Origin of the sequence: Micromonospora sp. NPDC048830, assembly GCF_043198215.1 — a bacterium.
Taxonomy (GTDB): Bacteria; Actinomycetota; Actinomycetes; order Mycobacteriales; family Micromonosporaceae; genus Micromonospora.
In genome coordinates, this window is record NZ_JBICUP010000004.1 from 1 (window position 1) to 55,317 (window position 55,317).

Consider the following 55,317-nt stretch of genomic DNA (forward strand, 5'->3'; position numbering starts at 1 on the left):
TCCATCATGGCCGATGAGCCGACCGGAACCAGGCCAGCATCGGGCCGAAGACGCATTCGTCCGGTCCGGGGCGTTGGTAAGAACCGCTCCATGAGCAACGCCGGCGTGTTCAGTTTGCTGAACACGCATCGAGCGGGCAGGGGTGGCGACCCGTGAAGATCGTGGAGCGGATGGCTGCTTAGCGGCGGGCGCGGCGGCGGGTGTCGCGGGCAGCGTGGCGGCTTGACCCGACACCTCGTCCAGCGGGTACAGCTCGAACCGGAACCTGATCATTGAGGCAGTATCCCGTAACGTCCGACGGTCGATCGAGAGTCCGGATCTGCCGCAGGCAGTGCGGCAGATCCGGCGCGTCTGTCCCTACCGGTATCCGCCGTGAAGACCGTGATGCCTCACGACCACATGGGGCATCGGGGCGGGATGCCCGGCAGAAGGTCTTCTGCGGACGGAGCGATCACCGGACCCAACGTCAGTCCAGCACGAAGCGGGCTTCGCCGTCCTCGGGCAGGTCGAGCCGGGGGGTGATGGGCGTGGCGGCGTCGCGCACCGCTGCCGCCCGGGCCACGCCGTCCAGGTCGCCGGCGGCGGCCACCTGCGCCAGCGTGACCAGGGTCGGCGGCAGCATGGTCAGCTCGCCGGCCGCCGCCCGGGCCAGGGCGTCCGCCGGGCGGATCCACACCGTGTGGTCGGCCTCGCCGGAGACGTCCCGGGTCCGCTGCCCCTCCGGCAGCAGGGCCACGAAGAAGTACGTGTCGAAGCGGCGCGGCTCGAACTCCGGGGTGATCCACCGGCTCCACGGGAGCAGCAGGTCCGACCGGACGGTGAGACCCCGCTCGGCGAGCAGGTCGGCGAAGCCCCGCCGGCGCGCCTCCAGGTCCTGCCGGGCGGCCTCCCAGTCGTCGCCGCTGACGTCGCCCACCACCGTCTGCGCGTCCGGGCCGGCCAGCAGCACCCCAGCCTCCTCGAAGACCTCCCGGGCGGCGGCGCAGACGACCGCCTGGGCGGCGTCCGAAGCCACGCCGAGGCGCTCACCCCAGGATGCCGGCCCGGGGCCGGCCCAGTCGACGTGGGCCTGGGAGTCCGAGGCGTCCACCCCGCCGCCGGGGAACGCGTACACGCCGCCGAATGCCATCGCGGCGACGCGGCGGATGACGTACACCTCGAAGTCGGCGCCGGCCGGGCGCAGCAGCAGCACCGTCGCCGCGACCCGCGGCGGCGCCGGCGTGCCGCCCCCGGCCAGGAACCGCCGGGCGTGCTCGACAATGGCGGGCGGGGCCGCGAAGCCCTGGCTGTCGATCGTCATGCGCCGAGCCTAGTTCCCGAGGGGTGGATCACCCCGCCCGGCGAGCGACCGCCCTAACGTGAGCGCATGACACGTTGGGGCATCCTGGCCACCGGCCAGATCGCCGGCCGCTTCGCCGAGGACCTCCGGCTGGTGCCGGGGGCGGAGCTGGTGGCGGTCGGCTCGCGGACGCCGGAGAGCGCGCGGCGGTTCGCCGAGCGGCCCGCGCCCGCGACGTCTTCCTCATGGAGGCGATGTGGATGCGGACCAACCCGCTCGTCCTGCGGATGCGGGCCCGGGCCCTCGGCGGCGGCGCCCTGCTCGACCTGGGCGTCTACCCCGTCAGCCTGGCCCACCTGTTGCTCGGCGTGCCCCGGCACGTCCGCTCGTGGGCGCGGCTCGGCCCGGAGGGAGTGGACGAGAACACCGGCGTCGTCCTCGGGTACGACTCGGGTGCGGTAGCCACGCTGAGCTGCGGCATGGTCGGGGCGACCCCGCTGGTCGCCGCGATCACCGGCACAGCCGGTCGGATCGAGATTCCGGCGCCGTTCTTCCGGCCGCCCTCGAGGTGATGGCCCTGCTCGACACCGTCCGCGACCAGATCGGCGTGCACTACCCGTGAGCGGACGGGTGGTGCTGGGCGGACGAGGCGGCGGATGGGTGGTGCTGGGCGGACGAGGCGGCAGAGCCTGATCTGCCGCCTGTGGAGCTGCCCGCGCAGGCGGGGCACGCAAGATCACGCGGCGGGGCACGCAAGATCACGCGGCGGGGCACGCAAGATCACGCGGCGGGGCACTGAGGATCGCCCATGCGGGGCACGGAAGATGACGCGGCCGGGCGCGGAAGATCACGCGACCGCGGGCGGGGTGGCGGATCACGTGGGCGCACGGGCGGGGCAGCTCCACAGCGGCGCCGATCGGTCGTGGCCCCTCCCCGACCCGAAGGCCCGGAGCGGCCCGAAGGCCCGGAGCGGCCCGAAGGCCCGGAGCGGCCCGAAGGCCCGGACCAGCCCGAAGGCCCGGAGCGGCCCGAAGACCCGGACCAGCCCGGACCCGGCCCGCAGCGCGGCCGCCGCGTGGCGAGGGGCCCCCGGCCGGCACGGCGTGCCGGGGGCCCCTCGGCGGGTGTCAGCCGAAGAGCGGCCGGACCACCAGGTACGTGAGGCAGGCGATCAGCGCCGACGCCGGGAACGTGATGATCCAGGCGACCACGATGTTGCCGGCGACGTTCCAGCGGACCGCGGAGAGCCGCTTGGTCGCGCCCACACCCATGATCGCCGAGGTGATCGTGTGGGTGGTGGAGATCGGCGCCTTGAGCACCAGGGCGTTGAAGTAGAGCACCGCGCTGGCGACCGTCTCGGCGGCGAAGCCCTCCGGCGGGCCGAGGTCGATGATCTTGCGGCCCAGGGTGCGGATGATCCGCCAGCCGCCGGCGTACGTGCCCGCCGCGAGCATGGCGGCCGAGGTCCAGAACACCCAGCCGGGGATGTGCGTCTTGTCGCTCTGGAAGCCGCCGGTGTAGAGGGCGAGGACCACGATGCCCATCGTCTTCGCGGCGTCCTGCATGCCGTGGCCGACGGACATGGCCGCCGCCGACGCGGTCTGCGCCCAGCGGAAGCCCCGGTTGAGCCTGCCCGGCTGCCCCTTCCGGAACAGCCACAGGATCGCCAGCATCACCAGGTAGCCCAGGAGCAGGCCGACGAGCGGCGAGAGCACCATCGGGATGAGGACCTTCTCGCCGATGTTGGCCCACTGCACCACGCCGCCGGCGGCCAGCAGGGTCGCCCCGACCAGGCCGCCGAAGAGGGCGTGCGAGGAGGACGAGGGCAGGCCGAAGTACCAGGTGATCAGGTTCCAGGCGATCGCTCCCAGCACCCCGGCGAAGACGACTCCCAGGCTTGCCACCCCAGTCGGCAGGGTGACCAGGCCGTCGCCGACGGTCTTGGCGACACCGGCGCCGAAGTGCGCGCCGACGAAGTTGCCGACCGCCGCCAGGGCGAGGGCGACCCGGGGTGTCAGGGCGCGTGTCGAGACGCTGGTGGCGATGGCGTTGGCGGCGTCGTGGAAGCCGTTGGTGTAGTCGAACGCCAGGGCCACCACGATCACCGCCAGCACGGCGATGAGTTCGGGTGTCAGGGTCACTGGATCAGGACTCCTTGACCGCGATCGTCTCGACGGTGTTGGCCACGTGCTCGAAGGCGTCGCAGGCCGCCTCCAACTCGTCGGCGACCTCCTTCATCTTGAGCACGGTCAGGGCGTCGTACTCGCCGGAGAAGAGGCGGACCAGCAGCATCCGGTACGCCTGGTCGCCGTCGTTCTCCAGCCGGTTGCACTCGATCCAGTAGTCCTCGAGGTCCTTCATCGACTTCAGGCGCGGCATCGCCTCGGCGGTCAGCTTGGCCTGCTGGTCCAGCACGTTGACCAGCTCGTGCAGCTCGCGCGGGAGCGCCGGCAGCTTGGTCAGGCCGTACAGGTAGAGCAGGTTGCCCACGGCCTCCAGGTGGTCCATCACGTCGTCGAGCAGCGAGCCCAGACGGTAGATGTCCTCCCGGTCGAACGGGGTGATGAAGGTGGAGTTGATCTTCTTGTACAGCTCGTGGGTGATCTGGTCGCTGTCGTGCTCGACCTCGGTGAGCCGCTCGCTCACCGACTGCACGTCGACGCCCGGCAGGGCCAGCTCGTTCAGCAGCTCGGTGCCCTTCACCAGGTTCTGCGCCGCCCTGGTGAAGAGCTCGTAGAAGGCGCCCTCGGTGGGGCGGAAGGAAAACTTCACAGCCTGGACCTCGTCGTGTCGGTGGAAGGGTGGCGGACGCCCCGGAGGCACGTGCAGTGGGAATGCTAGGAGGCGGCAGAAAAGCTCAATCGCCGGCCCACCCCTGGTCAAGCGCCGTTTACTGGCTGTTCATCTGCCGTTCACCTTGATCCCGGTCGATCGCCCCGCAACCGCCTGCGTTCCGCCGCCACGTCGAAGTCGGCGGGCGGATACCCCAGATCCAGGTCGTCGAACGTCTCCCGCAGCAGGTGGGCGACCGCCCAGTCCCGGTACCACTTCCGGTCCGCCGGGACCACGTACCAGGGCGCGACGTCCGTGCCGCACCGCGCCAGGGCCTCGGCGTACGCGGCCTGGTAGTCGTCCCACCGGCCCGGGAGTCCAGGTCGCTCGGGTTGTACTTCCAGTGCTTGCGCGGGTCGGTCAGCCGCTCCAGCAGCCGCTGCCCCTGCTCGGCGTACGAGATGTGCAGCATCACCTTCACCAGGGTCACCCCCGCGCCGGCCAGCTCCGACCGCCCCCAGGTCGACCGGCGTACCCGCCGGGGACATCCGCAACAGGTCCCGCATCGTCCCGCCCACCGGCGGCACGATCTCCGTCTCCTCGACTGCGCCCCATTCCCCGATCTTCACCCGGCCGGCCCGCGCCCGCCTCTTGAGCGGATCTCAAGATCCGTGTCACGTTTGGGGGACGACGCGCGTCCCCTGGGGGACGGGGAGGGATGCCACCAGGTGGCAAGCGAGGCAGCTTTAGCTGCCTTGGGCATGCTGTGGTTGTCCGTTGGCGTGAGGGAATGGGCGGCGTCGGAGGGCGTTTCGTGTGTCGCCGTTCGGCGTCGGTATGCGGCCGGCTTGTCGGGTCGGGTGGTCCAACATGGTCGGTGAGTCGCTGGCTTCGGCCGTCAGGGTTGGGTAGTTTGTCGTCTGTGTCGGTGTCTGGTGGGGGGTCAGCGCGCCGATCTGCGCCGTCGGGTCGTCTGCGTCATTGGGTGGGTGACGGGGCAGGATCTGCTGGTGTCCGCCGGGCGGTCGAGGCCGCCGCTGCGGGTGACGTGTCGTGAGGACGGTTCAGGCGTACCGGTTCGCGTTGGATCTTACTGCCGGGCAGGAGCGGATGGTTCTCGCGCGGCGCGCCGGAGCACGGCCGTCGAAGCGGTGGCAACGAGCGCGGGCCCGACTCGCTCGCGCGCACGCCCGGGTGGCGAACCTGCGCCGCGACGGGCTGCACAAGCTCACCACCCGGCTGGCCCGTGAGCACGGCACGATCGCGGTCGAGGACCTGAATGTGTCCGGGATGCTGACCAACCGGCGTCTGGCCCGGCACATCGCCGACGCCGGGTTCGCCGAACTGCGCCGACAACTCGCCTACAAGGCCGGATGGAACGGGGGTCGGCTGATCGTGGCCGACCGCTGGTTTCCGTCCTCGAAGACCTGCTCGGGCTGTGGCACGGTGAGAACGAAGCTGGCCCTGGCCGAGCGTACCTACACCTGCGCCACCTGCGGCCTGGTCCTGGACCGGGATCTGAACGCCGCACGCAACCTCGCCGCGCTCGCGGGTGAGGCTGTCGACGCCCGGAGTGGCCGGGAGTCGCCAAACGGACGTGGAGCCGACCGTAAGACCCCGCTCGCGGGGCAGGTGGCCGTGAAACGTCAACCCGGCACCGCCACAACGGGTCAGACCGGGACCGTCCCACCGCAAGGCAGGACTACCAATCACATGCTCACCAGAGCGCACTGATAGGTAACGGGTGTGCCGTGGATCTGGTGGCGGAGTTCGAGGCGGATCGGGGGCGGCTGACCGCCCTGGCATACCGGATGCTGGGCAGCCGGAGCGAGGCCGAGGACGCGGTGCAGGAGACCTGGCTGCGGTACGCGGGCGCGCTCGCCGACCCGGCGGCCCGGGCCAGGGTCGACAACCTCGGCGCCTGGCTGGCCACGACGTGCGGCCGGATCTGCCTGGACGTGCTCCGCTCGGCCCGGGTGCGCCGGGAGACGTACCCGGGTCAGTGGCTGCCCGAGCCGGTGGTCGGCCCGTACGCGTCCGGGCCGGTCGACGAGGGGTTCGCCCCCGACCCGGCCGAGCGGGCGGTACGCGCCGAGCAGGTCGGCACCGCCCTGCTGGTGGTGCTGGAGCGGCTCAGCCCCGAGCAGCGGGTCGCGCTGGTGCTGCACGACGTCTTCGCGGTGCCGTTCGGCGAGATCGCCGAGGTGCTGGGCACGACGACGGTGGCTGCCCGGCAGCTCGCCTCCCGGGCCCGCCGGGCGGTCGACGCCTCCGACGCGCCCCGGCACACCGCCGACCTGGCCGAGCAGCGGCGGGTGGTGGACGCCTTCGTCTCGGCGACCCGCTCCGGGGAGCTGGCCGAGCTGGTCCGGGTGCTGGCCCCGGACGTGGTGCTGATCGGCGACAGCGGCGGGCACTTCCCGGCCGCCCGACGCCCGGTCACCGGCGCCGAGAGGGTCGGCAAGCTCCTCCTCGGCCTGTTCGCCCAGGCGGGCCGCTACGGCCAGTTGCGCGCCCGGCCGGTGCTGGTGGACGGGTCGCTCGGGTTGCTGCTGGAGGCCGTCTACACCAACGGCCGGCCGCTGCGCCAGGTCGTCGCGTTCACCGTTCACGAGGGGCGGATCACCGGCATCTTCAACCAGCTCAACCCGGACAAGATGGCCCGCGTACCGGTCCTGGGCGAGGACGACACCTGGCCGCCGCGCTGGTGACCCCCGCGCCGGCCGGGACCGGGCGTCGGCGCCCCGGCGGGCGGGCTCAGACCACCAGGGCCAGCCACTTCCGGTACGACGTGGCGAACGGCTCGCTGCCGTCGCCCAGCGCGACGAGCAGCACCCGGGCCGCGGCCTCCGCCTCGGCCACCAGGTCGTCGGGGTAGCCGAACCGCTGCCGGTGCTCGGCGAACTCGTCCTCGTCGCGCAGCTCGACGTTGCCGGTCGCCCGGCGGCGCACCACGTCCAGGTCGAGGTCGATCAGGTGGACCGTGTCGTCGCCCTCCCAGCGGGCCGGGGTGGTGATGTCGCAGTAGACCTCGCTGGTGCGCGGCGGCGGGTTGAACATCCCGGTCCACCAGGCGTGGCGCGGGACCAGCAGCACGAACGGGATCTGCTCCACCGAGGGCCGGCCGTGGTAGACCGACTCGGTGCCGGCCGGCACGCCGAGCCAGACGCCGAGGTCGTCCTCGGCCAGGCGACGGGCCCGGTAGTCGCGGTGGGCGCTGCCGTCGTACTTGCGGTAGATCACACGGACCACGTCGCTCGGCATGAGTCCCCACCCTAGTCGATACCGCCCACTCGTCGCGCGGGGGAAATTACGCGGCGCGGCCGTACGGTGACACCGCCACGCCGGGCGCGGCTCCCCCGGTGTCGGCGGCGGCGGGTACCGTCGCACGGTGACTCCGCCGCGCACCGCCACCGGTTCCGCCGTCTCCCGCAGCTCCACCCGGCGGCGCGGCAGCCGGCCCGGCGGCGCGGAGCTGCTCGCCGCCGCGGTCGGCGCGGTCCCCGGCGGGGCGGCCCGCCCCGGCCAGCAGCAGATGACCGCCGCCATCGAGGAGTGCGTCGCCTCGGGCGAGCACCTGCTGGTGCAGGCGGGCACGGGCACGGGCAAGTCGCTGGCGTACCTGGCCCCGGCGCTGACCGTCGACGGGCCGGTGGTGGTCTCCACCGCGACCCTGGCGTTGCAGTCCCAGCTCGTCGAGCACGACCTGCCCCGGCTCGCCGACGCGGTGCAGCCGCTGCTCAACCGCCGGCCCACGTTCGCGGTGCTCAAGGGCCGGCACCACTACCTCTGCCTGGCCCGGCTGGACGGCTCCACGGAGGACGAGCCGCAGGACAGCCTCTTCGACGCGCCGGGCTCCGGCGGCGGGAAGTGGCTCGGCGAGGCGGGCCGGCTCGGCAAGCAGGTCCAGCGGCTGCGCGACTGGGCGATGGAGACCGAGACGGGCGACCGCGACGAGCTGGACCCGGGCGTCGACGACCAGGTGTGGCGCGCCGTGTCCATGCCGGCCCGGGAGTGCGTCGGGGCGGCCCGCTGCCCGTTCGGCGCGGAGTGCTTCGCCGAGGCGTCCCGGGCCCGGGCGCGGGAGGCGGACATCGTGGTCACCAACCACAGCCTGCTCGCCGTCGACATGCTCGCCGGCCGGCACATCGTGCCGCCGCACAAGCTGCTGATCGTGGACGAGGCGCACGAGCTGGCCGACCGGGTCTCCTCCGCCGCCCAGGCCGAGCTGGTGCCGGAGCTGATCGACCGGTCCGCCCGCCGGGCCCGCCCGCTGCTGCGCCCGGAGGTCGCCGAACGGCTCACCGAGGCCGGCGACGCCCTCGCCGTCGGGCTGGCCGAGGCGCCCGCCGGCCGGCTCACCGCCGGGCTGCCCGGGCCGCTGCGCGAGGCGTGCACGCTGCTCGACGGGGCCACCCGGGCCGCCCTGGACGCCATCGGCGAGGTGAAGGCCGACGACCCTGACCCGGTCCGCAAGCAGCAGGCCAAGGCGGTGCTGGACGAGCTGTCGACGACCGCCCAGCGGCTGCTGGAGGAGGCCGACCACGACGTGGCCTGGGTGGAGAAGCCGGACAACGGCAGCCGGCGGGCGCTCGTGGTCGCCCCGCTCTCGGTCGCCGGGACCCTCTCCGCCCACCTGTACGACGAGCGCACCGTCGTCGCCACCTCGGCGACGCTGACGCTCGGCGGCCGGTTCGACACGGTGGCCCGCGCGCTGGGGCTGGAGGCGCCGCCGGCCACCCCGCCGTCCCCGGCCGCCGCCGCGTTGGCCGCCGCCACCGCGTCCGGCGGGTCGACCGGTTCGCAGGCCGGCCGGGCCGCCGCGTCGGGCGGTGGGGCCGGCGACCGGGCCGCGGCCGACGCCGCCCCGGCCACCGAGGGTCCGGGCTGGCGGTCCCTCGACGTCGGGTCGCCGTTCGACTACGCCCGGCAGGGCATCCTGTACGTCGCCGCGCACCTGCCCCGTCCCAGCGTCTCCGGCCTGCCCGAGGCGGCCGGTGAGGAACTGCTCGCGCTGGTCGGCGCGCTCGGTGGGCGTACCCTCGGGCTCTTCTCCTCGCGCCGGGCCGCGCAGCAGGCGGCGGAGCTGCTGCGGGCGCGGACGGAACTGCCGGTGCTGCTCCAGGGCGAGGAGTCGCTGCCGATCCTGGTCCGCAGGTTCCGCGAGGAGCGGTCGAGCTGCCTGTTCGGGGTGATGTCGCTCTGGCAGGGGGTCGACGTGCCGGGCGACTCCTGCCAGCTCGTGGTGATCGACCGGCTGCCGTTCCCCCGCCCGGACGAGCCGCTCGCCGCGGCCCGGGCCGCCGCCGTGGACGCGAGCGGCGGCTCCGGCTTCGCCTCGGTCAGTGTGCCGATCGCCGCCGTGCGGCTGGCGCAGGGGGTGGGCCGGCTGATCCGGGCCACCGGGGACCGGGGCGTGGTGGCGGTGCTCGACTCCCGGCTGGAGACCGCCCGCGGCTACGGGCCGTTCCTGCGCCGCTCGCTGCCCCCGTTCTGGTACACGACCCGGCCGGAGGTCGCCCGGGGCGCCCTGGAGCGGCTCGCCAAGTCGTGACCGAGCCGCCCGGTCCGGGGGCCCGGGGCTTCCCGCGCCGGCGGCCGGTCAGGGGGCCTTGGCGGCGACCACCACGGCGTCCGGCGGGGTGTCCGGCACGGTGCGCGCGGCGAGCCGGCGGACGGCGGTGTTGAGCACCGCGATCAGCGGCACCGAGACCAGCGCCCCGGTGATGCCGGCGAGCACGACGCCGCCGGCGATGCCGATGATCACGGCGAGCGGGTGGATGGCCACCGCCCGGCCCATGATCAACGGCTGGAGCACGTGCCCCTCGACCTGCTGCACGCCGATCACCACGCCCAGGATGATCAGCGCCGTGACCGGGCCGCTGTCGACCAGCGCGACGAGCACCGCCACGCCGCCGGAGAGCGCCGCACCGACGATCGGGATGAACGCCCCGAGAAAGACCAGCGCCGCCAGGGGGAACGCGAACGGGATGTCGAAGATCACCAGGAAGATGCCGATGCCGACGGCGTCGATGAAGGCGACCAGCACGGTGGCCCGCACGTAGGCGACGAGGGTCTCCCAGGACGCCCGGCCGGCGTCGTCGACCTTCCACCGGGCGGCCACGGGCAGCAGCCGGACCAGGAAGCGCCAGATGCTGTTGCCGTCGCGCAGGAAGAAGAACGTGGCGAACAGCACCAGCACCATGCCGGTCAGCACCTCGGCGAGGGTGGCGGCGGTGGAGATCGCCCCGCTGGTGAACCGCTCGGTGTTCTCGTTGATCCAGTTCTGGGCCTCGTCGATGTACCGGTTGAGCTGGCTGTCGGAGAGGTGCAGCGGGCCGGTCTTGAGCCAGTCCTGGATCTGCCGCACACCCTGGGACGCGTTCTTGCTCAGCTCCGGCACGCCCTTGATGAACTCGTTGACCACCAGGGTCAGCGTGCCGACGACCGCGGCCAGGCCGCCCACCAACACGACCCCGGTCGCCAGCGACCGGGGCAGGCGCGCCCGGAGCAGCCAGCCGACGGCCGGCGCCAGCAGCGCGGAGAGCAGCAGCGCGATCGCCAGCGGGATGATCACGACCCGGATGGTGCCGACGATCCTCAGCAGCGCCCATGCCACGGCCCCGATGACGATGAGCCGCCACGACCACGCGGCGGCGATCCGCAGGGCGTGCGGCACGTCCGCGTCGTCGCGGCTGGAGGTGGAGGCGTGCACGGCGGCGGGGGGTTCGGCGCCGACCACCGCGGCCGACGGCGGGGCGGCCGGACCCGGCGAGGCCGGCGAGGCGACCCCGCCCTCCTCCGGTGCGCCTGCGTCGGCGGTGTCCGGGCGATCGCGCCGCGCCGACTCCCGTCCCGACTCGAACGCGCGGCGGAGCCGTCCACGCACCCGCTCGAAGCGGCTCAAGCGCACCTCCCGCATCAGGTATCCGCCCACCCAGGACGACAGGGGGGCCAGGATACGTTCCCGGGCACCACCATAGGCGGATTCCGCCACACCCGCCCCCTGGTCGGCACCGCGCAACCACCGGCGAGCCCGTCCGGGCCGACGGGGTACCGTTCCGTCGTGACCGCCGACACGAATCTCGACTCCGGCCTGCCGATCCGCCTGCTGCACGATCGGCTGCTGGTGCGCATGGAGGGCAGCGAGGGTGAGCGTCGCTCCACCGCCGGCATCGTGATCCCCGCGACCGCCGCCGTGGGCAAGCGGCTGGCCTGGGCGACCGCGGTGGGCGTGGGCCCCCACGTCCGCTCCATCGTCTCCGGCGACCGGGTGCTCTTCGACCCCGACGACCGGTCGGAGGTCGAGCTGCACGGCCGGGGGTACGTCCTGCTACGGGAGCGGGACGTGCACGCCGTCGCCGCCGAACGGGTCGAGTCGGAGGCGTCCGGCTCCACCGGCCTGTACCTGTGAGGAAGGGCCCCTGTTGACGCCTTCGGGACAGCAGGGGCTCCCTTTCGACCCCGCTCCCCCGGGTCGTCCCGGCTCCCGCCGTCGTTTGCGTCTGCCGGCGGCGGGAAGCCAGGCACGTCAGCGCCCTGGGGAGGGACCATGCCGGTATTCGTCAAGAAGCTGCTCGCCTGGGGAAGCGTCGCGTTCTTGATCTACTTCATGGCGTTCCGGCCCGAGGGCGCGGCGCAGATGGTCAAGGCGATCGGGGCGGGCCTGATGGCGATGGCGCAGGGCCTCGGCGACTTCCTCACCAGCCTGATGACCTGACGGACCCGGCCCGAGGGCCCGGGGCGGCCTGAGCCCCGACAGCGGGGCGTTGCCGGTCGGATCCGGCCCGGGAACCGGGGGCGCTGCCGGTCGGTCAGGGCCGGCCCGGCGGCCAGGGGGCGGCCGGGCCGGGGCCGTACCAGCCCGGTGGGCCGTAGCCGGCCGGATGGGCGGAAGGAGGCGGTGGGGCGAGCACCACGGGGATCGGCACGACGGGGTCGTCCGGGGCGTCGACCGGCCGCTCCGAGCCGTCCGGGAACCGCAGGTGGTAGCGCTGGCCGTCCCAGCGCCCGACCGGGGCCTGCGGGTCGCGGCCGACGAAGAACGACCGGTACGCCGTGATCGCGTCCAGCAGTTCCCGTTCCTCCCGCGCCGTCCGTTCCCGGTCGACGGGGCTGCGGTCCAGCCCCCGGCGCATCCCGTCCCGCAGCAGGGCCAGGCGGGTGGCGGAGAACTGGTACCCGCGCATCGCCTTCACCCCGGCGTCCCCGGCGACCCGCCGCGCCCAGGTGCGGGCGGCGTGCCGCCGGCCGAGGCTGCCCAGGGAGGCCACCTCCGGCGGGGTCAGCCAGCCGGCCCGCACGTAGTCCGGCAGGGTGCGCTCGGTCAGCCGGCCCTCCCAGCCGCGCAGCCAGACGGCCAGGCCGACCATGCCGAAGAAGATCGGCACCATCACCCCGAGGTACCCGTACAGGGCGATCACCGCCTGCCCCGTGGCCTGGGCCAGCGACGGCAGCAGGTTCCAGGTGCCGTGCAGCATCATCGCCAGCAGCAGGCCCGCGATCGGGGCGAGGAACCGCAGCCGCCGGTCGGCCGCACGGGCGGCGATGCCCAGCCCCACCCCGGTCATCGAGGTGAACAGCGGATGGGCGAACCCGAACAGCAGGATCCGGACGATGAAGATCGCGATGACCTGCTGGGCCCCGGTCGCCGGGCCGTACTCGTCGACGCCCGAGCGGTAGCCGTAGCCGCCGAGGTAGAGGATGTTCTCCACCATCGCGAAGCCGACCGCCGACAGCCCGCAGTAGACCAGGCCGTCGGTGATCCCGGACCACTCCCGGCGGCGGAACACCAGCAGCAGGATCGGCCCGAGCGCCTTGGTCAACTCCTCGATGAACGGGGCGACCAGCACCCCGGTGAGCGCGGCGGGCAACTGCCAGTCGGCGAACCGGGCGGCGAAGAACTCGTTGACGGTCAGCGAGGCGGCGGTGGAGACGAACGCGCCCCAGGCGAAGCAGAAGACCAGGTACTTCAGCGGCTCCGGCTCGTACCGGTCGAGCCAGAGGAAGGCGGCGACCAGGACCGGCACCGGCAGGACGGCGGCGAGCACGCCGACCAGGAGCGCCTGCGGGCCGAGGTTCGAACCGAGCACGAACAGCATGTAGACCGCGCAGGCCGCGATCAGCAGCACCACCAGGGTCAACACCGCGATCCGCCGCCAGCCCAGCCGGCGCGGCGGCATCCTGTCGGCCCCGCCGGGCGGCGACGGGACGGGGGGCGCGGTCCACGGCGGGGTGGCGCCGCCGGGCGGAGTGTCGGCCATCCCGTCAGCGTAGTCACCCCCGACCGGCGGGTCCGGCCGCATCCGGCGGGCGGTATGCTGCCGGCAGGTCACGAGTGCCAGCGCGAAGCCCCGGCTTGCTGGCCGGCAACCCTCGTCTAGTTCGCGGTGGGGTGCCCCGGGTGATGACCGGGCCCAGCCCCGTCCGGCGCTGGGCAAGCGCGGACCCCGTCCCGGTGCCCACCCCGGGGTCCCCGGACCTCGGAGGTAGGCCAGTGACCGTCACCCTCGTACCCCCGCTGCCCCCGCTGCCGTCGCGGACCGCGCGGCCGCTCGACGTGCTCGGCGTGCCGGGCCAGGTCAACCTCGACCACGCCGCCAGCGCGCCGTGCGCGCGGGCCGCGGCCGACGCCGTGGCCGAGCTCCTGCCCTGGTACGCGAGCGTGCACCGCGGCGCCGGCGCGCTGTCGCGGCGCTGCACCCTGGAGTACGAGCGGGCGCGGCAGACGGTCGGCGACTTCTTCGGCGCCCGCGCGGGCGACCACGTCGTCTTCACCCGCAACACCACCGACGCGCTGAACCTGCTGGCCCGGGCCCTGCCCGCCGGGACCACCGTGGTCACCTTCGCCGGCGAACACCACGCCAACCTGCTGCCCTGGCCGCGCGGCTCGGTGCGGCTGCCGGTGCCGGCCGCCCCGGGTGAAGCGGTCCGCGCGCTGGAGGCCGCGCTGACGGAGCTGCGCCGCGGTACGCGGGCCGATCTGCCGGTGCTGGTCGCGGTGACCGGGGCGAGCAACGTGACCGGGGAGCGCTGGCCGGTGGCCGAGCTGGCGCTGGTGGCCCGCCGGCACGGCGCCCGGATCGCGGTCGACGCCGCCCAGCTCGCCCCGCACGTCCCGGTCGACGTGGCCGCGCTGGACGTGGACTACCTGGCCGCCTCCGGGCACAAGCTGTACGCGCCGTTCGGGGCGGGAGTGCTGCTCGGCCGGGGCGACTGGCTGGACGCGGCCCCGCCGTACCTGGCGGGCGGCGGCGCCACCAGCCACGTCGGCGCGGCCACCCACGACGTGCGCTGGACCACCGGCCCGGCGCGGCACGAGGGCGGCACGCCCAACCTGCTCGGCGCGGTCGCCCTGGCGGCGGTGTGCGCGGCGCTGGCCGACGCCGACCGGGCCGCGCTGCACGCCCACGAGCAGGCGCTGCTGGCCCGGCTCCGGGACGGCCTGGCCGCCCTGCCGCACGCGGTGGAGCTGCGCACCTTCGGCCCGGACGCGCCGCGGGTCGGCATCGTGTCGTTCGTCGTGGCCGGCCGGGACTCGGCCGAGGTGGCGGCGGAGCTGGCCGCGGGGCACGACATCGGGGTCCGCGACGGGCTGTTCTGCGCCCACCCGCTGGCCCGGCGGCTGCTCGCCGAGGCCGCCGCCCGCAGCGGGCGCACCGACCTGCCGCCGACCGCCCTGCGGGCCAGCCTCGGGCTGGGCAGCACGACCGACGACGTCGACCGCCTGCTCGCCGCCCTCGCGACGCTCCGATGTTCCGCGTGAGGAGGGCCTGCCCCAGGCGTCGACGGCGGCCCCCGACCGTTCAGCCGAGGGCGGGGGCGGTGGGGGGCCGCGGGCCGGCCGAGCTCTCGGCCTCGGCCTCCTGCTCCTTCTCCGGGCTGCCGAAGGCCCGTCGGACCAGCCGGTTCGCCTCCTCCTGCGAGACGCCGGAGGCGACCATCAGGTCGCTGGCGGTCGTCCGCACCTGCGCGATCACCACACTGCCGGAGAAGCCGACGCCCTCCCCGTACGCCCGGCCGGCCTCGCTGACCGCGCGCAGGGACCGCTCCCGGGCCCGCTGCGGCTCCGCCCCGACGGAGAACTCGTGCCGGAGCAGCCGGACCGACTCGGCGAGGTGGCCCACGGCGTCGGGCATCGGGCCGGGCACCGCCTCCTCGTCCTCGATCAGGGTCACCGAGCGCCGGATGAGCGTCCCGCTGTTGCGCATCGCCCGGTCGATGGGGTCCGCCGCCTGGGCGTAGTGGGTCAGCTCGTTGCGCCGGTGCCAACGGGCCGGGGAGAGGGTGCTGGTCTCCTTGGCGCCCTCGATCGCCTCCGTGAAGGCGGCCAGTTCCTCCTTGTTCTCCCGGAGCCGTTCCATGGCCCGCCGGGCGCGGTCGCGGTCCCGCTCGCGCAGCGCCTGGGCGGTGTTGTCGAGCTGGTCGGCGAGCAGTTCCAGCGCCGGCCGGGCGGCCCGGTTGATCACCCGCAGCGGGTTCAGCGGCAGCAGGATCGCCGTCACCAGCAGCGCGATGCCGCCGCCGACGGCGGCGTCGATGAACCGCGGTATCTCCAGGTTCTGCGTGGACGGGCTGAGCGTGACGATCAGCACGGCGGTGGCGGCGGCCTGGATGACGACAGCCACGCTGCCGCCGAAGAAGAGGGTGAGCAGGATGGCGGCGGTCACCACCACCCCGAGCTGCCAGCCGCCGGTGCCGAGCAGCAGGATCAGCCCGTCGCCGAGGAACACCCCGACGGCCACCCCGACGATCAGCTCGAATGTCCGGCGCAGCCGCTGGCCGACCGACGCGGCCAGGGTGCCGACCGCCGAGATCGGGGCGAAGACCGGCTGCGGGTTGTTCAGGATCCGGTAGGACACGATCCACGCCAGGGCGGCCGCCAGCCCGGCCTGGACGGCCAGGCCGACCGACATCCGGACGCGGTGCAGCCGGTCGCGCAGGGTGTCCCGGCCCCGGTTCCGCAGGTACGCCATGCCCTCGGCGATCCGCGCCGCGTCGAGGTCCACGCCGTCGCGCTTCGAGGCGCGTCGCAGCAGCGAGGGTCGCCGGTCCTGGGCCATGGCGCGGACTACCCGTACCGGAGGGGGTGAATCCTCGCCCGGGTGCGGCACACTCGGGCGGGTGACCGAGCTGATCGACCGGTGGCGGGCGGCGGCGCGGGCCGCCGGGGCGACCGACGGGCCGGCGTCGACCGCCGCCGGAGAGAGCCTGCTGACCCGCTGGCGGGAGCCCCACCGGCACTACCACACGACCCGGCACCTGACCGCCGTGCTCGACGTCGTCGACGCGTACGCGGGTCTGGCCGACCGGCCGGACCTGGTGCGGCTCGCCGCCTGGTGCCACGACGCGGTCTACGATCCCCGGGCTCCGGGCGACGCCAACGAGCGGGACAGCGCCGACCTGGCCGCGGCGCTCCTGGCCGGCCTGGGCGTCGCGGCCGGGGCGGTGGCCGAGGTACGCCGGCTGGTGCTGCTGACCGCCGGGCACGCGACGACCGCCGGGGACGCCGACGGCGCGCTGCTCTGCGACGCGGACCTGGCCGTCCTGGCCGGCCCGCCCGAGGAGTACGACCGGTACGCGGCGGCCGTCCGCCGGGAGTACGCGCACGTGCCCGACCCGGACTTCCGGGCCGGCCGCGCCCGCGTGCTGGCGCACCTGCTCGCCCTGCCCGCCCTGTACCGCCTCCCCCCGCTGGCCGCCACCTGGGAGCCCCAGGCCAGGTCCAACCTGACCCGCGAACTGACCCGCCTCACGTAACCGGAATGTCAGCGGGTCAGGTGGCGGGGGCGGCGGAGGTTCGCCGCGCGGAGCAGGCGGACCAGGTCCCGGCTCGGCACCACGCTCGCGCCGAGCCACACCGCCATGGCGTACCGCTCGGCGGGGATGTCGTAGTGGTCCCGGTCGAAGGCACGCCGGGGCGCGCCGAGCGCCTCGGCGAAGGCGTGCAGTTCCGCGTACGAGACGTCGCTGATCAGGTGGGACCAGAGCCGCCCACGCGCCGGCCAGGCGGGCCGGTCCAGGTACAGCATGGCCGCCAAGATAGCCGCCCGTTAGCCTCTTCCGCATGGCCGGAACCCCCCTCCTCGCTGACCTGCGCGCCGTGCTCGGCGACTCCGCCGTCCTGACCGACCCGGACCTGCTCCGCATGCACGAGCGGGACGAGGCCGACCTGTGCGCCTCGGGCACCCCGCTGGTGGTGGTCCGCCCGCGCAGCACCGAGGAGGTGGCCGCCGTGGTGCGGGCGGCGGCGCGACACGGCGTACCGGTGGTGCCGCAGGGGGCACGGACCGGGCTGGCCGGCGCGGCGAACGCGGTGGACGGCGCGGTGGTGCTCAGCACCGTGGCGATGGACGCGATCCTGGAGATCGACCCGGTCAGCCGGATCGCGGTGGTCCAGCCCGGCGTGGTGAACGCGACGCTGGCCGGGGCGGTCCGCAGGCAGGGGCTGTACTACCCGCCGGACCCGGGCTCCTGGGAGTCGTCCACCATCGGCGGCAACGTCTCCACCAACGCCGGCGGCATGTGCTGCGTCAAGTACGGCGTGACCACCGAGTACGTGCTCGGCCTGGAGGTGGTGCTCGCCTCCGGCGAGGTGCTGCGTACGGGCCGGCGCACCGCCAAGGGCGTCGCCGGGTACGACCTCACCCGGCTCTTCGTCGGCTCCGAGGGCACCCTCGGCGTGATCACCGAGATCACGGTCGCGCTGCGGCCGGCGCCGGAGGAGTCCCTGACCCTCGTCGCGGTCTTCGACTCGACGGCCGAGGCCGGCACGGCGGTGGCGCAGATCGCCGCCCGGGGGCTCACCCCGAGCCTGCTCGAACTGCTCGACCGGACCCACCTGGCGGCGATCGAGGCGTACCAGCCGATGGGGCTGCGCACCGACGCGCGGGCGCTGCTGCTCGCCGCCGTGGACACCGGGTCCCGGGCGGCCGAGGACCTGGCCCGGCTCGCCGAGGTCTGCGAGTCCGCCGGCGCCGACGAGGTGTACGCGGCCACCGACGCGGTGGAGGCGGCGGCGCTGCTGCAGGCCCGCCGGCTGGCCCACCCGGCGATGGAGAGGTTCGCCGCCGAGGCGTACCCGGGCGGCAACGGCGGCCTGATCATCGACGACGTGGCGGTGCCCCGGGGTTCGCTCGCCGCCCTGCTCGACGGGGTGGCCCGGATCGCCGAGGAGTGCGCGGTGCCGATCGGGGTGGTGGGGCACGCCGGCGACGGCAACATGCACCCGAACATCGTGGTGGACCGGGCCGACCCGGCCAGCCTGGAACGCGGCCGGCGGGCCTTCGACGAGATCATGCGGCTGGGCCTGGAGCTGGGCGGCACCTGCACCGGCGAGCACGGGGTGGGGCTGCTCAAGCGGGACTGGCTGGCCCGGGAGATCGGGCCGGTCGGGGTCCGGGCGCACCAGGCGATCAAGGCGGCGCTGGACCCGGAGGGGCTGTTCAACCCCGGCAAGGTGCTCTGAGCGGCCACCCCGGGCCGGGATCGGCGGGACCCGGGCCGGGGTCGGCGGGACCCGGGCCGGGGTCGGCGGGACCGGTCAGCGCGAGGACGGCAGGGCCGCGTCGCCGTCGGTGCCCCGGTCCGCCGCGAAGCCCCGCACGTCCGGGGCGCCGAGGCGCGCCGCGTCGGCGGCGGCGTCGTCCGGCATCAACTGGGACTGCCGCTCCGCCTCCACCCGGGCCCGGTAGTGCTCGATCTCCCGCTCCCGGGTCGCGGCGTCCCAGCCGAGCACCGCACCCATCAGCTCCGCGGTGTGCTCCGCCGACTCCAGCCCGCGGTGGGCGGTCTCGAAGGAGATCCGGGTACGCCGGGTCAGCACGTCCTCCAGGTGCAGGGCCCCCTCGGCGCGGGCCGCGTACGTCACCTCGGCCGCCAGGTACTCCGGGGCGCCGGCCAGCGGGGAGGCGAGCAGCGGGTCCGCCTCGACCAGCGCCAGCAGGTCGAGGGTGAGGGTGCCGTACCGCTCCAGCAGGTGCTCGACCACCCCGACCGGCACCCCGTGCCGGCGGGCCAGGTCGGCCCGGTCCCGCCACATCGCGGCGTACCCGTCGGCGCCGAGCAGCGGCAGGTCGGCCGTGCGGGACGGGCGCACCCCGCCGAGCCGACGGGCGGCGCGGTCGACCACGTCGGAGGCCATCACCCGGTACGTCGTGTACTTGCCCCCGGCGACCAGCAGCAGCCCGAGCATCGGCTCGACGACCGCGTGCTCCCGGGACAGCTTCGAGGTGGAGTCGGCCTCACCGCTCAGCAGCGGCCGGAGCCCGGCGTACACGCCCTCGATGTCGGCGGTGGTGAGCGGCCGGTCCAGCACGGTGTTGACCTGTTCCAGCAGGTACGCGATGTCGCGGGCCGACGCGGCCGGGTGCGACCGGTCGAGCCGCCAGTCGGTGTCGGTGGTGCCGATGATCCAGTGCCCGCCCCACGGGATCACGAAGAGCACGCTGGTGGCGGTGCGCAGGATCAGCCCGGCCTCGCCGGTGATCGCCGAGCGGGGCACCACGAGGTGCACCCCCTTGGACGCCCGGACCCGCAGCCCCGGGCGCAGCCCGACGTCGTTGAGCATCCGCGACATGTCGTCGCTCCACACCCCGGTCGCGGCGATGACGGTGCGGGCGCGTACCTCGAACTCGGCGTCGGGCGAGCCGGCGGGGGCCTCCAGGTCGCGGACGCGGACCCCGGTCACCTCGCGGGCCTGCCGGATCAGCCCGACCGCGCGGGCGCTGGTGACCACGGTCGTGCCCAGGCTGGCCGCCGTGCGGGCCAGGGTGACCACCAGCCGGGCGTCGTCGACCTGCCCGTCGTAGTAGCGGATCGCCCCGGCCAGGGTGTCGGCGCGCAGGCTCGGGAAGACCCGCCGCGCCCCCTCCCGGGTCAGGTGCCGGTGCAGCGGCATTCCGCGCCCACCCCCGAACAGCCCGGCGAACGCGTCGTACGTCGCCACGCCCAGGCCGTAGTAGGACCGGCGGAAGGCACGGCCCGGCAGCTCCCGGGCGCCCCGGCCGGCGGGCAGCGGGACGAGGAACGGCACCGGCCGAACCAGGTGCGGGGCGAGCCGGGTGGCCAGCAGCCCCCGCTCGGTCAGCGCCTCGTGGACCAGGTGGAACTCCAACTGCTCCAGGTAGCGCAGGCCGCCGTGGATGAGCTTGCTGGACCGGCTGGACGTGCCGGCGGCGAAGTCCCGGGCCTCGACCAGGGCCACCTTGAGCCCCCGCGAGGCGGCGTCCAGCGCCGCCCCGGCGCCGGTGACGCCACCGCCGATAACCAGGACGTCGAACCGCTCGGCACGCAGTCGTCGCAGGTCGGCGGCGCGGCGCGCCGGGGAGAGCTGACCGGCCACGGCTCGGGACACGTTGGGGTCACGCACCCGTACACCGTAACCGTCACGGCCGCCGGACGGCAGGTCGCGAACCCGCCGTACTGTCGGGGGATGGAGGTCGGCCCCCCACCCCCGCCCGGTCGTCCCGTCCCGCCGGACCCGCCGCCGCACCGCCCCGGCCCCTGGCCGGTGGTGGCGGCGGCGCTGGTCGGCTGCTGGACGGTCGCGGTCACCGTCCCGACCGAGCTGGTCGGCTGGCTGGCCGATCAGACCCTGCTGGCCGCCGGGCTGGACCGGGCGGTCTGGCTGTGGCCGGCGGTCGCCCTGGCCACCGTCGTGCTGGCCGGCGTCCCGGTGCTGCTGCTCGCCCTGCTGCCCCGCGCCGGGGCGGTCCGGGCCACCGGGCGGGCCTGGCTCGCCGGGCTGCTGGCCTTCGGGGCGCTGGCCCTGCCGCGCGCGCTCCCGCCCGTGCACCACGAGGGCTACCTGGCCGCGTCGGCCCTGACCGCCGCCGCGCTCGCCGTCGTGCTCGGCCGGCTGTCGCGGAAGCGCCTCCCGGCGCCGCAGCGGGCCCTGGACGGGCCGACGCCGCTGTCTCCCGTCGGCGGGCCGCCGGCGTCGGCCGCCGCGGAAGGCGTGGGCCGGGCGGGCGGGGCGGTCCGGCGACCCGCCCCGGCGACCCTGCTGGCCGTCGCCGCCGGGCTGGCCACGCTGCTGCCCTGGGCGTGGGTCGGCGGCCTGGGCGGGCTGCTGGAGACCGTGCTCGCGGCGGCAGCGGCGGCGGCCGTCGGCGTCCTCGCGGGGGCGTTGCTCGACGCGCCGTTCTGGTCGTGCTTCGCGGTGGGCCGCCCGCCCCGGCCGGCCCGGCTGGTGCTGGTCGGCGGCCTGGTGGCCGGGGTGACGCTGCTGCTGGTCGCGGCCGGGGTCGGCCAGTCCGGGACGCAACTGCCCGCGCTGCTGACCCTGCCGCCGCTCGGCTTCGCGCTGGCCGCGCTCCAGGCCCCGGCCGCCCGGGGGAACGGCCCGGCCGGCCCCGCCCCGGCACGCTGGCTGGTCGGGCTCGCGGTGTTCGGGCCGCTGGCCTTCGCCGACCCCGAGGAGATCACCCTCCTCCTGGCGGCGGACCGGGACGTCCCGTTCTGGGTGGCGGTCGCCGCCGTCGCCGGGCTGGCGGTGGCCGCGGTCCTGGCCGTCGCGTACGGCGTGCTGCTGGCCCGCCCGCGCGGCCGGACGCCGAGCCGACGGGTGGCGGCCGGAACGGCCGCGGTCCTGCTCGCCGGGGCGGCGGCGGTGTACGCCGTCCCCGGCCAACCCGGCCTGTACGGGGAGCGGCTGCTGGTGGTGCTGCGCGAGCAGGCCGACCTGAGCGGCGTGCCGGCCGGTGCGCCCGGGCGGGCGGGCCGCGACGCCAGGGCCCGGGAGGTCTACCGACGGCTGGTCGGGACGGCCGGGCGCACCCAGGCCGGCCTGCGCCGCGACCTGTCCCGGCTCGGGCTCGCCCCGAGGCCGTACTACCTGGTCAACGCGGTCGAGGTGGACGGCGGGCCGGGCGTGCGGGCGTGGCTGTCCCGCCGGCCCGAGGTGGCCCGGGTGCTGGTGAGCCAGCGGCTGCGCCCGCTCCCGGCGGCCGCCCCGACCACCCGCGGCGGGCAGCCCGCCCCGACGGGCCCGGCCTGGAACGTCTCGCTCGTCGGCGCCGACCGGGTCTGGTCGCAGCTGGGCGTGACCGGCGCCGGCGTCGTGGTCGGCAGCTCGGACTCCGGGGTGGACGGCCGGCACCCGGCGCTGGCCGCCGGCTTCCGGGGCGGAAACGACTCCTGGTACGACCCGTGGTCGCACACCCGCACGCCCACCGATCGGGGCGGGCACGGCACCCACACGACGGGCAGCGCGGTCGGGCGCGGCGGCATCGGGGTGGCGCCGGGGGCGAGCTGGGTCGGCTGCGTCAACCTGGACCGCAACCTCGGCAGCCCGGCCCGCTACCTCGACTGCCTGCAGTTCATGCTGGCCCCGTTCCCCGCCGGCGGCGACCCCTTCACCGACGGACGCCCGGAGCGGGGCCCCCAGGTGCTGACCAACTCGTGGGGCTGCCCGCCGATCGAGGGCTGCGATCCGGGGGCGCTGCGGGCGGCGACGGCGGCGCTGGACGCGGCCGGCGTGTTCGTGGTGGCGGCGGCCGGCAACACCGGGCCGTACTGCGGGTCGATCGAGGACCCGCCGGCGACGTACCCGGAGGTGTTCACGGTCGGCGCCGTGGACCGGCAGCGCCGGGTCACCGAGTTCTCCAGCCGGGGGCCGGTCCCGGGGGCGGCGAAGCCGGACGTGGTCGCCCCGGGCGCGGGGGTGCTCTCCGCGATGCCGGGCGGCGGGTACGCCACCCTGGACGGCACCTCGATGGCGACGCCGCACGTCGCCGGGGTGGTGGCGCTGATGTGGTCGGCGAACCCGGCCCTGGTCGGGGACGTGGAACGCACCCGTCGCATCCTGCGCGAGACGGCCACCCCGGCCGAGCCGACGTACCGCTCCCGCAACCCGTCCGACGCCTGCGCCGGCGACGCCAACATCACCGGGGCGGGCGTCGTCGACGCGTACGCCGCCGTGCGCGCCGCCCGCGCCGAGTGAAAGAAAGGGCGGGTGCCCGCCCCGGCGGCGATGGCCTAGGGTCGGCGACCATGGACGCGGAGACGACCGTCGCAGAGCTGGCCGCCGACGCGCTGCCCGACGTGGTGGCCCTGTGCCGGCGCGCGCTGGACCTGCCCGAGGACGCGGCCGAGGCGGCGGCGATCGTCGACACCCTGCACACCCGCGCCTCGGCGGACCGGGCGGTGCTGGCGCTGGGCGCGTACCGGGGGGCGGAGCTGGTCGGGGTGCTGATCGGTTCGCTGGCCGCCCGGGAGCCGGCCGCCGGCCACGTCGACCTGGTCGCGGTGGCCCCGGAGCAGCGCCGCCGGGGCGTCGGCCGGGCGCTGCTCGCCCGGGCCGAGCGGGTCCTGGCGGAGCGGGGCGCGGTGGAGGTGCTGCTGGCCGGCAACCCGCCGTACTACGCCTGGCCGGGAATCGACGTGCGGTACACGCCGGCGATCTGCGCGGCGCTGGCGCTGGGCTACACGCAGGACCGGACGGCCCTGAACATGACGGCCGACCTGTCGTACGACGGGTCGCCGGCGCTGCGGACGACGGAGCCGGCGGAGCGGCGACTGGCCGACCGGGGCATCGCGGTACGGCGCGCGGAGCCGGCGGACCTGCCGGCGCTGGCGGCGTTCGCCCGGTCCACGTTCGGCGGCGCCTGGGACGGGGAGCTGGCCGGCTCGGTGGGCCGGCCGTGCGCGGGGGCGCACCTGGCCGAACGCGACGGGCGGATCATCGGCTTCGCCGCCTACGGCTCGTCCCGGCCGACCTGGTTCGGGCCGATGGGCACCGCGCCCGAGGCGGAGGGCTCGGGGATCGGCGGGGTGCTGCTGCGCCGCTGCCTGCGTGACCAGCGGGACGAGGGGGCTGAATCTGCCCAGATCGGCTGGGTCGGGCCGGTGTCGTTCTATTCGGGCAGCGTGGGGGCTCGGATCGGGCGGGTCTTCTTCCTGTACCGCAAGCCGGTCGGGGCGGCCGTCGACCGACCGTTCGGGGACGGCGGGCACCCGGAGAGCGCAAAGAGGATATAGATCCGAATAGTCCCGTTCGGCCGCGTCGGCCATCGACGGCTCCTACCGTTCCGGTAGAGGAGGCAGTCATGACCACGGACGACGACCAGACCGACGACGTACAGCCCGTCACCTGGGCGCCGGTCGACGAGCTCCCGGGGCAACTACCGTTCGACCGGCTGGACTACGGCGACGCCGAGCAGTTGGCCGAGATGGCGGGAGCGGGCGCGCCGATGGCCGAGGAGCCACTGGCCCTGGTGGACGAGCCGATCCGCATCCAGCAGCCGTACGACCGGGCGCGGAAGCGACGCAACCAGCGTCCCCTGCCGACGTAGGCCCGCCCGGAGTCCGTACGACGGCGGCCGACCGCCGCGTCTTGATCGCCTCCATGTCGGCGACACAGGGGTGTCCGAGCCCTCTGGATGCCGCCATGTCGGCGACATGGTGGCGGATCACCCGAGCGGGGGCGGACCGCGTCAGCGGCCCGCCCCCTTCGGCGTTGGTGGAGCTGGACTCAGAAGTCCATGTCCCCGCCGCCGGGGCCAGCCGGGGCGGCCGGGGTCTTCTCCGGCTTGTCCGCGACGACGGCCTCGGTGGTGAGGAACAGCGCGGCGATCGACGAGGCGTTCTGCAGCGCCGAACGGGTCACCTTGGCCGGGTCGATGATGCCCGCGGCCAGCAGGTCCACGTACTCGCCGTTGGCGGCGTTGAGGCCGTGGCCCGCCTCCAGGTTGCGGACGTGCTCGACGACGACGCCACCCTCCAGGCCGGCGTTGACGGCGATCTGCCGCAGCGGGGCGTCCAGCGCGATCTTGACGATCTGCGCGCCGGTCGCCTCGTCGCCGGTCAGGTCCAGCTTGTCGAAGGCGGTCTTGCCGGCCTGCACCAGCGCGACGCCACCACCCGGGACGATGCCCTCCTCGACGGCGGCCTTCGCGTTGCGCACCGCGTCCTCGATGCGGTGCTTGCGCTCCTTCAGCTCGACCTCGGTGGCCGCGCCGACCTTGATCACCGCAACACCGCCGGCCAGCTTGGCCAGGCGCTCCTGCAGCTTCTCGCGGTCGTAGTCGGAGTCGCTCTTCTCGATCTCGGCCCGGATCTGGTTGACCCGGCCCTGGATCTGCTCGGCGTCGCCGGCACCGTCGACGATGGTCGTCTCGTCCTTGGTCACCACGACCTTGCGGGCGCGGCCCAGCATGTCGAGGCCGACGGCGTCCAGCTTGAGGCCGACCTCCTCGCTGATGACCTGGCCACCGGTGAGGATGGCGATGTCGGCGAGCATGGCCTTGCGGCGGTCACCGAAGCCCGGCGCCTTGACGGCGACCGACTTGAAGGTGCCCCGGACCTTGTTGACGACCAGGGTCGCCAGGGCCTCGCCCTCGATGTCCTCGGCGATGATCAGCAGCGGCTTGCCGCTCTGCATGACCTTCTCGAGGATCGGGAGCAGGTCCTTCACGGACGAGATCTTGCTGTTGACGATCAGGAGGTACGGGTCGTCGAAGACGGCCTCCATACGCTCCGGGTCGGTCATGAAGTACGCGGAGATGTAGCCCTTGTCGAAGCGCATGCCCTCGGTGAGCTCCAGCTCCAGGCCGAAGGTGTTGCTCTCCTCGACGGTGATGACGCCTTCCTTGCCGACCTTGTCCATCGCCTCGGCGATGATCTCGCCGACGCTGGTGTCACCGGCCGAGATGGAGGCGGTGGAGGCGATCTGCTCCTTGGTCTCCACGTCCTTGGCGAGCTTGAGCAGCTCCTCCGAGACGCTGGCCACGGCGGCCTCGATGCCCCGCTTCAGGGCCATCGGGTTGGCGCCGGCGGCCACGTTGCGCAGGCCCTCGCGAACCAGGGCCTGGGCCAGGACGGTCGCCGTCGTCGTGCCGTCACCGGCGACGTCGTCGGTCTTCTTCGCGACCTCCTTGACCAGCTCGGCGCCGATCTTCTCGTACGGGTCCTCGAGCTCGATCTCCTTGGCGATGCTCACACCATCGTTGGTGATGGTGGGGGCACCCCACTTCTTCTCGAGCACGACGTTGCGGCCCTTGGGGCCGAGGGTCACCTTCACGGCGTCGGCGAGCTGGTTCATGCCCCGCTCGAGGCCGCGGCGAGCCTCCTCGTCGAACGCGATCATCTTGGCCATACGGCGTTGTCCTCCTGGACACTCACGGGCCACCCGAGTGTTGTGCCCCGGATGGGCCGCCTGGTGTACGCACCTTGGGACGTCGCCACCTGGCGACGACGACGTCCGTCGGCCGGGCCGGATAGCCCGCGACGACCGGCCATGTGCCACCCGGCGGTCACCCACCGGGAGGCCGTGGCCCCACCGCCCCGACCATTGGCACTCGCCGTACGCGAGTGCCAATGACTTGTTTAGCACTCTGCCCTGCCGAGTGCAAGCACGATGGGCCAGTCGGGCCCACCCCGGCGCGGCCCGACCAGCGCAACCGATCCGGGTACCACGCTCACAGTCAGCCGAGTTCACCCGCCAGCCGGGCGGCCGTCACCGGGGCCTCGCACGCCCGCTGCTCGGCGTACGTCACGATGAGGCCGACGAGGTGGACCAGGCCGTACGGAAGCGTGATCACGGCGGCCACCACCGCGTACGCGACGTTCCACCCGCTGAAGCTGGCCGCGTCGGCGGGATCGCCGAGCAGCGCGCCCGCGACCTGCACCGGGGCCAGGACCAGCGAGAACACGGACGCCGCGAGCCCGACCAGCGCGATCCGCCCGAGCACCGCCCCGAGGCGGGCGTGGAACATCTCACGGGCCCGGCCCAGCGGGGCGCCGCGCTCGAAGAGCAGCACCGGGCCGAACAGGCTCAGCGCGGCCATCACGTACAGGCCCGGCAGGTAGCACAGGACCAACCCGACCGCCGCCAACAGGCCGTAGACCAGGGTCCAGCCCCACAGCGCCGGGGCGCGGCGCAGGCCGTACCGGAGGGCGGCGCCGACCGGGACGGGCTCGCCGGCCGCCTGGCGCGCGACCACCCAGGTGCCGGCCGCCCAGCCGACCGCCTGGACGAGCGCGAGCAGACAGCTGAGGCCGAGCAGGGCCGCGAAAAAGACGCCGAGGTCGCCGAGGTACCCGTCGGGCAGCGCGGCGGGCGGCGCGCCCGGTGCCGTGGGCTCCAGCGGCAGCACGGGGTACAGGGGCACCACCGCGAGCAGCAACGCGAGCGTCGGCAGGGCGTGGGTGAGCAGCAGGATCGGCGTGAGCTGCCGCCAGCCGCGGCGCACGACGCCCGCGCAGCGCGAGAACCAGCCGCTCAGGCCCTGGCCGGGCGGCGTGACGAGCGGGTCGGCGGGGTCGTACCCGGGTGGCGGCCAGTGCGCGGCTCCCGGCGGGTGGCCGGGCGGCACCGGACCAGGGTGCGACGGGTACGTGGGCAGTCCGGCGTACGGGCCCGGACCGGCGGCCGGCTGGGGAGCCGAGCCATCCGTCCGTTCGGGCACGGCCGGATCCCAGCTCGTGGTCTGGCCGAACTCGCCCGGGTACCAGGACCCTGGGGCAGGCCGGTCGGGTACGGGCGGCTGTGACATGAACCCTCCTCAGCGGCGACGCCGGAACGGCTCATGATCCTGCCTGGTCCCGCCCCGTATCCGCTGCCCCGTTTCAGGTGGACGGACGCGGCGGGACCCCCGGTAGACTTGGTCGGGGCCCGCCGATGCGCGGGCCCCGGAACCGGTCGAGGGTCAGGCGAGGCGGACCCGCTCGGCCTGCGGGCCCTTCTGCCCCTGGGCGATCTCGAACTCCACCCGCTGCCCGTCGTCCAGCGCCTTGTAGCCGTCCATCTCGATGGCGGAGAAGTGTACGAATACGTCCTGACCGCCGTCGACGGCGATGAAGCCGTAGCCCTTCTCGGCGTTGAACCACTTCACGGTGCCCTGTGCCACGGTGCACTTCCTTAACGTCGCGCGGCCTTTCACAACCCTCGGGACACCGGCTCAACCGGCAGCCCCGGACCACCGGTTCCGGAGTCGACGACGACCACGAAATCAGTGACCGAAATCGCACGGTACACGAGCGGTGACAGCAGCGCACGGTCCCAAAACGGCCAATATCGGACCGACCTCAACCCGGACTCACATAGGCGTCCATCACTGCGATAGGCATGCGGGATGACAGCAGCGCCAAGCCCGCAGGCCACCGGCCGCACCACGCCGACCGCCACGGCGGTGACGGCCACCGTACGCCGGGTGACGCCGCAGGACACGGCCCGGATGCGCGCCTTGCGGCTGGAGATGCTCGCCGACGCGCCGCTGGCCTTCCTGGAGACCGTCGCCGACGCCGCGGCCCGACCGCACGCCGAGATCGCGGCCCGGGTGGCGTCGGTCGCCGCCGGCCCGCGCACCGCGCAGTTCGTCGCCGAGCCGCACGACGCCCCCGCCGGCCGCCCCACCGGCGACGCCAACCGGCCTATCGGCGAGGCCAACCGGCCCATCGGCGAGGCCAACCGGCCCATCGGCGAGGCCAACCGGCTCGGACGGGCCGGCCGGCCCGTTGGCGAGCCCGGCCGGCTCACCGGAGGGGCCGGCCGGCTCGTCGGTCACGCCGGCGGGACCGTCGCGCCGCACGACCCGGGGCTGACCGTCATCTACGCCGTCTACGTCACGCCGGCCTGGCGCGGCACCGGCCTGCTCGCCGGGCTGATCGAGGCGGTGGCCGGCTGGTCCCGCGAGTGCGGGCGGCCGGAGCTGATGCTGGAGGTGGTGGTGGGCAACGACCGGGCCTACCGGGCGTACCGGCGGCTGGGCTTCGTCGACACCGGGGTACGGGTGCCGCACCCGAAGTTCCCCACGCTGCGCGAGCTGCAGATGCGCCGCCCCGCCTGAGCGCGGCCCGGCCGGCACGTCGAGCGGGCCCCCTCCCACCCGGAAGGGGGCCCTTCCGCACACCTCAGACGTGGCGGCGGCTCTGGACGACGCGGAACCGGTTCGCGACGTACGCGCCGTCGGTCAGCGCCGCGTTCGCGGCGGGGTTGGCGCCGCTGCCGTGGAAGTCCGAGAACGCCGCCGACTGGTTGACGAAGACGCCGCCGGTCAGGTTGCAGGACAGGTGTACCCCGGCGTCGATCGCCGCCGCCTCGGCCGCGTCCAGCACCGCCTCGTCGGTCGAGTAGACGCCGGCCGTCAGCGCGCCCTTCTCCCCGACGGTCACCCGCATGATCTCCAGGCTGTGCGCGGTGGAGTCGGTGGCGATGACGAACGAGATCGGCCCGAACCACTCCCGCGAGTAGACCGCCGTGTCGTCGGCGGTCAGCTTGACGATCGTCGGCGTCCGCACCACCGCGCCCTGGAACGCCGGGTGCTCGACCGTACGGGACTCCAGCAGCGTCTCGCCGACCTTGGTGACCTCGTCGAGGCGCTCCAGCACGCCGTCGTTGACGATCGCGCCGGTCAGTTCGACTCCACGGGCCGGGTCGGCGGTGAGCTTGCCGACCGCCGCGGCGATCCCGGCGGCCACCTCGTCGAAGCTCCGGTGCCCCTGGTCGGTCTCGATGCCGCCCGACGGGATCAGGATGTTCTGCGAGGTGGTGCACATCTGGCCGCTGTACAGCGTCAGCGTGAAGCCGAGGTTGCGGCACATGCCGGCGAAGTCGTCGGTGGAGTCGATCACCACCGTGTTCAGGCCGGCCTTCTCCGTGTAGACGGCCGCCTGCCGGGCGTTGGCCTCCAGCCAGTCGCCGTACTCGGTGGAGCCGGTGAAGTCGACGATCCGCACGGCCGGGTGCAGCGCGAGCGTCGAGGCCAGCTTCTCGCCGGGGGCCTCGGCGGCGAGCAGCACCAGGTTGGGGTCGAAGCCCGCCTCGGCGAGCACCTCCCGGGCGTACCTCACCGTGATCGCCAGCGGCAGCACCGCGCGCGGGTGCGGCTTGACGACCACCGGGTTGCCGGTGACCAGCGAGGCGAACAGCCCCGGGTACGAGTTCCAGGTCGGGAACGTGTTGCAGCCGATCACCAGCGCCACCCCGCGCGGCACCACGTGGAACGTCTTGGTCATCCGCAGCGGGTCGCCCTTGCCGGCGGCCTTCTCCCAGCCGGCCGTCCCCGGGTGCCGGGTCATCTCCGCGTACGCGTAGGCGATCGCCTCCAGCGCCCGGTCGAGCGCGTGCGCGCCGCCGGCCTGGAAGGCCATCACGAACGCCTGGCCGCTGGTGAACTGCACCGCGTTGGCCAGCTCGAAGACGTGCTTGTGCAGCCGCGCCAGGATCTCCAGGCAGACCCCCGCCCGGGCCTGCGGGCCGGCGTCGCGCCAGGCCGGCAGGGCGGCCGAGGCGGCGGCCACCAGGTCGTCGGCGTCGGCGTGCGGGTAGCGCACGTTCAGCTCCAGCCCGAACGGGCTCGCCTCGGTGGCGACCCGGTCGCCCGAGCCCGGCTGGCCGAGGGGGAAGTCGCTGTTCAGGTACGCCTCGAAGGCCGCCTTGCCGTCGGCGGCGGCGGTCTCGCCGTACACCCGGGGGCTGGGCGACTCGGGGTAGGCGGACCAGTACCCGCGCTCCGTGATGGCGGTCAACGCACGGGTGAGGGTGTCGGCGTGCCTGTCGTACAGGGGGTGCGGGGTCTCCGTCATGCCCGCCATCATGCAACAGGAACCACCGCGATCAGTAGGGCCGTGTCACAACTCAGATCGTCAGCTGCCAGTCGGTCCAGCCGTCGACCGGGCGGAAGCCGAGGCGCTCGTTGATGCTGATCATGTGGGCGTTCGCCGCCGCGTTGAAGGTGTCGACGGCACGCAGCTCCGGCTCGTGGGCGAGCAGGTGGCGCAGGTTCTCGATCTTGACGAGCAGCCCGAGCCGGCGCCCCCGGTGGTCGGGGTCGACGATGGTGATCTGCTGGAACGCGTGCCACGGGGCGCTCGGGCCGACGTCGAGCAGCGTCCAGGCGACCAGCCGGCCGGACGCCACGTGCACCGCCCCCTGGTGGTAGCGGCGCCGCCCCCGGACGTCCAGCGCCCGTTCGGTGCCCCGCAGCCGCTCGACGTCGATGTTCTCCGGCTCCCACTCCAGGTCGCCCAGCGGCACGTCGGCCATCAGCCGGCCGTCGAGGTAGGCGACGTCCGCCTCGTACTCGGCGGGGGTGTGGCCGTACCAGCGGACGACCCGGTAGCCGGCGGCGCGGGACCGGGCGTCGGCCAGCAGGTCGTCGAGCGCGGCCCGGTCGAGGCGGGTCGGGTCGAGCCGGCGGCGGACCTCGGCCAGCGCGGGCCGCGCGCCCGTCGCGGCGGCGAACGCCCCGCCGGCCCCGCCCCGCTCCGGGCCGCCGGGCAGCGCGGACACGGCCGGGGCGAACACCCGCTTGCGCCCCCGCTCGCGCAGGAGGCGCACGCAGTGCCCGTGCAGCGCCCGGCCGACGCCGCGCCTCCGGTGCGCCGGATGCACGGCCAGGTCGAGGCTGGCGTTCTCGGTGTTGTCGAGCTGCGGCAGGTCGAGGCGGAGGTACCCGGCCGGCACCCCGTCGAGCCGGGCGAGCGCCGCCACGACCTCGGTGCCCGGCATCGGGTGCCGGATCGCGGCCTCGAACCGCCGCCGGCACACCGGCGGGAAGTCCGGCACGTCCGCCGCTTCGGCCGCCGCCCTGATCTGGTACGCCCCGTCGATCGCCGCCTGGTCGGCCGGCTCGATCGGCGCGATGTCGATACCCATGGCCCGAGGGTGGCCCGGCGAAGACGATCGGGCCAGCGAATTTCCTCGCTGGCCCGATCGAAGGTTGGTCGGGAGGGTCGATCGCACAACACCTCCGGCGCTGGATCGGATGACTTGAAAAGTCTCCGGCGAAACGCCCTCCCGCACGGAGCATCTTGCGCCCGTCCGGTTCCTGCCGTCAAGTCCTTACCGGCAGGTTTTTCGCACCGAACGCGAAAAGCCCGTTACCCAACGGATCCGCCCTATCCCCCGTCCGGGCGATCCGCCCCCACCCGACCGACGGACCCACCTCGCCCCCGCCCGAACCTCCCGCGATCTTGCAGTTACGGCCCGACATATGGCGCGAACACCCCGGAACGAGGGCCACAAGTGCAAGATCGCCGGGGTGGGAGGGTGGCGGGTGGGGGCGCCGGCGGGGTGGGTCGGGGTGGGTGGGTCAGCCGAGGAGGCCGGCGTCGCGGGCGGCGCGCAGGGACGGCCTGATCCGGTGGGTCGGGCCGACCTGGCCGGCGACCGCGTCGAGGGTCTTCAGGCCCTCGCCGGTGTTGAACACCACCGTCTCCGCCGTCGGGTCGAGCCGGCCGGACTCGACCAGCTTGCGCAGCACCGCCACGGTCACCCCGCCCGCCGTCTCGGCGAAGACGCCGGCCGTCCGGGCCAGCAGGCGGATGCCCCCGCGGATCTCGTCGTCGTCGGCGTACTCCATCCACCCGCCGGTGCGCCGGACGGCCTCCAGCGCGTACAGGCCGGCGGCCGGGTCGCCGATGTTCAGCGACTTGGCGATGCCGGTGGGCTTGACGGGGGTGATGGTGTCGCTGCCGGCGTGCAGGGCGGTGGCGATCGGGTTGCAGCCGGCGGACTGGGCGCCGAACACCTTCCAGCCGCCGGCCGGCGCCTCGACCAGACCGATCTCGACCAGCTCGCTGAACGCCTTGTCGACCTTCGTGAGCAGTTCCCCGCTGGCCATCGGGATGACCACCTGGGCCGGGATGCGCCAGCCGAGCTGCTCGGCCACCTCGTACCCGAGGGTCTTGGAGCCCTCGGCGTAGTACGGCCGGACGTTGACGTTGACGAACGCCGTGTCCTCGAACTCGTCGGTCTCCACCAGCTCGCCGCAGAGCCGGTTCACGTCGTCGTACGAACCGTCGATGGCGACCAGCTCGCCGCCGTAGACGGCGGTGGTGATCACCTTGCCCTGCTCCAGGTCGCTCGGAATGAACACGACGGACGGGACCCCGGCGCGGGCGGCGTGCGCTGCGACGGAGTTGGCCAGGTTGCCCGTGGACGCGCAGGCGAACCGGGTGAAGCCGAGCGCCCGGGCCGCGGTCAACGCCACCGAGACGACCCGGTCCTTGAACGAGTGGGTGGGGTTGGCGCTGTCGTCCTTGACCCAGAGCGGGGCGGTGATCCCCAGCTCGGCGGCCAGGTGCGGGGCGGCGACCAGCGGGGTCAGCCCCGGGTCGAGGGTCACCCGGGCGGCCGGGTCCTGGCCGGCCGGGAGCAGGGCGGCGTACCGCCACAGGTTGCGGGGGCCGGCCTCGATCTGCTCGCGGGTGACGCGGGCCAGGGCGGCCGGGTCGTAGTCGACCTCCAGCGGGCCGAAACACTCGTAACAGGCGTGCTGCGCGGCGAGCGGGTAGCGGGCCTGACAGGCCCGGCAGACCAGGGCGCGGGCGGGGCTGGCGGTGGTGTCGATGCCGGACGCGGCGAGGGTCGACGTCATGTCGAGGGGTCCTCTCATCTTCCCCACACCGCACCCTGCGGCGGGGACGGAATTGGCACCTGCCCGCGCCGCTCGTCGTCGAGCGCGTGGGTGGTTGCCGGGGCGTCTTCGGGCCGTGTCCCTCAGCCCCTCTGGATGAGGTATGCAGTTGTGCCGCCGAGTCTACGACGGTCCTCCCGGGCCGCCACCCGTTCTTCCCACCCTGTGAGCTGCGCCGCAGTGTCCGCACAACTTCAGGGAAGTAGTGGCCTCGTCGCCGGCTGAGGCCACTACCTCCCGGAAGTTGTCGTCGCCCGGTGGATCAGCGGGCGGGGGAGGAGCCCGACCAGCACCAGCGCGCCGCAGACGGGTTGGATCAGCGCGGCCCACCAGCCCGGCCACTGGCCGACCGGCACCGCCTGCCCGGTGCCCCGCGCCCCGCCGAACAGGCCGAACAGCGACGACATCCCGTGCCCGTACGGTCAGCTCGTGATGTCCTTGCGGGTGAACCGCCAGTACGCTAGCGACCAGAAGACGGTGGCGTAGCCGATCGCCGAGATGCAGCCGCGCACCACGTCGTCCGTCTGCACCGGCGTCGACAGCAGCCCCAACCAGGCGGTGCTGTAGTGGGTCGGCAGGAAGGCGCGCAGCGCACCGAGCGCGGTGATCTGGTCCAGGATGCTGGAGAGGATCCAGAGCAGCACCGCCCCGCCGACCGCGCCGAGCGCCGCGTCCGTGACCACCGACAGCAGGAACGCCAGCCCGGCCACCGCCAGCAGGACGACCGCCAGGTAGCCGAGCACCGCCAGCAGCCGCAGCAGCCCCTCGCCCGGCTCCAACTGGGCCGCGACCTGGCTGCGCAGCGGCTCCCAGCCGTACCGGAGGGTGCCGGCGGCCAGGGCGGTGCCGGCGAGCAGCACGAGCGCCAGCCCCGCGTACGCGAGCGCCACCAGCAGCTTCACCGTCAGCAGCCGGGCCCGGGGCACCGGCACGGCGAGCAGGTACCGCAGGCTCCCCCAGCTCGCCTCGCTGGCCACCGTGTCCCCGAAGAACAGCGCCACCACCACGACCAGCAGGAACGACGCCGACACCAGCAGCGAGAACAGGGTGAAGTTCAGCCCGCCCGAGGTGGCCAGCTCGGACATGCTGGAGAACTCGCCCCGGCCGCCCCGGTCGTCGTCCCCGGAGTCGAACTGGAACGCGACCAGGATGATCAGCGGCAGCAGCACCATGAACCCCAACGCGAGCTGGGTACGTCGCCGGGACGCCTGCCGGCGGAACTCCGCCCCGAACGGCAGCGTGGCCGACGGGCGGTACCCGGCCGCCGCGCCCACCATGGAAGACGACTGCGCCATCACCGGTCCCCGCTTCCCCGAGAGTTCTCGCCCACCAGGGCGAGGAACGCGTCCTCCAGGCGGCGCCGCGGCACCACCCGGTCCACCCCGATCCCGGCCCGGACCAGCTCGGCCACCACCTCGCTGCGCGCGGTGCCGTTGGTGTCCACCACCAGGTGCCCGTCGGAGTCCGGCAGCACCCGGACCCCGTCGAGCCGGCCCAGCACGGTCCGCGCCGCGTCCGGGTCGGTCACGTCGAACAGCACGCTCGGCGACTCGCCGACGATCTCCTCCACCGGGCCGGACGCCACGATCCGCCCCTTGTTGACCACCACGGCGTGGGTGCAGGTCTGCTCCACCTCGGCGAGCAGGTGGCTGGAGACCAGCACCGCCCGGCCGTCGGTGGCGTAGCGCTGGAGCACCCGGCGCATCTCGGCGATCTGCGGCGGGTCCAGCCCGTCCGTCGGCTCGTCCAGCACCAGCAGCTCGGGCAGGCCGAGCATGGCCTGGGCGATGGCCAGCCGCTGCCGCATCCCGTGGCTGTACTTGCGCGTCCTGCGGTGCACCGAGTCGCCCAGCCCGGCGATCTCCAGCGCCTCGTCGAAGTGCGCGTCCGCCCACGGCCGGCCGGTGGCCCGCCAGTACGCCCTCAGGTTGTCCAGCCCGGACAGGTGCGGCAGGAAGCCGGGCCCCTCGACCAGCGCGCCGATCCGGGACAGCACCGGCGAGCCGGGCACCAGCCGCCGGCCGAAGACGTAGATCTCCCCCGCCGTCGGCTGGGTCAGCCCCATCAGCACCCGCAGCGTGGTGGTCTTGCCCGCCCCGTTCGGCCCGAGCAGGCCGACCACCTGGCCGGGGTGCACCTCGAAGTCGACGTTCGACACGGCGACGAAGCCGTCCGCGTACTCCTTGCGGAGCTGCCGGACGGCCAGCGGGGTGTCCGCGTACGCGGGATGCACCGAGCTGTCCTGCCGGCGGTGCCGGCGGCGGACGACCAGGAGGACCGCGGCGAGCCCGACCGCGATCGCGGCGAGCAGCCCGGCGAGCACCCAGCGCCAGACGGCGGCCGTGGTGGGAATCGGCTCGCCGGCCACCGTGGGCAGCACGACCGGGCCGTCGCCGGCCGCGACCGTGTAGACGGTCGGCTCGACCGGCGTGGCGTACGCCTGGTCGGAGCTGGCCACCACCACCCGCAGCCGGTGCCCGGCCTCGATCCGGCGGACGATCGCCGGCAGGGTGACCGTCACCGGCGCCGCCGCGCCGACCTCCGCCGGCAGGCCGGTCAGCCGGATCGGGGCGACCAGCCCGTTCGGCAGGGTCGCGGCGCCGGACGGGTCGACGTCGTAGAGCTTCACGAAGAGCACCGCCTCGCCGGTGGGCGACGCGGCCCGCAGCGAGACCGTCGGCGCGCCGGCCACGTCGACCGCCTCGGGAAGCGGCGCGGACTCGAACCGGGCGTGCTGGCCGGGGATGTCGCCGGCCACGCCGTCGAGCAGCGAGCCGAGCGCGCCCGCGAACGGCACCGCCGAGATCGCCGCCGGGTTGCCGTTCGGCGGGTTCGCGACCGGCTGCGCGGCGCCGGTCACCGCGACCTGGCGGCGGTCGTCGCCGGTGAGGCCGGGGTAGTCGCGGGTGCGGTAGCCGGTGGCGACCAGGCCGCGGTCGAGGGCGTCGAAACCGGCGATCCGGGAGTACGTGAAGTCCCCGCCCGGCGCGCCCCCCTCGCCCCGGACGTAGTGGTCGAGCCACTGGGCGGTCAGGAACCGCGCCCGGTCGGAGTCGTTGGCCGGCCCGTCGCCGCCGTCGTGGCCGCCGGTGAACCAGGCCACCCGGACCGGGGTGCCGCCCGCCGCGATGCCCCGGGCGTTGGCGTCGGCCTCGCTCAGCGGGAAGAGGGTGTCCGCCTCGCCCTGCACGAGCAGGGTGGGCGCCTTGATCCGGTCGAGGACGCCGGCCGGGCTGGACCGGCGCAGCAGGTCCACCGCCGCCTGGTCGGCCCGGCCGGTGGTGGCGATCCGCAGGTACGCGGCGCAGACGTCGGCGGCGAACCGGCCGCAGGACGGATCGGCCGCGCCGGTCGGGACGCGCCCCGACCGGGTGCCCGGCCCCGCGCCCGGCCCCGCGCCCGGCCCCGGGCTCGGCGGGCCGGCGGACGCGGGGGCGTCCTCCGACTGGGCGGCCGGGCCGCCGGAGAGGCCGGCCGGGCCCGAGCCGGCGTTGCCGCCGCCGCCGAAGAAGATGCCGGCCCAGCCCTTCTTGAACACGCCCTCGGTGGCGGGCTTCCCGGTGCTCTCCGGCAGGAACGCGCGGGACAGGTCGTTCCAGGTGATCATCGGGACGATCGCGTCGACCCGCCGGTCCTGGGCGGCGAGCAGCAGCGCCAGGCCGCCGCCGTACGAGCCGCCGACCACGCCCACCCGGGGGTCGCCGCCCGCGTCCGTGCGCACCTCGGGGCGGGCGGCCAGCCAGTCCAGCAGCCGCTGGGCGTCCCGGACCTCGTGGTCGGGGCTGTCGAGGTGGATCTGGCCGCCGCTGCGGCCGAAGCCACGCGCCGTCCAGGTGAGCACCGCGTACCCCCGGGCGGCCAGGTCCTCCGCGTCGGAGCGGACCGAGTCCTTGGTGCCGCCGAAGCCGTGCGCGAGCAGCACCGCCGGCACCCGGTGACCGGCCGAGGCGCCGTCTGGCAGGTAGAACGTGGTGTCCAGGTCGACCGGCTCGTCGCCGGTCGGCCCGGAGCGCACGGTGACCAGGGCGGACTCGGTGCGGAAGCCGGCCCGCTCCGGCCGGGCCGCCCACAGCGCGGCGGCGGCCACCAACGCCACCACCACCGCCCCGGCGACGATCCGACGGCGGCGGGTGGCCAGGGTCCGCCGGACCCGCGCGGCCGTCAACGGCGATCTCATGCGGCAACGGTACGGGCCCGTTCCTGAGCGTTGGCTGAGATCCTCCGTACGTCCGTCGGACTCCTCCTTTCGCCCGGGCGGCTACCCTCGGGCGGGTGGCCGAGCCCGAGCTGACCCTGACCGCCAGCCTGCGACCGGCCGCGCTGGACGCCCGGCGCGGCGTGGTGCGGCTGCACCCGGAGGTGCTGACCGCCCTGGCGCTGCACCCCGGCGACCCGGTCCGGCTGACCGGCCGGCGGGTGACGGCCGGGATCGTCGCGCCGGCCGCGGCGACCGCGAGCACCGCCCTGCTCTACGCCGACGACCTGCTGCTGGGCAACCTGGGCGTCCGCGACGGTGGGCAGGTGACGGTACGCCGCGCGCCGGTGACCGCGGCGCGGCGGGTGACGCTGACCGGGCCGGTGCCGGTGGTCGCCGCGGTCTCCCCGGAGATGCTCCGGCTCGCGCTGCTCGGCAAGGTGGTCACGGCCGGGGACGACGTCTCCCTGCTGCCCCAGGACGTCCTGCCGGACCCCTCGGCACGCACCCTCGTCGAGGGCGCCCGGCGCAGCCTTTCCGGCACCGTCGGGTACGCCTGGACGAGCACCCTGCTCACCGTGGCCGCCGCCGAGCCGGCGGTCGGCGCGCTGGTCACCATGGACACCGTCGTGGGCTGGGAGCACGGGCCGGTCACCCGCAGCGGCGGCCCGCCGGACACGGCCCGGGCGGCGTCGCCCGCGGCCGGGGCCACCGGGCCCCACGGCGCGCCGGCCGGGGCCGGGCTGGACGGACGCGACGCCGCCGCGCCGGAGCCGGAGGGGCCCGACGGCGCGCCGACCGTGGACGGGCTGCCCGGGCTGCGGGCCCAGGCCGAGGAGCTGACCGAGCTGCTCGACCTCGGGTTCCACCACCGCGACGTGCTGGACCGGCTCGGCACCGGTGTGGCGCTCGGGGTGCTGGTCGCCGGGCCGGCCGGGTCGGGCAAGTCCGCCCTGGTCCGGGCGGTCGCGGCCCGGGTGGGTGCCGGCCTCCGCCCGCTGTGGGCGCCCGAGCTGGCCGCGCTCACCGACGACGCGGCGGCGCGGCGGCTGCGGGCCGCGGCCGAGGCCGTACGCGCCGACGGCCCGGCCGTGCTGCTGGTCACCGACGTGGAGGCGGTGGCCCCCGCCGAGCGCCCCGGCCCGCTGGCCACCGTGTTCCGCCAGGTGGTCGCCGAGACCGTCCGGGCCGGGGCGGCGGTGGTCTGCACGACCAGTCGCCCCGAGCAGGTCGACCCGGCGCTGCGCGGTCCGGACCTGCTCTCGCTGCGGATCACCGTCCCGCTGCCCGACCAGGCCCTGCGCCGGGAGCAGTTGGCGGTGCTGACCCGGCAGGTGCCGCTGGCCGGCGACGTCCGGCTCGACGAGGTGGCCGGCCGTACGCCCGGGTTCGTCGCCGCCGACCTGGCCGCGCTCGTCCGGGAGGCCGGGGTGCGGGCGGCGCTGCGGCAGAAGGCGGCCGAGGCGCCGACGGTGGCGATGGCCGACTTCGCGGCCGCCCTGGAGGTGGTCCGGCCGACCAGCATGGCGGCGTCCACGCTGGAGCTGGCCGACGTCACCCTCGACGACGTCGGGGACATGGCGGAGGTGAAGGAGACGCTGACCGAGTCGGTGCTCTGGCCGCTGACCTACCCGGACACCTTCGCCCGGCTCGGGGTGCGCCCGCCGCGCGGGGTGCTGCTGTACGGGCCGCCCGGCTGCGGCAAGACGTACCTGGTCACGGCGCTGGCCGGGTCCGGGCGGGCGAACGTGCTCTCGGTGAAGGGCGCGGAGCTGCTGTCGAAGTGGGTCGGCGAGAGCGAGCGGGCGGTCCGGGAGCTGTTCCGCCGCGCCCGGGAGGCCGCGCCCACGCTGGTCTTCCTCGACGAGGTCGACGCGCTCGCCCCGGTACGCGGCCAGGCCAGCGACGGCGGCACCACGGACCGGGTGGTGGCCGCCCTGCTCACCGAGCTGGACGGGGTGGAGGCGCTGCGCAACGTCGTGGTGGTCGGCGCGACGAACCGGCCCGACCTGGTGGACCCGGCGCTGCTGCGCCCCGGCCGGCTGGAGCGGCTGGTCTACGTGCCGCCACCGGACGGGGCGGCCCGGGCGGAGATCCTGCGGGCCGCCGCCCGGAACGTCCCGCTGGCGCCGGACGTCGACCTGGCCGCCCTCGGCGACGGGCTGGACGGCTTCTCGGCGGCGGACTGCGCGGCGCTGGTCCGGGAGGCGGCGCTCGCCGCGATGCGCGAGTCGCTGAGCGCGTCCACGGTCACCGCCGCGCACGTCGCGGCGGCCCGGCGCAGGGTCCGCCCGTCGCTCGACCCCGCCCAGGTGGCGTGGCTGGCCGCGTACGCGCAGGCCCGCGCGACCTGACCGGCCCCGCCTACAGCAGCGGGCCCAGCGGGCCGAGGTCGAGGTTGAGGTCCTCCGGGGCGAGGCCGAAGTGCTCCCGCAGCGCCGTCATCTGCTCCTCCAGCGCCATCAGCGTGACGCCGATCCGCTCCACCTGCTCCTCGGTGAGGTCGCCGACGTCGACCCGGCGCAGCGCCTGGCGCTCCATCAGCTGACGCAGCAGCTCGATCACGGTGAGCACGAGGCTGGCCAGCCCCCGCTCGACGGAGTCCCGGTCCACCGCGAGCCGCCGGTCCAGCGGTCGGACCCGGGGGGCCCGCCAGTCCGGCTCGCCCAGCGCGGCGGCCAGCTCGGCCGCCTCGTCCCGCCGGCCCTGCGGGATCGGCCCGGTCATGCCCCACCCTGCCCGCCGCCGGCGACGGGGCCCTCCGGGCCGGGTCCGACCGCCTCCCGCAGCTCGGGCGGGGCGAGCGCGCCGACCGAGGCGATCAGCGCCCGCAGCGAGATCCGGACCAGGTCGACCCCGGCGATGGCCAGGGTGATGTCCCCGGTGACCACCACGCCGGCGGCGAGCACCCGGTCGAGCAGGTCGACCAGCGCCACCGGCCGGTACGCCAGCGGGTCGTCGGCGCTGCTCGGGGCGAGGGTCGTGGTCACCGCGCCGCCTCCCGGAGGGTCCGCGCCGGCTCCGGCGGGCGTTCCTCCGCGAACGAGTACGCCGGCCAGGGGCCGGTCAGCTCCAGGCGCACCTCGGGGTGGCGGCCGGCGAGGGCGGCGACCAGCGCCGTGAAGCCGCTCAGCGCGGCGGTGTCCACCAGGTACGCCCCGTTGAGCACCATCGCGGTGGGCGCCCCGGAGAGTCGCCGGTCCTGGGGGGCGTGCCGGTGGGCGGCCACGGCGTACCCGGCGAGGGCCTCGTGCACCGTCGCGGCGGCCTCGGCGGCGGCCCGCTGCCCCTCGTCCCGGGCGGTCAGCTCCGCCCGGCGCCGCCGCAGGTACGCCGCCCCGGCCCCGCCGGCGGCCGTACCGCCCCGGGCGCCACCGGAGGCGGCCCGGGCGGCGGCGTCCGGACCGACGTACCCCTTGACGCCCCACTCGGTGCGGTCGGTGAGCCGGTCGAGGGTCGCCGCCAGCCCGGCCGCGCGCTCGGCGAGCAGCCGGGCGACGCCGTCGGAGTCGTGGTAGACGGTGGCGAGCCGGGTCGGCACCACCGCGCCGGCCCGGGACAGCGCGGCCACCACCTCGTGGTGCGTCCGCGCGGCCCGCTCCAGCCAGGCCAGGTCCTCCAGGTTCCGGCGCAGCGGCTCCTCGCCGTACTCGGCCAGCGGCGCGGCGCTGACCACGGCGACCAGACCCGCGCCCGGTACGGCGCGCACCGGGCCGCCGTCCATCCCGGTGATGCCGGCCAGCACGGCCGGCCCGGCCGACCGCACCACCCCGTGCAGCCAGCACCCGACGTCCGCCCCAGGGGCGGCCGGACGGGCTCCGGTCGGCGGTTCAGCCGTCGAACTCATCCCAGTCCTCCCTCTCCGCGGCCCCGCCGCGCGACCCGGGGCCGCCGGCTCGCCTCCACCTCCTCCGGGTCCCGGGGCCCCGCCTCGACCGGCGGCCGGGCCCGCGAGCTGAGCCAGGGGTCGTGCTCCCACCAGTCGATGCCGATCTGGCGCGCGGTGTCGACGGAGGCGACGACCAGGCGCAGCTTCAGCGTCAGCAGCTCGATGTCGAGCAGGCTGACCCGGATGTCGCCGGCGATCACGATGCCCCGGTCCAGGACCCGTTCGAGGATGTCGCCGAGGTTCGCCGGCTCGTGACCGGCCGGCAGCACCTGACCGGAGTTCTGCACGACGGACGGCACGCGCCCACTGGTCATCTCAGCCCACCTCCCCCTTCCCGCGCTGGTAGCGGCGCACCCGCCGGTACCCGAGCAGCTCGCCGTCGACGTCGAGGTCCACCTCGTACAGACCGAGCAGGTCGGTCGAGGCGGGGACGCGGTGGTCCTCGACCACCTCGACGCCCACCCGCCAGCCGTCCGAGGTGGCCTCCAGCGAGGTGGTCCCCTGCACGTCCCGGCCGGTCAGCCCGGCGATCATGCGCAGCCCCTCGCGGGCTGCCTCGACGGCCGACAGCGGTTCGACGTACTCCGCCTCGTCGTCGTACCGGTCGTCGTCCGGCTCCGCCGGGCCGCGCCGGCGTTCCCGGTCCCGCTCCCGGGTCATCCCGCTCGCCTCCCTGGCCGGGCCTGCCGCCCGCCGTTCCCGGTGGGCCGCCGCACGACGGGGGCGGCAGTGCCCCGCCGCCCGCCGTCGCCGGCCCGGCGCCGCTCACCGGCGGGTGCCGGGTGGACCGCGCCGGTGAGCCGGTCGAGGACCTCCTCCTGGGCCCGGTCCCGCTCCGACTCGGTGATCTCGCCGGCCGCCGCGGCCCGGTCCAGCTCCTCCAGCTCGCGGCGGATGTTCGCCGGGTTCCGCTGCCGGGACTCGGCCTCCCGGGCGATCACCTTCACCACGGCGGTCACCCCGCGCACCGGGGCGTACGGAAGGGTCAGCAGCGTCCACAGGATGTCCACGCCTCAGCCCACCAGCTGGTGCGCGTCGACGAAGTCGTACGGGGCGTGCGGGCCGAGCAGGCGCAGCCGGAGCAGGTCCCCGCGCTGCCCGGCGTACCGCTCCAGGGCGGCGACGAAGTCGTCCGCCCGATCGGCGTCCACCAGGAACGCGAGGTGCACCGCGTCCAGCTCACTGCTCGGGGCCCGGGCGACGCTGTCCACCACCAGCCCCGCCGTGGCGTCCAGCACCTGCCGGTTCTCCGCCTCGCGGCGCAGCTCCACCGCCTGGCTGATCATCTCGCCCAGCCGGATGCGCTCGGGCCGGGTGGCCTCCTCGGGCTGCCCGCGTACCTGCCGGGCCAGGTCGGCGGCGGACGGGTCGTCCGCCAGCACGTCGCCGATCAGCTCCCGCTCCTCGTAGCGGCCGTGCACGACGTACTCCACCCGGTTCTCCAGCTCGTCCAGGGCGGCGGCGAACCGCTCGTGGTGGGCCTGGAGCAGGTCGGCCACCGCGTCCGGCCCGGTGACCACCGTGCCGAAGCGCACCGGCAGCACCGGCGCCACCGCCGCCGTCCCGTCCAGCAGCTCCTGGTACGCGGTCAGGTCCGCCGGCCGGCCCAGCGGTTCCTCCAACCCCACCTCGCTGACCAGCGCGGCCAACTCGCCGTGCCGGATCGCCCTGACCTCGCCCGGCGGATCGCCGACCCCGGGGGCGTCCGGGGTCGGCTCCACGTCCGACGGCACGATGCCGTAGACGAACAGTCCGGTCTCCTGCCCCATCTCAGCGCTCCTCGTCCCGGCGCCGGCGCGACCGCTCGCGCCCGCCGCCCTCACGTCGGTCCTCCTCGTCCGGGCCGTGCCCGCCGACGACCTCGCGGACCGCGTCGCCGATCGCCCCGACGGTCTTGCCGATCCCGGCGGCCGCCTTGGCCTTGCCGACGGACCTGGTGGCGTCGCCGACCAGGTCCGGCAGCCCCTTCTGGCCCTTCGGAATGATGTCGAGCCGGTCGACCGCCTCGGCGAACCGCAGGTACGTGTCGACGCCGGCGATCACCACCCGCGCGTTGATCTCCAACAGCTGGATGCCGACCACGGCCACCGACACCTGCGCGTCGATCACCACGCCCTTGTCGAGCACGGTCTCCACCACGTCGGCCAGGCTGGTGCCAGAGCCCTGACGCTCCAGAACTCCCCCGGCCTCACCGGTCGTCGCGACGGTCATTCCTCACGCTCCTCTCGCCTGCGGCGGACGACGGGTCGTCGGGGCGGCTCGGGGGACCGCCGGACGCCCGGGCGGGGGCGCTCCGGCTCCTCGCGCGGCTGGGGGCGGCGGGCCCGCTCCGGCTGCCGCCGGCGCGGCGGCGGGGGCTCCTCCTCCGGTTCCTCCTCGTAGCGGCCCTCGTCGTAGGCGTCGTACTCGTCGTCGTACTCGTCGTACTCCTCCTCCGGAGGGCGGCGCTCGGGCGGACGACGGCGGGCGCGCCCGGCGGGCCACCGCCGTTCGCGCTCCTCCTCCAGCTCCTCCTCGCGCTCCTCGGGCCGGCCCCGCGCCCCCGCGGGCCGCCGTCCCTCCGGCTCCTCCGGCTCCTCGCCCTGCCGCTGCTCCCGCTCCTCGCGCAGGGCGGTCTCGTGGTCGCGCACCACCCGCGAGTCCGCGATCTCGCCGCGCCAGCCCTCGACCGCGTCCGGGTCGAGGACCGTGCTGGTCATCACGTGCCGCACGAAGTGCTTCAGCTCCAGCCGCACCCGGCGGCCCTGGGCGCGCCACAGGTTGCCGGTGTGCTCGAAGAGGCCCTGCGGGTGGTACTCCAGGACGACGAGGATGCGGGTCAGGTCCGGGGCCAGCGCGTGGAAGCTGACGGTGCCGTCCACCGAGCCCTTCTCGCCCGTGGACCGCCAGTGGATCAGCCGGTCCGGGATCTGCCGGACGATCGTCGACTCCCAGCTCCGGTGCGACCAGAACACCTGGGCCTTCCAGGTCAGCTTCTCGTCGCTCGCGGCGTCGACGGAACCGACCTTCTTCATGAAGCTCGGGAAGTCGCCGAACTGCGTCCACTGGTTGTACGCGATTCGGACCGGCACGCCGACCTCGACCGACTCGACGATGTTGGTGACCTTGAGCTTCTTCTTCCCGTCCCGGCCGCCCCTGCCACCGCCGAGAGCCGACATCAGCTTCTCCTTACCGCCGGCCAGGCCGGCATGGAACATGGCCCGCGTCGGGGAGTCGCCCTCGGCCAGCCGCTGCACGCCGGTCGCGGCCGCGATCAGGCCCGGGCCGCCGCCCTGCCGGGCGTACTCGCTGAGCCGCCCGGTCGCGCCGGTCACCTTCTCGGTCACCACGGACGCGGCGCGCTCGCCGATCGCGGAGGCCAGGTTGCGCAGCTCGCCGCCGAGCCGGTCGAGGGCCTGGTCGACCAGGCCGCCGGGCTTGCGGTTCTCGGCCATGGTCAGCGCCCCCGTCGGGCGGAGGCGGGCTCCGCGGTCTCCGCGCCTGACTCCGACCGGCCCGCCGGCTCGTCGTCCCGGTCGGCCGCGTCCCGCTGACCGCCGCCCGCCGACCTGCGCCGCAGGGCGTCGGCGCCGCTGCGCAGGGTCCCGCTCACGGCCTCGATGCCGCTGCTGGCGGCGCTCGTCGCGGCGGCCCGGCCGGCGGAGGCGAGCGGACCGCCGAGGCGGCTGAGATTGCTCAACTGCGGGGAGGACTCGATCAGTTCCTGGCCGTAGCGCAGCAGCCCGCCCGGGTTCCGGCTGGCCCGCCCGATCGCCACGGCGGCGGCGAGGGTGAGCACCCTGCCCAATTTTCTCCGGCGGCCGAGGAGATATCCGAAACCCACCGCGAGTCCGATCCGAACCTCGCTCCTCATCCGTTTCTCCTTAGCTCCCCGGCCCCGGGACGCCATTTTCGGTAAAGGCCGGGAAGAGCTGCCGGGGATCAGCTCTGCGACGGCCCCTACCTGGGCGTCACGCTTCAGCGGACCCGGCCGGCAGTACCCCGACCCATATCCGCGAAACATCCCTGCTCGGCGGGAACGGGAAACTGGGGAGAGGCATTCGGAAATCGGGTCGGACAGGTCACGCCGGGCGACAGACCGGACGTCGAACCCAGAGGGAATAGTACGGCAGGAAAACCGCGATACGGTTTGGGACGGGGTGCGTCAAAGGGCCGGCGGAATTGCGTCGAGGCAGATTTCTGCGCGTACCGCCTCGCCGTCCTCGTGCAATTTCGCGCCACACTTCCGCAGCACCGAAACCGCGCCGGCGTTGTCCCGCCGGGTGCTCGCCACGACCGTACGCATCCCGGCCGCCGCCGCCTGGTTCAGCAGTTCGCGCAAGGCCGCCCCGCCGATCCCCTGACCCCGGGCGGACCGGCCCAGCCAGATGCCGGTCTCCACCGTCCCGGGCTCGGCGCAGCGGGTCATCCGGATCATCCCCAGCACCTCGCCGCCGACGAGGATCGCGTACATCCGGGTACGGGTCGGGCCGTCGAAGCCCGCGAAGGCGCTGCGGTAGTAGTCCCGGAACGCCTCCCGGCGCGCGTGCGACCAGCCCGCCGGCGCCTCCACCGGGGGCATCACGTCGTCCGGCTCGGCCTCGGCGACGGCAACCGAGAGCAACGGCTCCAGATTCCGCTCGTCCACCGGCTCCAGCCGTACCGCACCTGCCACGTGCCGCAGTCTGCCGTCCATATCCGCCCGAGTCCACCCCTTCCGCCCCGCGCCACCGGTCCGGCGCCCGGTTCGGGCCGGTCGGACCGGGTGGGTGTTCCGCCTCACGCCGGCTCGAACTCGCACAGGACGACGGAGGCGTCGTCCGTGGCCTTCTGCCGGCGCAGCAGGTCGGGCCGGTCGCGTTCGGCGGCGCGGACCAGGCCGATCAGCGCCTCCGGCCCCTCGGCGGTCACCAGGTCCAGCAGGCCGGCCCAGTCCAGGAGCCCGAACTGCTCCACCGCGCAGGAGGCACCGTCGGTGAGCAGGGCGGCCCGGCGCAGTCCGGCCGGGCCGCGCAGCGGCACGGTCCCGGTGACCGCGTGGTACGCGGCGTCGGGGTCGGCCGCGGCGACCCAGTAGCCGTGCGTACGGTTCATCCGCTCCCGCTGCACCGCGACGGACCGCCGGAAGCGGGTCGCCGGGTCGGCGTCGCCGGTCGGCACGGCCGCGGCCATCCGGCGCAGGTCCGCCATCGCGGTCTCCAGCCGGTCGTCGGAGACCACGTCGACCCGGCCGCCGACGTCGAGCACCAGCGGGCTGTCGCAGAGCACCAGCCAGTCCACCTCGTCGCCGCTCTCGCGCAGGAGGCAGACGGTGGCCGAGGGCGTACCGGGGTGGTCGAGGTCGCACCCGCCGCCGTGGTCGGCCCGGACCGCGAGGATCGCCGCCGCGAGGCTGCTCATCAGGGTGGCCGCCGGGCGGGCGGCCACGGCCAGCCCGATCCGGGCGGCGAGGTGCCGGACGTACCAGCCGGGCCCGTGCACACAGCCGGTGTCGAAGCCCTCCGGCACCGTCGCCCCGTCCAGCACCCCGACCACCGGCCCGTACCGGAGGACCAGGTCCTCGTTCACCGCGCGCCCGGGGGCGGGCGCGGACGCCGACCGTACCCGCATCATCGGCCCCGCCGTCCCGGCCCGGGTGCCGGGCGCGGCCGCCGCCTCCGCCGTCGCGGACCCGCGCGCCGTCCGGTCCGGCCGGGCACCCCCCGGCGGTACGCCCCCCTGTGCTGCCGCCATACTCCGCTCCCTCCGTCGCGGGCCGGCTACCCCGCCGTGCCGGGGACATGCCCGGACGGCAGCGGCGGGGGTGCACCGGCGGGACGGGGAACCGCCGCGGGCGGGGCTGCGGCTCAGCGTCGCCGGTTGCGCGCCCGCGAGGCCCGCAGCCGGCGCAGCCGGGCGACCAGCACCGGCTCGGCGGCCAGCGCGGCCGGATTGTCCAGCAGCGCGTTGAGGAGTTGGTAGTAGCGCGTCGCGGAGAGCTCGAAGGTGTCCCGGATCGCCTGCTCCTTGGCGCCGGCGTGCCGCCACCACCGCCGTTCGAAGGCGAGGATCTTCCGCTCCCGCTCGGTCAGGTCGTCCGTGCCGCCGGTCGGCGCGCGCTCCGCGACCGGCCCGTCCCCGCTCGGGGCCTCCCGGCCGGGAGTGGATGGCCGGGTCGACGCCTCGGGGGCGGAGCGGGGCGGGGGGACGGTGGGGCCGCCGCCCTCGCGGACGCCCCCGGCGCCCTCGGGTCCGCCGGGGCCGGACGGCTCGGGCCGGTCGGTGGCGGCCGGGGAGGCGTCGGCAGGCGGCATGGCGCTCCTCACGCGGGCGTGCGAAGGGCCGGCGGGGACGCGCCGACCGGGGGGGAACCCCAGCCTAACCAGGGCCGACCAGGACCGCATCGGACGCGCGGTCCGTCGCACGCGACGGCGGTCCGCCACCGGCGCCCGACGGCGGGCCAGTACCGGCGCCCGACGGCGGGCCAGAGTCGGCGCCCCACAGCGGTCCGCCACCGGCGGCCGCCCGGCGACGGACGGACGCGGGACGGCCCCGCCCCCGCCCCGACGGCGAACCGGGCGGGCGGGAGCGGGGCCGGACGGCGTCAGGCGATGTCGCGCCGGCGCATGGCCACCAGTGCCGCGCCGAGGGCCAGCACGAGGCCCACCGCGAACAGGACCGAGGAGTGCTGCCAGGTCAGCTCCAGGGTCTCCGGCTTGCACTCACCGGTGTACGAGACGGTGCAGGACCGAAAGTTCTCCAGGGTCACCTTCTTGTCCATCCAGGCCAGCACGTACGTCGGCAGCAGCCACGCCTCGACGAAGCGCGCCCCGGCCATCGCCAGCACGATGCCGAGGCCGAACTGACCGACCACGACGACCCCGATCGCCCCGCCGAGGGCCATCGCGGTGTGCCGGCCGAGCGAGGCCAGCGCGAACCCGACCGTCGCGGCGACCACGATCAGCGTCAGCCCGCGCAGCCCGGTCAGCGCGAACGACTGCCACACCCCGGAGGTCGTCTTCGCGGTGCTGCCGCGCAGCGTCCCGACGAGCCAGAACCCGGCCGTCCACAGGACGGCGGCGGGCAGGGTGACGGCGAGCACGCCGGTCAGCAGCGCCGATAGCTTGGTCAGCAGCACCCTGAGCCGTTGCGGCCGCCAGAGCAGCAGGTTCATCATCCCGCCGGAGCTCCACTCGGCGCCGACGAAGGAGGCGCCGACCACGAACCCGACCAGGGCCAGGATCGCGGTGAACGTGGTGAGGGTGCTGCCGAAGCTCGCGCGGAAGTCGAAGGTGGACGGCAGGAACCACTGCGGGTCGACGCTCTCCGGGGGCGGCGGGCCGATCATCTCGCAGTCCGGCGGGAACCGCCCGTCCTGCGCCTGCCCGGACGCCTTGGCCTGCTCGCAGGCCGTCCGCTCCTGCTCCGCCCAGCGCGCCTGCTCCTGGTACTGCTGCTCGGCCTGGCGTTGCGCCTCGGCCCGCTCGGCCGGGCCGATCTTGTGGTTGGTGAGGAAGATCCCGACCAGCACCGCCCCGAGCACCAGCAGACCGGCCAGCGTCATCCAGCGGGCGAAGCGCCGCTTGCCCAGCCGGCGCAGCTCCGTGCGATAGAGGCTCACACGCCCCACCCTCCTCCGGCGACGTTGGGCTGGCCCCCGTCGCCCACCTTCGTGGACTGGTCGACCTGGCGGTGCTGTCCCGGCACCGGGGCGGTGGCGGTCAGCTCCAGGAAGACGCTCTCCAGGTCGACCGTGACCGGCGCCAGTTCGCTGACGTACAGGCCGTTCTCGGCGAGGAGCCGGCTCACGGCGGCCGGCTTGTCGACGCCGGCGAGCATCAGGTGGTCGGGCCGGGCGGTCACCTGGACGCCGGCCCGGGTCAGCGCGTCGGCCGCGGCGGGCAGGTCGGCGACCGCCTCCAGACGGACCCGTACGGCGCCCCGGGAGTGCGCGGCGAGCACCTGCTCGACCGGGCCGAAGGCGACCCGTCGGCCGAGCGAGATGATGGTGACCGAGTCGCAGATCAGCTGGATCTCGCCGAGGATGTGGCTGGAGAGCACGACGGTCATCCCCGAGGCCGCCAGGTCGCGCATCAGGGTGCGCATCTCCCGGATGCCGCCCGGGTCCAGGCCGTTGGCCGGCTCGTCGAGGATGAGCAGCTTCGGCTCCTTGAGCAGGGCCGAGGCGACGGCGAGGCGCTGCTTCATCCCGAGCGAGTACGTCTTGACCCGCTCCGCGGCCCGGTCCCGCAGGCCGACCAGTTCCAGCACCTCCTCGACCCGGGCCCGCGGCACCTCGCCCGCCCCGGCGAGCAGCGAGAGGGTGTCCCGCGCCGAGAAGTGCGGGAAGAACTGCGGGCTCTCCACGATCGCGCCCACCCGGCCGACCACGGCGGGCAGGGCGTCCGGCACCTCCTGCCCGAGGATCGCCATCCGGCCGCCGTTGGGCCGGATCAGGCCGAGCAGCGTACGCAGGGTGGTGGTCTTGCCCGAGCCGTTGGGCCCGAGGAAGCCGTGCACCTGCCCCTGTTCCACCAGCATGTCGAAGCCGTCGAGGGCGTGCCGTACGCCCCGGCGGCGGCTCTTGTACGTCTTGCGTAGACCTTCTATCTCCAGGACAGCCGGCAAAGCTGTACCTCCCCCGATGAGTGTCGGTGACGAAGCACACCATACGCGGTATGCACGGCAGGCGTGTCACGTAGGGCGTGCCGCGCCGGCCGGGTCACCCAGGGGTGCGCGGGTTCCCGTCGCTTCCGCAGGCGTTGACTAGGGGCCTTCCTCGCGCCCTCAGGCGCAGACGACGTGGACGCCCGCCGCCCGGAACGCAGCGACGACCTCCGGCGTGGCGCCCGAGTCGGTCACCAGGGTCTCCACCCGGTCGACGGGGCAGATCCGGGCGAACGCGTGACCGCCCAGCTTGGACGAGTCGGCGATGACCACCACCCGCTTCGCCCGGGCCACCATGAGGCTGTTCATCGCCGCCTCGCCCTCGTGGTGCGCGGCGGCGCCGAGCTGCGGGTCGATGGCGTCCACGCCGAGCAGGGCCACGTCCAGGGTGACCTCGCGCAGCAGTGCCCCGCCCAGCGGGCCGACCAGCTCGAACGACTTCGGCCGGACCACGCCGCCGGCCACCACCACCTTCATCCGGGACCGGACCAGCAGCTCGTTGGCGATGTTCAGCGCGTTGGTGACCACGGTGAGCTGGGCGCCCTCGGCGCTGGTGTTCAGGTCGGGCCGGACGGCCAGGGCCCGGGCGACCTCCGTGCTGGTGGTGCCGCCGTTGAGGCCCACCACGGTGCCCGGGGAGACCAGCGCGGCGGCGGCGGCGCCGATCCGCTGCTTCTCGGCCGAGTGCTTGGCCGTCTTGTAGCGCAGCGGCAGGTCGTACGACACGCCGTTGGCGACCGCCCCGCCCCTGGTACGGGTGATCATCTGCTGCTGGGCGAGCTGGTCGAAGTCGCGCCGGATGGTGGCCTGCGAGACGTCCAGCCGCTCGGCGGCCTCCTCGACGGTCACCCGTCCGCTGTCGGTCAGCATCTCCAGCAGGGCGTTCCATCGGGCGTACCGGTCCACCGCGGGGGCCTCCACAGACTCTGCACGAACGGTGATTGATTGCGTGCACAGTAGTGCGCGAAACGACGAAGGCGCAAAACCCCGCCCTGCGCGATCCGGGAGCCGGTTGCCAGAGCCGCCTGAATTCGCGCAGAATGACGCGCGAAAGAGGGCCCTAACGCGCCGTATCGCGCAGGACCTCCCCTGGCGAGGAGTTCTCATGACGTTCGTCCACGCGGAGATCGCGAGTCAACCCGACTGTTGGCGGGAGGCGGCGCTGCTGGCCCCCACGGTCGCCGAACACCTGCCGCGCCCCGGCGAGCGGGTCGCCGTCGTCGGTTGCGGCACGTCGTGGTTCATGGCGACGGCGTACGCCGGGCTGCGCGAGGCCGCCGGGCAGGGTGAGACCGACGCCTTCCAGGCGTCCGAGTTCCCGCCCGGCCGCCGCTACGACCGGCTGGTCGCGATCACCCGCTCGGGCACCACCACCGAGGTGCTGGAGCTGCTCGCCGCGCTGCGCGGCCAACTCCCCACGACGGTGCTCGTCGGCGACCCGGGCTCCCCCGCCGTCGAGCTGGCGGCCGCCGCGGTCACCATGCCGTTCGCCGACGAGCGCGCGGTCGTGCAGACCCGGTTCGCCACCACCGCGCTGGCCCTGCTCCGCGCCCACCTCGGCGACAACCTCGTCGCGCTCTCCGCCGACGCCGAGGTCGCCGTCCGGGCGCCGCTGCCGATCGACCCGGCCCGGATCGAGCAGGTCACCTTCCTCGGCCGGGGCTGGACCGTCGGGCTGGCCCAGGAGGCCGCGCTGAAGTGCCGCGAGGCCGCCACCTTCTGGGCCGAGGCGTACCCGGCGATGGACTACCGGCACGGCCCCATCTCCGTGGCCGCCCCGGGCCGGCTGGTCTGGGCGTTCGGCGGGATCCCCGACGGGCTGCCCGAGGACGTCGCCGCCACCGGCGCCGCCTTCGTGCACAGCCGCACCCACGGCTGCCGCACGGTGCTGACGAGCTGGGCGGCGGGGCGTACGCCCCTGGACCCGATGGCCGACCTGATCCTGGCCCAGCGCTTCGCCGTCCAGTTGGCCACCAGCCGCGGCCTCGACCCGGACGCCCCACGCCACCTGGCCCGGTCCGTGGTGCTCGCGTGAACAAGGCGGCGGCGTGAGCCCAGGGGACGTCGTCGTCGCCCTGGACGTGGGCGGCACGGGGATGAAGTGCGCCCTGGTCCGCCCCGACGGCGGCATCGTGCACGCCGAGCGGCACCCGACCGACGCCGACCGCGGCCCGGACGCCGTGGTCAGGAGCATCCTGGAGGTCGCCGAGGGGCTGGCCGGCAAGGCTCGGGCCGACGGGCTCGACCCGGTCGCGCTCGGGATCGCGGTGCCGGGCGTCGTCGACGAGGTTCGCGGGGTGGCCGTGTGGTCGGCGAACGTGGGCTTCCGGAACGTACCGCTGCGGGACCTGGCGGTGGCGCGGCTCGGGCTGCCGACGGCGCTCGGCCACGACGTGCGCGCCGGCGGCCTGGCCGAGGCGCGGCTCGGCGCGGGCCAGGGCAGTGGGCAGTTGCTCTTCGTCGCGATCGGCACCGGGATCGCCGCCGCGCACGTGGTCGGCGGGGTGGCCGCCGTCGGCGCGCACGGCGCCGCCGGGGAGTTCGGCCACATCCTGGTACGCCCCTGCGGTCCGCGCTGCGGCTGCGGGCGGCCCGGCTGCCTGGAGGCGGTGGCTTCGGCGGCCGCCATCGCCCGCCGGTACGCGGAGCTGGCCGACTCGCCGGCCTCGGCCGCCGACGTGGCGCGTCGGGCCGCCACCGGGGAGCCCATCGCCGTCCGCGTGTGGCGGGAGGCCGTCGAGGCGCTGGCGGACGGGCTGGCCACCGCGCAGGCCCTCTTCGACGTGGAACGCGTCGTCATCGGGGGCGGCCTGGCCCAGGCCGGCCCCCACCTGTTCGACCCGCTGCGGGCGGCGCTGCGCGAGCGGATGACGTTCCACCGGGAGCCGGTCCTGGTCGCGGCGGCCCTCGGCGACGAGGCCGGCTGCCTCGGCGCCGCGCTGCTCGCCCTGGACGCCCGGCCCCACCCCTGACCGACCGGCCCGGACCGATCCCCCGCCCCCGACCGACCTCGACACTCTGGAGACGCTGATGACCCTGCGGGTGAGCGGCAAGGTGGTGACCCCGACCGGCGTGCTCCGGCAGGGCTGCGTGGAGTTGCAGGACGACCGGATCACCGCGGTCGCGGAGTACCCGGCGGCGCGCGACGGCCACTGGATCGTGCCCGGTTTCGTGGACATGCACACCCACGGCGGCGGCGGGCACACCTTCACCACGGGCGACGCCGACTCCGCCCGCGCGGCGGCGGCGTTCCACCTGCGGCACGGCACCACCACGCTGCTGGCCAGCCTGGTCAGCTCGCCGTTCGAGCTGATGCGCGACGCCACGGCGGCGTTCCGGCCGCTGGTCGCCGAGGGGCTGCTGGCCGGCGTCCACTTCGAGGGGCCGTACCTGTCCGCCGCCCGCTGCGGGGCACAGAACCCGGAGTTCCTGCGCGACCCGTCCACCGAGGAACTGGCCGCGCTGATCGAGCTGGGCGAGGGCGCCGTCCGGATGGTCACCCTGGCCCCCGAGCGGGACGGCGCGCTGGAGGCGATCAAGCTGCTCACCGCCCACCGCGTGGTCGCCGCGGTCGGGCACACCGACGCCACGTACGACCAGACCCGCGCCGCCGTGGCCGCCGGCGCGAGCGTCGGCACCCACCTGTTCAACGGCATGCGCCCGGTGCACCACCGCGAGCCCGGGCCGGTGGTCGCCCTGCTGGACGCCCCGAACGTGGTGTGCGAACTGGTGGCGGACGGGGTGCACCTGCACGACGGGATGCTCGCCTTCGCCACCTCGACGGCCGGGCCGGAGCGGGCAGCTCTGATCACCGACGCGATGGCCGCGGCCGGGATGCCCGACGGCGAGTACGAGCTGGGCGGCCAGGCCGTCACCGTGGCCGACGGGGTGGCCCGCCTCGCCCGCGACGGCGCGATCGCCGGCAGCACGCTCACCATGGACGCGGCCCTCCGGCACGCCGTGCGGGCCGGCATCCCCATGGCCGACGCCTGCCGGATGGTGGCCACCACCCCGGCCCGGGCGATCGGCCTCGGCGACCGGGTCGGCGCGCTCCAGGCCGGGCTCCGCGCCGACCTGGTCGTGCTCGACGACGACCTGAACGTGGTCCGGGTGATGCGCGGCGGCGCCTGGGTGGAGTGACCGCGCCGATGCGTCGGCGTCATCAGCTCCACAGGGGGGATACGGTGAGGTAGCCGGCGCCTGTGGAGCTGCCCCACCCGTGCGCCCGCCCCGACCCTCCCGACCCCCGACCCCCGGCCCCCGGCCCCCGGCCCCCGGCCCCCGGCCCCCGGCCCCCGGCCCCCGGCCCCCGGCCCCCGGCCCCCGGCCCCCGGCCCCGGCTCGGGCTCGGGCTCGGGCTCGGGCTCGGGCTCGGGGCACGAGCCCGCCCCCGGCCTCGGGCACTGGGCCCCGGCACCGGCCGCGGCGTGCCCCGTTCGTGCGGGCAGCTCCACAGGCGCCCCGACGGGCACCCGACCCCACCCGCCGAACCGGCCGACGCCGGCGCCGCCGCCACGACCGGGCCTCGACCCGGGGTCAGCCGGCGGGCTACACCTCGACGCCGAGGACGGCCTGCTCGTCCGGGCGGTGCACCAGCACGTCGGACAGGTACGACTGCACCGCCGGGGCCATGCCGACGTCCCGGCCGGCCTTCTCCGACAGCAGCCACTTGTGTTCGATGATCTGGGTGAACAGCTCCTGCGGCTCCAGCTTGCGGCGCAGGTGTGCCGGCACCGCCCGGACCACCGGCTCGAAGACCTCGGTCAGCCAGCGGTGCGCCGCCTGCTGCTCGTCGCTGAGGTCGCTCTCGGCCCGGTAGGCGTCCAGGTCGTTGAGGAGCTTGCGGGCCTGGTTCTCCTCGGCGTCGAGGCCGGTGAGGCGGAGCAGCCGGCGGGTGTGGTAGCCGGCGTCGACCACCTTCGGCCGGACCAGGTACCGGCCGTCGGAGATGGTCGACATGGACACCTCGGCCACGTCGAAGCCCAACTCGTTGAGGCGGCGGATCCGGCGCTCGATGTCGTGCCGGGCGTCCCGCTCGACCTGCTGCTCGTACGTGACCTCGTGCCAGAGCCGCTCGTACCGCTGCACGACCTCCTCGCACACCATCTCCGGGTCGATCGACTCGTGCAGCAGACCGGCGGCCTCGAGGTCGAGCGCCTCGCCGAAGATGTTGACCCGGGCGATCTCCAGGTCCTCG

Annotated in this window: 47 protein-coding genes, 8 pseudogenes and 2 riboswitches (1 of these 57 only partly in view); of the genes and pseudogenes, 19 read left to right on the top strand and 36 right to left on the bottom strand. The window is 75.1% G+C overall.

The window, feature by feature from the left end; genetic code table 11:
* Nucleotides 1-466: 466 nt before the first annotated feature.
* Nucleotides 467-1,300: an NUDIX hydrolase gene (locus ACGFIZ_RS05320; protein ID WP_393416075.1), complete on the bottom strand. Its 834-nt coding sequence runs from the start codon at nt 1,298-1,300 to the stop codon at nt 467-469.
* A 66-nt stretch (nt 1,301-1,366) separates the two neighbouring features.
* Here ACGFIZ_RS05320 and ACGFIZ_RS05325 point away from each other — a divergent pair.
* Nucleotides 1,367-1,845: pseudogene (locus ACGFIZ_RS05325) on the top strand (Gfo/Idh/MocA family oxidoreductase); the annotation flags it as partial.
* Nucleotides 1,846-2,406: 561 nt separating this feature from the next.
* Here ACGFIZ_RS05325 and ACGFIZ_RS05330 read toward each other — a convergent pair.
* The 3 genes and pseudogenes from ACGFIZ_RS05330 to ACGFIZ_RS05340 all read right to left on the bottom strand — a co-directional run bounded on the left by ACGFIZ_RS05330 (nt 2,407) and on the right by ACGFIZ_RS05340 (nt 4,523).
* Entirely contained in the window at nt 2,407-3,414 is a 1,008-nt protein-coding gene (locus tag ACGFIZ_RS05330; RefSeq protein WP_393416444.1) for an anion permease, read from the bottom strand.
* A 10-nt stretch (nt 3,415-3,424) separates the two neighbouring features.
* A complete protein-coding gene (locus ACGFIZ_RS05335; RefSeq protein ID WP_347670841.1) occupies nt 3,425-4,051 on the bottom strand; it encodes a DUF47 family protein in 627 nt (208 codons plus the stop codon).
* 140 nt (nt 4,052-4,191) lie between these two features.
* A pseudogene (locus tag ACGFIZ_RS05340) lies at nt 4,192-4,523 on the bottom strand (hypothetical protein).
* A 581-nt stretch (nt 4,524-5,104) separates the two neighbouring features.
* On the opposite strand from ACGFIZ_RS05340, the gene ACGFIZ_RS05345 reads away from it, so the two are divergent.
* Both ACGFIZ_RS05345 and sigJ read left to right on the top strand, forming a co-directional pair.
* Entirely contained in the window at nt 5,105-5,785 is a 681-nt protein-coding gene (locus ACGFIZ_RS05345; protein ID WP_393416077.1) for an RNA-guided endonuclease TnpB family protein, read from the top strand.
* Between the two features lie 17 nt (nt 5,786-5,802).
* Nucleotides 5,803-6,762, top strand: coding sequence for an RNA polymerase sigma factor SigJ (gene sigJ / locus ACGFIZ_RS05350; protein WP_393416079.1), 960 nt, complete (start codon nt 5,803-5,805; stop codon nt 6,760-6,762).
* Between the two features lie 46 nt (nt 6,763-6,808).
* Here the strand turns inward: sigJ and ACGFIZ_RS05355 are convergent, their stop codons facing one another.
* On the bottom strand, nt 6,809-7,315 hold the full coding sequence (locus ACGFIZ_RS05355) for a DUF402 domain-containing protein (RefSeq protein WP_393416081.1): 507 nt from the start codon (nt 7,313-7,315) through the stop codon (nt 6,809-6,811).
* Nucleotides 7,316-7,442: 127 nt separating this feature from the next.
* Between ACGFIZ_RS05355 and ACGFIZ_RS05360 the strand changes: the two are divergent.
* Nucleotides 7,443-8,786 (top strand): annotated as a pseudogene (locus ACGFIZ_RS05360) (ATP-dependent DNA helicase); the annotation flags it as partial.
* Between the two features lie 126 nt (nt 8,787-8,912).
* Nucleotides 8,913-9,605: pseudogene (locus tag ACGFIZ_RS05365) on the top strand (ATP-dependent DNA helicase); the annotation flags it as partial.
* Nucleotides 9,606-9,653: 48 nt separating this feature from the next.
* Here the strand turns inward: ACGFIZ_RS05365 and ACGFIZ_RS05370 are convergent.
* The gene (locus ACGFIZ_RS05370) at nt 9,654-10,973 is read right to left on the bottom strand and encodes an AI-2E family transporter (protein WP_393416083.1); all 1,320 of its coding nucleotides are present in this window, start codon (nt 10,971-10,973) and stop codon (nt 9,654-9,656) included.
* A 144-nt stretch (nt 10,974-11,117) separates the two neighbouring features.
* Here ACGFIZ_RS05370 and ACGFIZ_RS05375 point away from each other — a divergent pair, with 144 nt between their 5' ends.
* Nucleotides 11,118-11,465, top strand: coding sequence for a GroES family chaperonin (locus tag ACGFIZ_RS05375; RefSeq protein WP_393416085.1), 348 nt, complete (start codon nt 11,118-11,120; stop codon nt 11,463-11,465).
* A gap of 138 nt (nt 11,466-11,603) precedes the next feature.
* Nucleotides 11,604-11,771 carry a hypothetical protein gene (locus ACGFIZ_RS05380; RefSeq protein WP_344751198.1) on the top strand — a complete coding sequence of 56 codons (168 nt, stop codon included), beginning with the start codon at nt 11,604-11,606 and terminating at the stop codon, nt 11,769-11,771.
* Nucleotides 11,772-11,865: 94 nt separating this feature from the next.
* Here ACGFIZ_RS05380 and ACGFIZ_RS05385 read toward each other — a convergent pair whose 3' ends face one another.
* A complete protein-coding gene (locus ACGFIZ_RS05385; protein ID WP_393416087.1) occupies nt 11,866-13,314 on the bottom strand; it encodes a PrsW family intramembrane metalloprotease in 1,449 nt (482 codons plus the stop codon).
* Nucleotides 13,315-13,380: 66 nt separating this feature from the next.
* Nucleotides 13,381-13,500: riboswitch (SAM riboswitch) on the top strand.
* A gap of 47 nt (nt 13,501-13,547) precedes the next feature.
* Here ACGFIZ_RS05385 and ACGFIZ_RS05390 point away from each other — a divergent pair.
* Entirely contained in the window at nt 13,548-14,816 is a 1,269-nt protein-coding gene (locus ACGFIZ_RS05390; protein ID WP_393416089.1) for an aminotransferase class V-fold PLP-dependent enzyme, read from the top strand.
* 40 nt (nt 14,817-14,856) lie between these two features.
* On the opposite strand, the gene ACGFIZ_RS05395 is transcribed toward ACGFIZ_RS05390, so the two are convergent.
* The gene (locus ACGFIZ_RS05395; RefSeq protein WP_393416091.1) at nt 14,857-16,113 is read right to left on the bottom strand and encodes an aromatic acid exporter family protein; all 1,257 of its coding nucleotides are present in this window, start codon (nt 16,111-16,113) and stop codon (nt 14,857-14,859) included.
* Between the two features lie 61 nt (nt 16,114-16,174).
* Here ACGFIZ_RS05395 and ACGFIZ_RS05400 point away from each other — a divergent pair, with 61 nt between their 5' ends.
* On the top strand, nt 16,175-16,810 hold the full coding sequence (locus ACGFIZ_RS05400; protein ID WP_393416093.1) for a metal-dependent phosphohydrolase: 636 nt from the start codon (nt 16,175-16,177) through the stop codon (nt 16,808-16,810).
* 8 nt (nt 16,811-16,818) lie between these two features.
* Here ACGFIZ_RS05400 and ACGFIZ_RS05405 read toward each other — a convergent pair whose 3' ends face one another.
* Nucleotides 16,819-17,082 carry a DUF4031 domain-containing protein gene (locus ACGFIZ_RS05405; protein WP_393416095.1) on the bottom strand — a complete coding sequence of 88 codons (264 nt, stop codon included), beginning with the start codon at nt 17,080-17,082 and terminating at the stop codon, nt 16,819-16,821.
* 35 nt (nt 17,083-17,117) lie between these two features.
* On the opposite strand from ACGFIZ_RS05405, the gene ACGFIZ_RS05410 reads away from it, so the two are divergent.
* Complete coding sequence (locus ACGFIZ_RS05410) at nt 17,118-18,518, top strand: FAD-binding oxidoreductase (protein WP_393416096.1); 1,401 nt, start codon at nt 17,118-17,120, stop codon at nt 18,516-18,518.
* 75 nt (nt 18,519-18,593) lie between these two features.
* Here the strand turns inward: ACGFIZ_RS05410 and ACGFIZ_RS05415 are convergent, their stop codons facing one another.
* The gene (locus ACGFIZ_RS05415; protein WP_393416446.1) at nt 18,594-20,405 is read right to left on the bottom strand and encodes a glycerol-3-phosphate dehydrogenase/oxidase; all 1,812 of its coding nucleotides are present in this window, start codon (nt 20,403-20,405) and stop codon (nt 18,594-18,596) included.
* Between the two features lie 78 nt (nt 20,406-20,483).
* On the opposite strand from ACGFIZ_RS05415, the gene ACGFIZ_RS05420 reads away from it, so the two are divergent.
* The 3 genes from ACGFIZ_RS05420 (at nt 20,484) to ACGFIZ_RS05430 (ending at nt 24,345) form a co-directional block, all read left to right on the top strand.
* Nucleotides 20,484-22,994, top strand: coding sequence for a S8 family serine peptidase (locus ACGFIZ_RS05420; protein ID WP_393416098.1), 2,511 nt, complete (start codon nt 20,484-20,486; stop codon nt 22,992-22,994).
* Nucleotides 22,995-23,044: 50 nt separating this feature from the next.
* Entirely contained in the window at nt 23,045-24,031 is a 987-nt protein-coding gene (locus ACGFIZ_RS05425) for a GNAT family N-acetyltransferase (protein ID WP_393416100.1), read from the top strand.
* A 68-nt stretch (nt 24,032-24,099) separates the two neighbouring features.
* Nucleotides 24,100-24,345, top strand: coding sequence for a hypothetical protein (locus ACGFIZ_RS05430; RefSeq protein ID WP_347669619.1), 246 nt, complete (start codon nt 24,100-24,102; stop codon nt 24,343-24,345).
* A 179-nt stretch (nt 24,346-24,524) separates the two neighbouring features.
* Here ACGFIZ_RS05430 and groL read toward each other — a convergent pair whose 3' ends face one another.
* The 3 genes from groL to ACGFIZ_RS05445 all read right to left on the bottom strand — a co-directional run bounded on the left by groL (nt 24,525) and on the right by ACGFIZ_RS05445 (nt 27,900).
* Nucleotides 24,525-26,147, bottom strand: coding sequence for a chaperonin GroEL (gene groL / locus ACGFIZ_RS05435; RefSeq protein ID WP_088976320.1), 1,623 nt, complete (start codon nt 26,145-26,147; stop codon nt 24,525-24,527).
* A gap of 328 nt (nt 26,148-26,475) precedes the next feature.
* The gene (locus tag ACGFIZ_RS05440) at nt 26,476-27,546 is read right to left on the bottom strand and encodes a hypothetical protein (protein WP_393416103.1); all 1,071 of its coding nucleotides are present in this window, start codon (nt 27,544-27,546) and stop codon (nt 26,476-26,478) included.
* Nucleotides 27,547-27,699: 153 nt separating this feature from the next.
* On the bottom strand, nt 27,700-27,900 hold the full coding sequence (locus tag ACGFIZ_RS05445) for a cold-shock protein (protein WP_393416105.1): 201 nt from the start codon (nt 27,898-27,900) through the stop codon (nt 27,700-27,702).
* 225 nt (nt 27,901-28,125) lie between these two features.
* Between ACGFIZ_RS05445 and ACGFIZ_RS05450 the strand changes: the two are divergent.
* Both ACGFIZ_RS05450 and ACGFIZ_RS05455 read left to right on the top strand, forming a co-directional pair.
* Nucleotides 28,126-28,380: pseudogene (locus ACGFIZ_RS05450) on the top strand (GNAT family N-acetyltransferase); the annotation flags it as partial.
* A gap of 156 nt (nt 28,381-28,536) precedes the next feature.
* Nucleotides 28,537-28,839: pseudogene (locus ACGFIZ_RS05455) on the top strand (GNAT family N-acetyltransferase); the annotation flags it as partial.
* Between the two features lie 64 nt (nt 28,840-28,903).
* On the opposite strand, the gene paaN reads toward ACGFIZ_RS05455, so the two are convergent.
* The 6 genes from paaN to ACGFIZ_RS05485 form a co-directional block, all read right to left on the bottom strand.
* Entirely contained in the window at nt 28,904-30,577 is a 1,674-nt protein-coding gene (gene paaN, locus ACGFIZ_RS05460) for a phenylacetic acid degradation protein PaaN (RefSeq protein WP_393416107.1), read from the bottom strand.
* Nucleotides 30,578-30,629: 52 nt separating this feature from the next.
* Nucleotides 30,630-31,649, bottom strand: coding sequence for a GNAT family N-acetyltransferase (locus ACGFIZ_RS05465; RefSeq protein ID WP_393416109.1), 1,020 nt, complete (start codon nt 31,647-31,649; stop codon nt 30,630-30,632).
* Between the two features lie 436 nt (nt 31,650-32,085).
* A complete protein-coding gene (gene thrC, locus ACGFIZ_RS05470; protein ID WP_393416111.1) occupies nt 32,086-33,372 on the bottom strand; it encodes a threonine synthase in 1,287 nt (428 codons plus the stop codon).
* Between the two features lie 11 nt (nt 33,373-33,383).
* A riboswitch (SAM riboswitch) is annotated at nt 33,384-33,514 on the bottom strand.
* Between the two features lie 127 nt (nt 33,515-33,641).
* Nucleotides 33,642-33,818: a hypothetical protein gene (locus ACGFIZ_RS05475; RefSeq protein WP_393416113.1), complete on the bottom strand. Its 177-nt coding sequence runs from the start codon at nt 33,816-33,818 to the stop codon at nt 33,642-33,644.
* A 15-nt stretch (nt 33,819-33,833) separates the two neighbouring features.
* On the bottom strand, nt 33,834-34,706 hold the full coding sequence (locus ACGFIZ_RS05480) for an ABC transporter permease (RefSeq protein WP_393416115.1): 873 nt from the start codon (nt 34,704-34,706) through the stop codon (nt 33,834-33,836).
* Nucleotides 34,706-37,588, bottom strand: a complete 2,883-nt coding sequence (locus tag ACGFIZ_RS05485; RefSeq protein ID WP_393416117.1) for an alpha/beta fold hydrolase — start codon at nt 37,586-37,588, stop codon at nt 34,706-34,708. The genes ACGFIZ_RS05480 and ACGFIZ_RS05485 overlap by 1 nt, the downstream gene beginning before the upstream one ends.
* A 95-nt stretch (nt 37,589-37,683) precedes the next feature.
* Between ACGFIZ_RS05485 and ACGFIZ_RS05490 the strand changes: the two genes are divergently transcribed.
* Nucleotides 37,684-39,960: an AAA family ATPase gene (locus ACGFIZ_RS05490; protein WP_393416119.1), complete on the top strand. Its 2,277-nt coding sequence runs from the start codon at nt 37,684-37,686 to the stop codon at nt 39,958-39,960.
* A 10-nt stretch (nt 39,961-39,970) separates the two neighbouring features.
* Here the strand turns inward: ACGFIZ_RS05490 and ACGFIZ_RS05495 are convergent, their stop codons facing one another.
* The 16 genes and pseudogenes from ACGFIZ_RS05495 to ACGFIZ_RS05570 all read right to left on the bottom strand — a co-directional run bounded on the left by ACGFIZ_RS05495 (nt 39,971) and on the right by ACGFIZ_RS05570 (nt 51,026).
* Nucleotides 39,971-40,333, bottom strand: a complete 363-nt coding sequence (locus ACGFIZ_RS05495) for a gas vesicle protein K (RefSeq protein WP_347669629.1) — start codon at nt 40,331-40,333, stop codon at nt 39,971-39,973.
* On the bottom strand, nt 40,330-40,596 hold the full coding sequence (locus ACGFIZ_RS05500) for a gas vesicle protein (RefSeq protein ID WP_393416121.1): 267 nt from the start codon (nt 40,594-40,596) through the stop codon (nt 40,330-40,332). Before ACGFIZ_RS05500 ends, ACGFIZ_RS05495 begins: the two co-directional genes overlap by 4 nt.
* Nucleotides 40,593-41,453 carry a GvpL/GvpF family gas vesicle protein gene (locus tag ACGFIZ_RS05505; RefSeq protein WP_393416123.1) on the bottom strand — a complete coding sequence of 287 codons (861 nt, stop codon included), beginning with the start codon at nt 41,451-41,453 and terminating at the stop codon, nt 40,593-40,595. The genes ACGFIZ_RS05500 and ACGFIZ_RS05505 overlap by 4 nt, the downstream gene beginning before the upstream one ends.
* A gap of 155 nt (nt 41,454-41,608) precedes the next feature.
* A pseudogene (gene gvpJ / locus ACGFIZ_RS05510) lies at nt 41,609-41,764 on the bottom strand (gas vesicle protein GvpJ); the annotation flags it as partial.
* 46 nt (nt 41,765-41,810) lie between these two features.
* Entirely contained in the window at nt 41,811-42,155 is a 345-nt protein-coding gene (locus ACGFIZ_RS05515) for a gas vesicle protein (protein WP_393416125.1), read from the bottom strand.
* Complete coding sequence (locus ACGFIZ_RS05520; protein WP_393416127.1) at nt 42,152-42,505, bottom strand: gas vesicle protein GvpG; 354 nt, start codon at nt 42,503-42,505, stop codon at nt 42,152-42,154. The genes ACGFIZ_RS05515 and ACGFIZ_RS05520 overlap by 4 nt, the downstream gene beginning before the upstream one ends.
* A gap of 3 nt (nt 42,506-42,508) precedes the next feature.
* Entirely contained in the window at nt 42,509-43,264 is a 756-nt protein-coding gene (locus ACGFIZ_RS05525; RefSeq protein ID WP_393416129.1) for a GvpL/GvpF family gas vesicle protein, read from the bottom strand.
* Nucleotides 43,265-43,493: 229 nt separating this feature from the next.
* Nucleotides 43,494-43,706: pseudogene (gvpJ, locus tag ACGFIZ_RS05530) on the bottom strand (gas vesicle protein GvpJ); the annotation flags it as partial.
* A complete protein-coding gene (locus ACGFIZ_RS05535; RefSeq protein WP_393416131.1) occupies nt 43,703-44,929 on the bottom strand; it encodes an SRPBCC family protein in 1,227 nt (408 codons plus the stop codon). The gene ACGFIZ_RS05535 and the pseudogene gvpJ (ACGFIZ_RS05530), both read right to left, overlap by 4 nt.
* Nucleotides 44,930-44,931: 2 nt before the next feature.
* Nucleotides 44,932-45,348 carry a hypothetical protein gene (locus tag ACGFIZ_RS05540; protein ID WP_393416133.1) on the bottom strand — a complete coding sequence of 139 codons (417 nt, stop codon included), beginning with the start codon at nt 45,346-45,348 and terminating at the stop codon, nt 44,932-44,934.
* A 291-nt stretch (nt 45,349-45,639) separates the two neighbouring features.
* The gene (locus ACGFIZ_RS05545; RefSeq protein WP_393416135.1) at nt 45,640-46,149 is read right to left on the bottom strand and encodes a GNAT family N-acetyltransferase; all 510 of its coding nucleotides are present in this window, start codon (nt 46,147-46,149) and stop codon (nt 45,640-45,642) included.
* A gap of 104 nt (nt 46,150-46,253) precedes the next feature.
* Nucleotides 46,254-47,207: a hypothetical protein gene (locus ACGFIZ_RS05550; RefSeq protein WP_393416137.1), complete on the bottom strand. Its 954-nt coding sequence runs from the start codon at nt 47,205-47,207 to the stop codon at nt 46,254-46,256.
* Between the two features lie 113 nt (nt 47,208-47,320).
* A complete protein-coding gene (locus ACGFIZ_RS05555; RefSeq protein WP_393416139.1) occupies nt 47,321-47,767 on the bottom strand; it encodes a DUF3263 domain-containing protein in 447 nt (148 codons plus the stop codon).
* 290 nt (nt 47,768-48,057) lie between these two features.
* Entirely contained in the window at nt 48,058-49,074 is a 1,017-nt protein-coding gene (locus tag ACGFIZ_RS05560; protein ID WP_393416141.1) for an ABC transporter permease subunit, read from the bottom strand.
* The gene (locus ACGFIZ_RS05565) at nt 49,071-49,994 is read right to left on the bottom strand and encodes an ATP-binding cassette domain-containing protein (protein ID WP_393416448.1); all 924 of its coding nucleotides are present in this window, start codon (nt 49,992-49,994) and stop codon (nt 49,071-49,073) included. Before ACGFIZ_RS05565 ends, ACGFIZ_RS05560 begins: the two co-directional genes overlap by 4 nt.
* Before the next feature lie 246 nt (nt 49,995-50,240).
* On the bottom strand, nt 50,241-51,026 hold the full coding sequence (locus tag ACGFIZ_RS05570) for a DeoR/GlpR family DNA-binding transcription regulator (RefSeq protein ID WP_393416450.1): 786 nt from the start codon (nt 51,024-51,026) through the stop codon (nt 50,241-50,243).
* A 199-nt stretch (nt 51,027-51,225) separates the two neighbouring features.
* Between ACGFIZ_RS05570 and ACGFIZ_RS05575 the strand changes: the two genes are divergently transcribed.
* The 3 genes from ACGFIZ_RS05575 to nagA are packed head-to-tail and all read left to right on the top strand — an operon-like array spanning nt 51,226 to nt 54,260.
* Nucleotides 51,226-52,155: an SIS domain-containing protein gene (locus ACGFIZ_RS05575; RefSeq protein ID WP_393416143.1), complete on the top strand. Its 930-nt coding sequence runs from the start codon at nt 51,226-51,228 to the stop codon at nt 52,153-52,155.
* Between the two features lie 13 nt (nt 52,156-52,168).
* Complete coding sequence (locus tag ACGFIZ_RS05580; protein WP_393416145.1) at nt 52,169-53,092, top strand: ROK family protein; 924 nt, start codon at nt 52,169-52,171, stop codon at nt 53,090-53,092.
* A 58-nt stretch (nt 53,093-53,150) separates the two neighbouring features.
* Entirely contained in the window at nt 53,151-54,260 is a 1,110-nt protein-coding gene (nagA, locus tag ACGFIZ_RS05585; protein ID WP_393416147.1) for an N-acetylglucosamine-6-phosphate deacetylase, read from the top strand.
* A gap of 408 nt (nt 54,261-54,668) precedes the next feature.
* Here the strand turns inward: nagA and ACGFIZ_RS05590 are convergent, their stop codons facing one another.
* Nucleotides 54,669-55,317: the 3' portion of a DUF4032 domain-containing protein gene (locus ACGFIZ_RS05590; RefSeq protein ID WP_393416149.1), read on the bottom strand. It continues 551 nt past the right edge of the window; 649 of the gene's 1,200 nt are visible here — the last part of the coding sequence; its start codon lies off the right edge, out of view — the gene reads right to left on this strand; its stop codon occupies nt 54,669-54,671.

What these genes read in the sequence shown, in the direction of transcription:
- ACGFIZ_RS05430 (WP_347669619.1), top strand. Translation starts at nt 24,100, where the DNA reads ATGACCACGGACGACGACCAGACCGACGACGTACAGCCCGTCACCTGG.
- ACGFIZ_RS05385 (WP_393416087.1), bottom strand. Translation starts at nt 13,314, where the DNA reads ATGGCCGACACTCCGCCCGGCGGCGCCACCCCGCCGTGGACCGCGCCC.
- ACGFIZ_RS05495 (WP_347669629.1), bottom strand. Translation starts at nt 40,333, where the DNA reads ATGACCGGGCCGATCCCGCAGGGCCGGCGGGACGAGGCGGCCGAGCTG.
- ACGFIZ_RS05395 (WP_393416091.1), bottom strand. Translation starts at nt 16,113, where the DNA reads ATGGCCCAGGACCGGCGACCCTCGCTGCTGCGACGCGCCTCGAAGCGC.
- nagA (WP_393416147.1), top strand. Translation starts at nt 53,151, where the DNA reads ATGACCCTGCGGGTGAGCGGCAAGGTGGTGACCCCGACCGGCGTGCTC.
- ACGFIZ_RS05535 (WP_393416131.1), bottom strand. Translation starts at nt 44,929, where the DNA reads ATGGCCGAGAACCGCAAGCCCGGCGGCCTGGTCGACCAGGCCCTCGAC.
- ACGFIZ_RS05420 (WP_393416098.1), top strand. Translation starts at nt 20,484, where the DNA reads ATGGAGGTCGGCCCCCCACCCCCGCCCGGTCGTCCCGTCCCGCCGGAC.
- ACGFIZ_RS05370 (WP_393416083.1), bottom strand. Translation starts at nt 10,973, where the DNA reads ATGCGGGAGGTGCGCTTGAGCCGCTTCGAGCGGGTGCGTGGACGGCTC.
- ACGFIZ_RS05465 (WP_393416109.1), bottom strand. Translation starts at nt 31,649, where the DNA reads ATGGGTATCGACATCGCGCCGATCGAGCCGGCCGACCAGGCGGCGATC.
- ACGFIZ_RS05440 (WP_393416103.1), bottom strand. Translation starts at nt 27,546, where the DNA reads ATGTCACAGCCGCCCGTACCCGACCGGCCTGCCCCAGGGTCCTGGTAC.
- paaN (WP_393416107.1), bottom strand. Translation starts at nt 30,577, where the DNA reads ATGACGGAGACCCCGCACCCCCTGTACGACAGGCACGCCGACACCCTC.
- ACGFIZ_RS05320 (WP_393416075.1), bottom strand. Translation starts at nt 1,300, where the DNA reads ATGACGATCGACAGCCAGGGCTTCGCGGCCCCGCCCGCCATTGTCGAG.
- ACGFIZ_RS05505 (WP_393416123.1), bottom strand. Translation starts at nt 41,453, where the DNA reads ATGAGTTCGACGGCTGAACCGCCGACCGGAGCCCGTCCGGCCGCCCCT.
- ACGFIZ_RS05525 (WP_393416129.1), bottom strand. Translation starts at nt 43,264, where the DNA reads ATGGGGCAGGAGACCGGACTGTTCGTCTACGGCATCGTGCCGTCGGAC.
- ACGFIZ_RS05550 (WP_393416137.1), bottom strand. Translation starts at nt 47,207, where the DNA reads ATGGCGGCAGCACAGGGGGGCGTACCGCCGGGGGGTGCCCGGCCGGAC.
- groL (WP_088976320.1), bottom strand. Translation starts at nt 26,147, where the DNA reads ATGGCCAAGATGATCGCGTTCGACGAGGAGGCTCGCCGCGGCCTCGAG.
- thrC (WP_393416111.1), bottom strand. Translation starts at nt 33,372, where the DNA reads ATGACGTCGACCCTCGCCGCGTCCGGCATCGACACCACCGCCAGCCCC.
- ACGFIZ_RS05480 (WP_393416115.1), bottom strand. Translation starts at nt 34,706, where the DNA reads ATGGCGCAGTCGTCTTCCATGGTGGGCGCGGCGGCCGGGTACCGCCCG.
- ACGFIZ_RS05540 (WP_393416133.1), bottom strand. Translation starts at nt 45,348, where the DNA reads ATGAGGAGCGAGGTTCGGATCGGACTCGCGGTGGGTTTCGGATATCTC.
- ACGFIZ_RS05575 (WP_393416143.1), top strand. Translation starts at nt 51,226, where the DNA reads ATGACGTTCGTCCACGCGGAGATCGCGAGTCAACCCGACTGTTGGCGG.
- ACGFIZ_RS05410 (WP_393416096.1), top strand. Translation starts at nt 17,118, where the DNA reads ATGGCCGGAACCCCCCTCCTCGCTGACCTGCGCGCCGTGCTCGGCGAC.
- ACGFIZ_RS05380 (WP_344751198.1), top strand. Translation starts at nt 11,604, where the DNA reads ATGCCGGTATTCGTCAAGAAGCTGCTCGCCTGGGGAAGCGTCGCGTTC.
- ACGFIZ_RS05555 (WP_393416139.1), bottom strand. Translation starts at nt 47,767, where the DNA reads ATGCCGCCTGCCGACGCCTCCCCGGCCGCCACCGACCGGCCCGAGCCG.
- ACGFIZ_RS05355 (WP_393416081.1), bottom strand. Translation starts at nt 7,315, where the DNA reads ATGCCGAGCGACGTGGTCCGTGTGATCTACCGCAAGTACGACGGCAGC.
- ACGFIZ_RS05425 (WP_393416100.1), top strand. Translation starts at nt 23,045, where the DNA reads ATGGACGCGGAGACGACCGTCGCAGAGCTGGCCGCCGACGCGCTGCCC.
- ACGFIZ_RS05475 (WP_393416113.1), bottom strand. Translation starts at nt 33,818, where the DNA reads ATGTCGTCGCTGTTCGGCCTGTTCGGCGGGGCGCGGGGCACCGGGCAG.
- ACGFIZ_RS05405 (WP_393416095.1), bottom strand. Translation starts at nt 17,082, where the DNA reads ATGCTGTACCTGGACCGGCCCGCCTGGCCGGCGCGTGGGCGGCTCTGG.
- ACGFIZ_RS05515 (WP_393416125.1), bottom strand. Translation starts at nt 42,155, where the DNA reads ATGACCCGGGAGCGGGACCGGGAACGCCGGCGCGGCCCGGCGGAGCCG.
- ACGFIZ_RS05565 (WP_393416448.1), bottom strand. Translation starts at nt 49,994, where the DNA reads ATGCTGGTGGAACAGGGGCAGGTGCACGGCTTCCTCGGGCCCAACGGC.
- ACGFIZ_RS05485 (WP_393416117.1), bottom strand. Translation starts at nt 37,588, where the DNA reads ATGAGATCGCCGTTGACGGCCGCGCGGGTCCGGCGGACCCTGGCCACC.